Annotated in this window: 45 protein-coding genes, 1 tRNA gene and 1 riboswitch (1 of these 47 cut by a window edge); of the genes, 19 read left to right on the top strand and 27 right to left on the bottom strand. The window is 69.2% G+C overall.

Annotation, left to right across the window (positions count from 1 at the left end; all coding sequences use genetic code 11):
• The 17 genes from VJ693_RS09385 to VJ693_RS09305 all read right to left on the bottom strand — a co-directional run.
• Positions 1 to 310, bottom strand: partial view of a glycoside hydrolase family 3 C-terminal domain-containing protein gene (locus VJ693_RS09385; RefSeq protein WP_324153526.1) — the 5' portion only. 2,306 nt of this gene lie to the left of the window's left edge; the window shows 310 of its 2,616 coding nt (coding positions 1–310); the start codon lies at positions 308 to 310; its stop codon lies beyond the left edge, outside the window.
• Positions 311 to 321: 11 nt separating this feature from the next.
• A complete protein-coding gene (locus tag VJ693_RS09380; protein ID WP_324153524.1) occupies positions 322 to 1,899 on the bottom strand; it encodes a GH39 family glycosyl hydrolase in 1,578 nt (525 codons plus the stop codon).
• Positions 1,900 to 1,975: 76 nt separating this feature from the next.
• Positions 1,976 to 3,505, bottom strand: coding sequence for an alpha-N-arabinofuranosidase (locus VJ693_RS09375; protein ID WP_324153522.1), 1,530 nt, complete (start codon positions 3,503 to 3,505; stop codon positions 1,976 to 1,978).
• Between the two features lie 22 nt (positions 3,506 to 3,527).
• A complete protein-coding gene (locus VJ693_RS09370) occupies positions 3,528 to 4,940 on the bottom strand; it encodes a glycoside hydrolase family 27 protein (RefSeq protein ID WP_324153521.1) in 1,413 nt (470 codons plus the stop codon).
• A gap of 1 nt (position 4,941) precedes the next feature.
• A complete protein-coding gene (locus VJ693_RS09365) occupies positions 4,942 to 7,101 on the bottom strand; it encodes a dockerin (RefSeq protein WP_324153519.1) in 2,160 nt (719 codons plus the stop codon).
• Between the two features lie 273 nt (positions 7,102 to 7,374).
• Positions 7,375 to 9,318 (bottom strand): glycoside hydrolase family 97 protein, encoded by a 1,944-nt coding sequence (locus tag VJ693_RS09360; protein ID WP_324153518.1) that lies wholly within the window; start codon positions 9,316 to 9,318, stop codon positions 7,375 to 7,377.
• A 100-nt stretch (positions 9,319 to 9,418) separates the two neighbouring features.
• Positions 9,419 to 10,672: a glycoside hydrolase family 27 protein gene (locus tag VJ693_RS09355; protein WP_324153516.1), complete on the bottom strand. Its 1,254-nt coding sequence runs from the start codon at positions 10,670 to 10,672 to the stop codon at positions 9,419 to 9,421.
• A gap of 157 nt (positions 10,673 to 10,829) precedes the next feature.
• A complete protein-coding gene (locus VJ693_RS09350) occupies positions 10,830 to 10,958 on the bottom strand; it encodes a hypothetical protein (protein ID WP_324153514.1) in 129 nt (42 codons plus the stop codon).
• An 8-nt stretch (positions 10,959 to 10,966) separates the two neighbouring features.
• On the bottom strand, positions 10,967 to 13,483 hold the full coding sequence (locus tag VJ693_RS09345; RefSeq protein ID WP_324153513.1) for a dockerin: 2,517 nt from the start codon (positions 13,481 to 13,483) through the stop codon (positions 10,967 to 10,969).
• A gap of 237 nt (positions 13,484 to 13,720) precedes the next feature.
• Positions 13,721 to 14,839: a LacI family DNA-binding transcriptional regulator gene (locus tag VJ693_RS09340; protein WP_324153511.1), complete on the bottom strand. Its 1,119-nt coding sequence runs from the start codon at positions 14,837 to 14,839 to the stop codon at positions 13,721 to 13,723.
• 128 nt (positions 14,840 to 14,967) lie between these two features.
• Positions 14,968 to 15,043 (bottom strand) — tRNA-Asn (locus VJ693_RS09335).
• A 37-nt stretch (positions 15,044 to 15,080) separates the two neighbouring features.
• Positions 15,081 to 17,180 (bottom strand): TonB-dependent siderophore receptor, encoded by a 2,100-nt coding sequence (locus VJ693_RS09330; protein ID WP_324153509.1) that lies wholly within the window; start codon positions 17,178 to 17,180, stop codon positions 15,081 to 15,083.
• A gap of 62 nt (positions 17,181 to 17,242) precedes the next feature.
• A riboswitch (TPP riboswitch) is annotated at positions 17,243 to 17,345 on the bottom strand.
• Positions 17,346 to 17,483: 138 nt separating this feature from the next.
• A complete protein-coding gene (gene fdxA, locus VJ693_RS09325) occupies positions 17,484 to 17,807 on the bottom strand; it encodes a ferredoxin FdxA (protein ID WP_324153507.1) in 324 nt (107 codons plus the stop codon).
• A gap of 98 nt (positions 17,808 to 17,905) precedes the next feature.
• Entirely contained in the window at positions 17,906 to 18,679 is a 774-nt protein-coding gene (cobA, locus tag VJ693_RS09320) for a uroporphyrinogen-III C-methyltransferase (protein ID WP_324153506.1), read from the bottom strand.
• A 13-nt stretch (positions 18,680 to 18,692) separates the two neighbouring features.
• On the bottom strand, positions 18,693 to 19,502 hold the full coding sequence (locus tag VJ693_RS09315) for a phosphoadenylyl-sulfate reductase (protein ID WP_324153504.1): 810 nt from the start codon (positions 19,500 to 19,502) through the stop codon (positions 18,693 to 18,695).
• A complete protein-coding gene (locus VJ693_RS09310) occupies positions 19,499 to 19,987 on the bottom strand; it encodes a DUF934 domain-containing protein (protein WP_324153502.1) in 489 nt (162 codons plus the stop codon). The genes VJ693_RS09315 and VJ693_RS09310 overlap by 4 nt, the downstream gene beginning before the upstream one ends.
• Positions 19,988 to 19,998: 11 nt before the next feature.
• A complete protein-coding gene (locus tag VJ693_RS09305; protein ID WP_324153500.1) occupies positions 19,999 to 21,747 on the bottom strand; it encodes a nitrite/sulfite reductase in 1,749 nt (582 codons plus the stop codon).
• Between the two features lie 169 nt (positions 21,748 to 21,916).
• Between VJ693_RS09305 and VJ693_RS09300 the strand changes: the two genes are divergently transcribed.
• Positions 21,917 to 22,798, top strand: coding sequence for a patatin-like phospholipase family protein (locus VJ693_RS09300; protein WP_414652248.1), 882 nt, complete (start codon positions 21,917 to 21,919; stop codon positions 22,796 to 22,798).
• A gap of 336 nt (positions 22,799 to 23,134) precedes the next feature.
• Here the strand turns inward: VJ693_RS09300 and VJ693_RS09295 are convergent, their stop codons facing one another.
• The gene (locus VJ693_RS09295; RefSeq protein WP_324153533.1) at positions 23,135 to 23,689 is read right to left on the bottom strand and encodes a phasin family protein; all 555 of its coding nucleotides are present in this window, start codon (positions 23,687 to 23,689) and stop codon (positions 23,135 to 23,137) included.
• Between the two features lie 200 nt (positions 23,690 to 23,889).
• Here VJ693_RS09295 and VJ693_RS09290 point away from each other — a divergent pair, with 200 nt between their 5' ends.
• From VJ693_RS09290 to VJ693_RS09265, 6 genes are all read left to right on the top strand, one after another.
• The gene (locus tag VJ693_RS09290; protein WP_324153498.1) at positions 23,890 to 24,852 is read left to right on the top strand and encodes a histone deacetylase; all 963 of its coding nucleotides are present in this window, start codon (positions 23,890 to 23,892) and stop codon (positions 24,850 to 24,852) included.
• Complete coding sequence (locus VJ693_RS09285) at positions 24,849 to 25,301, top strand: acyl-CoA thioesterase (protein WP_324153496.1); 453 nt, start codon at positions 24,849 to 24,851, stop codon at positions 25,299 to 25,301. The genes VJ693_RS09290 and VJ693_RS09285 overlap by 4 nt, the downstream gene beginning before the upstream one ends.
• Before the next feature lie 4 nt (positions 25,302 to 25,305).
• The gene (locus tag VJ693_RS09280; RefSeq protein ID WP_324153495.1) at positions 25,306 to 26,028 is read left to right on the top strand and encodes a nitroreductase; all 723 of its coding nucleotides are present in this window, start codon (positions 25,306 to 25,308) and stop codon (positions 26,026 to 26,028) included.
• 62 nt (positions 26,029 to 26,090) lie between these two features.
• Entirely contained in the window at positions 26,091 to 27,098 is a 1,008-nt protein-coding gene (locus VJ693_RS09275; RefSeq protein WP_414652247.1) for a 2-hydroxyacid dehydrogenase, read from the top strand.
• 21 nt (positions 27,099 to 27,119) lie between these two features.
• On the top strand, positions 27,120 to 28,544 hold the full coding sequence (locus tag VJ693_RS09270; RefSeq protein ID WP_324153492.1) for a DNA recombination protein RmuC: 1,425 nt from the start codon (positions 27,120 to 27,122) through the stop codon (positions 28,542 to 28,544).
• Positions 28,541 to 29,740 (top strand): MFS transporter, encoded by a 1,200-nt coding sequence (locus tag VJ693_RS09265; RefSeq protein ID WP_324153491.1) that lies wholly within the window; start codon positions 28,541 to 28,543, stop codon positions 29,738 to 29,740. Before VJ693_RS09270 ends, VJ693_RS09265 begins: the two co-directional genes overlap by 4 nt.
• Here VJ693_RS09265 and VJ693_RS09260 read toward each other — a convergent pair.
• The 5 genes from VJ693_RS09260 to VJ693_RS09240 all read right to left on the bottom strand — a co-directional run bounded on the left by VJ693_RS09260 (position 29,737) and on the right by VJ693_RS09240 (position 36,605).
• Positions 29,737 to 30,372: a glutaredoxin family protein gene (locus VJ693_RS09260; protein WP_324153489.1), complete on the bottom strand. Its 636-nt coding sequence runs from the start codon at positions 30,370 to 30,372 to the stop codon at positions 29,737 to 29,739. The two genes, VJ693_RS09265 and VJ693_RS09260, sit on opposite strands and share 4 nt — an antisense overlap.
• 46 nt (positions 30,373 to 30,418) lie before the next feature.
• Positions 30,419 to 32,446 (bottom strand): M3 family metallopeptidase, encoded by a 2,028-nt coding sequence (locus tag VJ693_RS09255; protein ID WP_324153488.1) that lies wholly within the window; start codon positions 32,444 to 32,446, stop codon positions 30,419 to 30,421.
• Between the two features lie 31 nt (positions 32,447 to 32,477).
• The gene (folD, locus tag VJ693_RS09250; protein ID WP_324153486.1) at positions 32,478 to 33,332 is read right to left on the bottom strand and encodes a bifunctional methylenetetrahydrofolate dehydrogenase/methenyltetrahydrofolate cyclohydrolase FolD; all 855 of its coding nucleotides are present in this window, start codon (positions 33,330 to 33,332) and stop codon (positions 32,478 to 32,480) included.
• A gap of 82 nt (positions 33,333 to 33,414) precedes the next feature.
• On the bottom strand, positions 33,415 to 34,038 hold the full coding sequence (locus tag VJ693_RS09245) for a response regulator transcription factor (protein ID WP_324153484.1): 624 nt from the start codon (positions 34,036 to 34,038) through the stop codon (positions 33,415 to 33,417).
• Positions 34,035 to 36,605 carry a PAS domain S-box protein gene (locus VJ693_RS09240; RefSeq protein WP_324153482.1) on the bottom strand — a complete coding sequence of 857 codons (2,571 nt, stop codon included), beginning with the start codon at positions 36,603 to 36,605 and terminating at the stop codon, positions 34,035 to 34,037. Before VJ693_RS09240 ends, VJ693_RS09245 begins: the two co-directional genes overlap by 4 nt.
• A 206-nt stretch (positions 36,606 to 36,811) precedes the next feature.
• Here VJ693_RS09240 and aceE point away from each other — a divergent pair, with 206 nt between their 5' ends.
• From aceE to lpdA, 3 genes are read left to right on the top strand one after another with little or no spacing between them, the layout of a single operon-like run.
• Complete coding sequence (gene aceE, locus VJ693_RS09235; RefSeq protein WP_324153480.1) at positions 36,812 to 39,517, top strand: pyruvate dehydrogenase (acetyl-transferring), homodimeric type; 2,706 nt, start codon at positions 36,812 to 36,814, stop codon at positions 39,515 to 39,517.
• Positions 39,518 to 39,538: 21 nt separating this feature from the next.
• Positions 39,539 to 41,221, top strand: a complete 1,683-nt coding sequence (aceF, locus tag VJ693_RS09230) for a dihydrolipoyllysine-residue acetyltransferase (RefSeq protein ID WP_324153478.1) — start codon at positions 39,539 to 39,541, stop codon at positions 41,219 to 41,221.
• Positions 41,222 to 41,235: 14 nt separating this feature from the next.
• Positions 41,236 to 43,035, top strand: coding sequence for a dihydrolipoyl dehydrogenase (lpdA, locus tag VJ693_RS09225; protein ID WP_324153477.1), 1,800 nt, complete (start codon positions 41,236 to 41,238; stop codon positions 43,033 to 43,035).
• Between the two features lies 1 nt (position 43,036).
• Here lpdA and VJ693_RS09220 read toward each other — a convergent pair whose 3' ends face one another.
• Complete coding sequence (locus VJ693_RS09220; protein ID WP_324153475.1) at positions 43,037 to 44,263, bottom strand: L,D-transpeptidase; 1,227 nt, start codon at positions 44,261 to 44,263, stop codon at positions 43,037 to 43,039.
• A gap of 39 nt (positions 44,264 to 44,302) precedes the next feature.
• A complete protein-coding gene (locus VJ693_RS09215; RefSeq protein WP_324153473.1) occupies positions 44,303 to 45,421 on the bottom strand; it encodes a tetratricopeptide repeat protein in 1,119 nt (372 codons plus the stop codon).
• A 164-nt stretch (positions 45,422 to 45,585) separates the two neighbouring features.
• Between VJ693_RS09215 and VJ693_RS09210 the strand changes: the two genes are divergently transcribed.
• Both VJ693_RS09210 and VJ693_RS09205 read left to right on the top strand, forming a co-directional pair.
• Positions 45,586 to 46,296, top strand: a complete 711-nt coding sequence (locus tag VJ693_RS09210) for a transglutaminase-like cysteine peptidase (RefSeq protein ID WP_324153472.1) — start codon at positions 45,586 to 45,588, stop codon at positions 46,294 to 46,296.
• A 48-nt stretch (positions 46,297 to 46,344) separates the two neighbouring features.
• Positions 46,345 to 48,249 carry a bifunctional diguanylate cyclase/phosphodiesterase gene (locus VJ693_RS09205; protein ID WP_324153470.1) on the top strand — a complete coding sequence of 635 codons (1,905 nt, stop codon included), beginning with the start codon at positions 46,345 to 46,347 and terminating at the stop codon, positions 48,247 to 48,249.
• Between the two features lie 24 nt (positions 48,250 to 48,273).
• Here VJ693_RS09205 and VJ693_RS09200 read toward each other — a convergent pair whose 3' ends face one another.
• A complete protein-coding gene (locus VJ693_RS09200; protein WP_324153469.1) occupies positions 48,274 to 48,819 on the bottom strand; it encodes an NUDIX hydrolase in 546 nt (181 codons plus the stop codon).
• Between the two features lie 78 nt (positions 48,820 to 48,897).
• Between VJ693_RS09200 and VJ693_RS09195 the strand changes: the two genes are divergently transcribed.
• Genes VJ693_RS09195 through pgeF form a run of 3 tightly spaced genes read left to right on the top strand, consistent with a single transcriptional unit; the run spans position 48,898 to position 51,014 of the window.
• Positions 48,898 to 49,596 (top strand): fumarylacetoacetate hydrolase family protein, encoded by a 699-nt coding sequence (locus VJ693_RS09195; protein ID WP_324153468.1) that lies wholly within the window; start codon positions 48,898 to 48,900, stop codon positions 49,594 to 49,596.
• A 19-nt stretch (positions 49,597 to 49,615) separates the two neighbouring features.
• The gene (gene maiA / locus VJ693_RS09190; protein ID WP_324153531.1) at positions 49,616 to 50,248 is read left to right on the top strand and encodes a maleylacetoacetate isomerase; all 633 of its coding nucleotides are present in this window, start codon (positions 49,616 to 49,618) and stop codon (positions 50,246 to 50,248) included.
• Positions 50,238 to 51,014 carry a peptidoglycan editing factor PgeF gene (gene pgeF, locus VJ693_RS09185; protein WP_324153466.1) on the top strand — a complete coding sequence of 259 codons (777 nt, stop codon included), beginning with the start codon at positions 50,238 to 50,240 and terminating at the stop codon, positions 51,012 to 51,014. Before maiA ends, pgeF begins: the two co-directional genes overlap by 11 nt.
• Here pgeF and VJ693_RS09180 read toward each other — a convergent pair.
• Positions 50,977 to 51,231 (bottom strand): hypothetical protein, encoded by a 255-nt coding sequence (locus VJ693_RS09180; RefSeq protein ID WP_324153464.1) that lies wholly within the window; start codon positions 51,229 to 51,231, stop codon positions 50,977 to 50,979. The two genes, pgeF and VJ693_RS09180, sit on opposite strands and share 38 nt — an antisense overlap.
• Positions 51,232 to 51,400: 169 nt before the next feature.
• On the opposite strand from VJ693_RS09180, the gene phaC reads away from it, so the two are divergent.
• The 4 genes from phaC (at position 51,401) to VJ693_RS09160 (ending at position 57,435) form a co-directional block, all read left to right on the top strand.
• Positions 51,401 to 53,089, top strand: a complete 1,689-nt coding sequence (phaC, locus tag VJ693_RS09175) for a class I poly(R)-hydroxyalkanoic acid synthase (RefSeq protein WP_324153530.1) — start codon at positions 51,401 to 51,403, stop codon at positions 53,087 to 53,089.
• A 28-nt stretch (positions 53,090 to 53,117) separates the two neighbouring features.
• Complete coding sequence (locus tag VJ693_RS09170) at positions 53,118 to 54,296, top strand: acetyl-CoA C-acetyltransferase (protein ID WP_324153462.1); 1,179 nt, start codon at positions 53,118 to 53,120, stop codon at positions 54,294 to 54,296.
• A gap of 141 nt (positions 54,297 to 54,437) precedes the next feature.
• The gene (gene phbB / locus VJ693_RS09165; RefSeq protein WP_324153460.1) at positions 54,438 to 55,175 is read left to right on the top strand and encodes an acetoacetyl-CoA reductase; all 738 of its coding nucleotides are present in this window, start codon (positions 54,438 to 54,440) and stop codon (positions 55,173 to 55,175) included.
• Between the two features lie 103 nt (positions 55,176 to 55,278).
• On the top strand, positions 55,279 to 57,435 hold the full coding sequence (locus tag VJ693_RS09160; RefSeq protein ID WP_324153459.1) for a M3 family metallopeptidase: 2,157 nt from the start codon (positions 55,279 to 55,281) through the stop codon (positions 57,433 to 57,435).
• Positions 57,436 to 57,505 lie beyond the last annotated feature (70 nt).

Below are 57,505 nucleotides of genomic sequence, written 5' to 3'. Positions count from 1 at the left end.
CGATGACATCGCCCACGCGTTGCACGAGCGGCGTGTCCCACGTGGCCGCCAGGCCGACGGCCTGCGGGAACACCGTGGCCACGTCGGCGCGCGCGACGCCATGCAAGCCTTCGCTCCACCAGTTGTACGCCGGGATGCCCAGGCGCGGGATGGCCGGCGAGTCGTGCTGCAACTGGCTGGCCTTCTCGGCCAGCGTCAATTGCGCCACCAGGGCCTGTGCCCGCTGCATCGTGGGGCTCAGGGGAGCGGCCGCCACGCAGGTGGCCACCGACAAGGCCAGGGCGATCGCCCCGGCACGACCGCGGTTCATGGCAAGCCGCATCAGCGTTCCACCGGCTCCAGCGTCAGCAGCGTGATGTCGTTGCTGCGCATCGGCACGGTGAAGTTCAGCAGGCCGTTCTTGCCGACATTGACGGTGCGCTTCACCTCGGGCAGGTCCTGCGTCAGCGACTGCAGGCGGGCGAGCTGCGCGGCGTCGAGCTGCTTGGGCGAACCCATCTCGAGGTAGCCGGTGTGTGCGTCGTTGGCCTTGTAGCCGGTGCGGCGCAGCTCCAGCCGGTAGGCGCCGGGCTTGAGGTTGCGCAGCGACAGCTTGACCGCCGGGGCCGGGCCGTTGGGCACCGGCTTGCCGAAGAAGGTGCCGTTGCTGGCGTTCTTCTGGTCGGGATGCTGCCAGTCCCACGCCAGCACCGCCATCTTGTGCCCGTCCACCGCGGCCAGCACCTTGTCGTCGGCGCTGGGCACCTCGTTGCCGCGCAGCGCGTTGAGGTACTTGTAGGCGAACCAGCTCGGCTTGCGCACGCCTTCGCGCGTCATCAACCCGAAGCCGCCGTGGAAGGGTGCATCGGGCGGGCCCGGCTCCTCGAACAGGTCGCTGTAGGTCCAGTAGCTCATGGCCTGCGCGTAGCCGCGGGTGGCGCGCAGCTTGGTCAGCATCCAGGGCGCGCTGACGTAGCTGTCGTGGACCTTGTCGCGCGGGTTGTAGCTGGTGCTCCACTCGGTGACGTACAGCGGGATGCCGGGGAAGGGCGAGGCCTCGATCTCCTGCCGGTTGCGGCGCACGTCGCCGATGATCGAGTTCGGGTCGGTCGCGAGGATGCGGTCGGACTTGCCGTACTCGTCGAGGAAGCCTTCGGTCACGCCGTAGCTGTGGGTGGTGACGAAGTCGACCGGGACGTCGTTGGCCTTGGCGTAGGCCAGGAACTCCGGCACCCAGGCCGCGCCGGCAGTCGACGGGCCGCCGACCTTCAGCGTGGGGTCGATCTTCTTGACCGTGCGCGCGGTGTTGGCGTAGAGCTCGAAGTAGGCCTTCTGGTCGGCCCGCTCCCAGAAGCCGTCGAGGTTGGGCTCGTTCCAGACCTCGAACGGCCACTGGCGCACTTCCTCGATGCCGTAGCGCTGGATCAGGTGGCGCACGAAGGCGTCGATCAGCTCCATCCACGGGCCGGGCTGCGGGTGGGAGGTGTTGCCCTTCCAGTGGAAGATCGACAGCGGCGAGGTTTTCATCACCTCGGGCGTGAAGCCCAGCTCGATGAAAGGCCTGATGCCGCGCGCCAGCATGGCGTCGTACAGCTTGTCGATGCCGGTCCAGTCGAAGACGAGCTTGTCGCCGTCCTTCTTCACCGTGCCGTAGACGTCATGGAAGATGTCGTGGAAGCGCAGGGACCGGAAGCCCAGTTCGTCGACCGCGGTCTTGAGCTGCGCCAGGTTCTCCGGCCGGCCGGTGGTGCCGGGAAAGTCGGCGCCGACGGCCAGGTCGAAGAAGCGGTCCACCGGTTTGCTCGCCGCAGCGCGGTCGAGCGTCACCTCGCGGGCGGCGGACGGCGCGGCCGAGGCCACGGCACCCAGGCCGAGCGAAAGCAGCGCCGCCGCGAGGGTGCGCAGGGCAGAACGCGGCACAGCATGCGGAGAAGTCGTCATTGAATGCGTTCGAGAGGGAAGTGGGAACGGATGGGGCCGATGGAGCTTGTTCATCTCAGGGCTTGCCCACGCTGACGACGACGATGGACTTCGGCGGCAGCTCCAGCACCAGCCCTTGCGCGCCTGCGCGTGCAGCGTAGGGCGCGGGCACGACGGCCTGCGGCTTGTCGAAGGTGTTGTGCGCGTCGACGGCGGCGGCGGTGAGCACGCGGCCCCGCGCATCGCCCTTCAGGTTGGTCGCCACGCGCGCCGGGCGCTGCGGGTCCAGGTTCACCAGCGCCAGTTGGGTGCTGCCGTCGGCGGCGCGCGCCACGCTGGCCTCCACCGCGGGCAGCTCGATGTCGCCGGTGCGAAAGCGCGGCGCCTCCAGCGTGGCCGCCAGCGGCGTCGCGCCGCGGAACGGCTTGTAGAGGTCGAAGGCGTGGTAGGTGGGCGTGAGCACCATCTTCGCACCGTCGGTCAGCACCATGGCCTGCAGCACGTTGACCATCTGCGCGATGTTGGCCATCTTCACGCGCTCGGTGTGGCGGTGGAAGGCGTTGAACGTCAGCGCCGCGACCATGGCGTCGCGCAGCGAGTTCTGCTGGTACAGCGCGCTCGCGCCCTGGGGCGTGTCGTACCAGGTGCCCCACTCGTCGACGTACAGCCCGATCCGCCTGGCCGGGTCGTGCTTGTCCATGACCTTCGTGATGGCGCTGAGGCGGCTCTCGATGCCCAGCGCCCCGTGCAGCGTCTTCGCCCAGGCCCGGGCGTCGAAGCCGGTGGCATCGCCCTTCTTGGTCCAGTCGCCGGGGATGGTGTAGTAGTGCAGCGTCAACGCGTCCATGTGCTTGGCACTGCGCTGCATCAGCACCTCGACGCGGTGGTCGTCGCCCTCGCCGTCGCCGGAGGCCACGCGCACCGTCTGGCCGCGCAGGAAGGTGGCGTACTGGTTGTGCAGGTCGGCCTGGTGCTCGGGCCTCATGTGGCCGCCGCAGCCGAAGCTCTCGTTGCCGATGCCGAAGTACTTGATCGACCACGGCTTGGCGCGGCCGTTGCGGCGGCGTTCCTCGGCCAGGGTCGATGTGCCGTCGGCCGTCATGTACTCCATCCACTCGGCCATCGCGCGTGGCGGCATCGAGCCCATGTTGCCGGACATGTAGGCCTCGCTGCCCAACTGCTCGACGAGGTCCATGAACTCGTGCGTGCCGACGCGGTTGCTTTCCACGCCGCCCCACCAGCGGTTGACGCGCACCGGGCGCTTGGATGGGTCGCCGATGCCGTCGCGCCAGTCGTAGTCGTCGGCATAACAGCCGCCGGGCCAGCGCATCACCGGGATGCCCACCTGGCGGAGCGCGCCGACGACATCGTTGCGCCAGCCGCGCGTGTTGGGGATGGGCGACTCGGGGCTGACCCACAGGCCGTCGTAGACACCGCGCCCGAGGTGCTCGACGAAGTGGCCGTAGACGGTGGGCTCGATGCGCGGCCCGGCGGGCTGCTGGGTGACGTCGAGGTGGGCCTGCACGGGCTCGGCGGCGCCGGCACCGAAGGGCAGCACGGCGGCCGCGAGGGTGGCGAAGGTGCGCGTCAGGCGCGTGGTCGTCATCGGGTTTCCTTGTCTTTAAGCTTCAAGCGCAGCGCACGAGCCGTGCGCCATGCGGGGGGATGGTGAGCGTGCGGGTGCCGGTGCTCAGATCGGCGCGCGCCCAGCAGTCGCGGCGCGCGTCGGGCAGCCAGGCGGGCAGCGGTGCGCTCCACGGCGCTTCGCCGGTGTTGAGCCATGCCGCCCAGGTGCCCTGCGGGCCGTGGCAGACGAAGCGGTGGCCTTGCGCCGTGCTGTGCCATTCGCGCACGCCGGGCACGCGCAGCAGCGCCAGCACCTCGGGGTTGGTCACCAGGCGCAGCGTCCAGTCGTCGAGCCAGCGCAGGTCGTTGCCCAGGATCAGCGGGCTGCGCGCGCAGGCCCACGCGGTGAGCATCAGCACTTGCTCGTCGCGCGTGAAGCGGGTGTCGCGTTCGCCGCGGGTGGCCACTTCGCCGTCGAAGTTGCGCAGGCCGATCTTGCCCACCGGCAGCATGTCGGCGTCAGGCCAGGCGCCGGGGCGCGCGTGCGGCGCCCACTTCACCAGGTTGACCAGGTTGTCGCGCAGTTGCGGCCAGGTGTCCCAGAAGTCGTTGCACACCCGCCACTGGTTGGCGTGCGCCTGCAGGTGGGCCGCGTGCTCGACCTGCGACGGACCGGGCGACAGGCTCAGCACCATGGGCCGGCCGCAGGCGTCGATGGCGCGCCGGATCAGCTCGACTTCCTTCGCGTGGTAGTGCGGTGCCGCGATGTCGTCCACCTTGACGAAGTCCACGCCCCATTCGGCCAGCTGGGCGAACCAGGCGTGGTACCAGTCGAAGGCACCGGGGTGGTCGGGGTTGACGCCGCACATGTCGGTGTTCCAGGCGCAGGTCGACCCCGGGTTGGCCACTTCATGGCAGCGCCATGGGCTGCCGGCGATGGGCAGCTCCAGCCCCACCGCCTGGCGCGGGATGCCGCGCATGATGTGCACGCCGAAGCGCAGCCCCAGGCCGTGCACTTTGGCGGCCAGCGGCGCAAAGCCGCGGTCGCCGGCGGCGCTGGGGAAGCGGCTGGGCGCCGGCTGCGGGCGGCCATGGCCGTCGAGCACCAGCGGCGCGAAGGGCCGGTACCACGACGACTTGGCGCCCGCCTCGTACCACTGGATGTCGACGGTGGCGATGTCGTAGCCGAAGGGCAGGAAGCGCTCGGCGAGGATGCGCGCGTTGTCCAGGACCTCGGCTTCGGTGACGCTGGCGCCGAAGGCGTCCCAGCTGTTCCAGCCCATGGGTGGCGTCGGTGCCCAGGCGTGGAAGGGCAAGCCGGGCTCGGTGGCGTCCGGGGCTGGGGCGGAGGGGCCGGCGGCGGCGGCCGCCGGACTGCCAGCCACGGCAGCCAGTCCGGCACCCGCCACGGCGCGCACGAAGCTGCGGCGGGCCGGTTCATCAGGCTTCTTGCCGGGAGGGGCCGTCGTGCTCATTTCAGTTGCTGTACAGCAGACCCCGGCCGGTGCCACTGACGTAGATCCGTCCGTAGATGTCCTGATCGGCCGCCATCACGCCGATGCCGCCGAACTGGTGGGCGTCGTCGTTGAAGCGCGACCAGGTGGCGCCACCGTCGTCGGAACGGTAGACGCCCCACACGCCGTTGATCACGCCCACCACGTAGATCGCAGCCGAGTACGCAGCCCCAGGAGCCGCCTTGCCCAGCGCGATCAGGCTGGCGCCCTGCGCACCGTTGGCGGACGCGAAGTCGGGCAGCTTCGTCCAGGTCGCGCCCGAATCGACCGAGTGGTACACGGCGTTGCCGTCCGCCACCCACAGGTCGCCCTCGGCGTTGGGGTTGACCTCGATCGAGGTCACCCACCTGGCGTTGGGCGCCAGGCCCGCCGAAACCGAGCCCGCGCTCAACGTGAACGTATGTCCGCCATCCGTCGAGACGTAGACCTTGCCCGGCGAGTTGCTCCACGATGCGCCGCCCGAGTCGTAGGCATAGACCTTGTTCGGGTTCTGGCGGTCCGCGGCCAGGCGATAGCCACGGCCCCAGCCCTGCGCGACGACCGGCAGCGCCGGCAGGTTGGTCAGCACCCAGCTCGCGCCACTGTTCGTGGTGTAGGACGGTACCGAGTTGGCCGGCGCCCAGACCGCGTTGTTGCGGGACGTGACCACGATGTTCCCTTCGGCGCCCGTGTTCTCCTTGGCGCCGGCGGGGAGGGTGGCGAAGTTCGCCCACGTCTTGCCGCCATCGCCCGACCAGTAGCCGGTGGCGGCTGCGTTCGAGTTGATGACGCCGGCGGCGGCGATGTAGAGCGGATCGGACCACGCCATGTCGGCGGAGTTGCCGTTGCTCCAGCCCAGGCCGGGGCCCAGGGTCGGCGCCTTCGTGAGATCCGTATCGACCCACGTACCGACGTCGCCCGCACTGTTGATGAACTTGTACGGCGCGCCGGCCGGCGGCGTGACGATCGCCAGGGTGGCGGTCTCCTCGATGCCCTCGATGCTGCCCTTCCAGGTCGGCGTGGCCGAGGAGGCGTTCCTGGTCTCGATGATGCCGCCGCCGTGGACGTGCAGGATGTGATCGCGGTCGGATGGATCGATCTCGACATCGTCGACCCAGCCTGAAGCGGTTTCGCCCGGCATCGTCGCCTCGATCTCGCGCCAGGTCTGGCCGGCGTCGTCGGACAGCTGCACGATCTGCTGGCCGCTCCAGTTGCCCCAGGAGTTGGTCACGCCCAGCGCGATGCGGGTGGTCGCCCCGCTGCCGTGGACGGACACGCCGCCGAGGCCGAAGTTCGTCCCCCCGTTCGGGTCGACGCTCTTGAGCAGGGTCCAGTTGTTCCCGTCGAACTTGTACAGGCGGCCAGGACCGCCCGCGCCCGGCCCAGCGTCCTTGGTGAACGCGACATAGATCATGCCGTCCGCGGCGCGCACCATGTGGGGGATGTGGTAACCGGAGACCGGCGTCGAGACCGGGCTCCACGAGGCGCCGCCGTCGCTGGTCTTGTAGAGGTTCGAGGCGAGGCCCGCCGCGTTGACGTAGTCGGGGGCGATGGCGGCATAGACGGTCTGGGTGGCGTTGCCGCTGCCCTTGGTGCCGGTGTCGTAGACGACCACCCCGACGCCCATCCCGCTGCCGCCTGCGGCGCTGACCTGGTCCGCAGTCATCTTGACGGCCGACAGCGAAGTGACCTGGGCCCAGGTGAGGCCCGAGTCGGTGCTCTTCCACAGGCCGGCCTCGCGCGAGCCGTAGAGCATTGTCGAGGGCTTGTTCGGATCGACCACCAGGCGCTCACCGATGGCACGGCCAGTGTTGTTGCCGCCCAGGGAGAACGGCAGGCCGACGTAGGTCCAGTGGTCGCCGCGGTCACTGGAGATGTAGAGGCGGCCGTTGCCTTCGAACGTGTACATGCCGGTGGCCATGTAGACGATCTGGTCGTTGTTCGGATCGACGGCGATGCTTTCGATGCCGTGGTAGCGACCCTCGGTCGCACTGAAACCCAGTCCGTCGGTGATGGGCGTCCAGGACGACGCAGCCGGGTTCCACCGGTAGGCGCCGCCGATGTCGGTACGGGCGTAGAGCAGGTTCTGGGTCGTCGGATGGAAGACGAGGCCGGTGACGTAGCCGCCACCGCCGAATTTCACGCTCTGCCAAGTGGTGGCCGGTGTGCCCCCGCCGCCCCCCGGGGGCGGGGGGGGCGGAGGAGGAGGAGGAGGAGGAGGGGGGGGCGGAGGAGGAGGCGGCGGCGGGTTGCCTCCGGGGGGCGGCGTCGTGCCGCCGCCGCTATCGCCCCCGCCACCGCCGCAAGCCGCCAACACGCCCGAAGCGAGGATCGAAAGGACAAAGGATCGTTTGCTGCAGGTGGTCATGGGAGAGCCTGGTTCGAAGGGGTGATGTGCGTGGCGCGTCGGCGCCGATCAGGGCGCGGACTGGGACAAGGGATCGAGCACCACGGCGGCGCCGCCGGCCGGGGCCTGGCGCAGCGTCAGCACGTCGCCGCGTCGGACGGTGCGCACGCTGCGCTTGAGTTCACGGGCGACCTCGCCGTCTTCCCACACGGTGGCGCGGTAGGCCGGGCCGGCGGGCAGGAAGTCCAGCTTGACGCGTGCGGTGCGCGCCTCGTCGGACGTCATCGCGCCGATGTACCAGTGCTTGCCCGAGCGCCGCGCGAGAACGATGTCGCGCCCCGGCTCGCCGGAGATGAAACGCGTCTCGTCCCAGGCGGTGGGCACGCGCTTGATGAACTCGAAGCCGGGCTCTCCACGGTAGTTGGAGGGGTCGTCGGAGACCATCTGCAGCGGGCTGTCGTAGACGACGTACATCGCCAGCGCCTGGCCTCGCGTGGTCTGCGTCTGCGGCATCACCGCGCGCACCTCGAAGGCCTGCGTCGGGACGTTGCGGAAGCCACCCGGCGTGTAGTCCAGCGGCCCCGCCAGCATGCGCGTGTACGGCAGCATCAGGTTGTGCTGCGGCGTGATGCGCCTGTCCATCTTGTTCCATTCGGCGCCGAGCACGCCTTCCTGGGTGATGTAGTTGGGGTAGGTGCGCTGCAGGCCGGCCGGCACGTAGGCGCCGTGCATGTCCAGCAGCATCTTGCGTTTCGCGGTGCCCTCGGCGACGCGCTGGTAGAAGGCGACCATCTCCTGGTCGTCGCGGTTCATGAAGTCGACCTTGATGCCCTTGATGCCCCAGCGCGCATAGGTGTCGAGCACCTCGTCCAGGCGCGGCGCCAGGTGCTCCCAGTGCACCCACAGCAGCAGGCCCACGCCCTTGTCGGCCGCGTAGCGCACCAGCGCCGGCATGTCGATGCCTTCGGCAGGGCGGGTGATGTCGGTGGTGGGCAGCGGGTCGCAGCAGGGGCCGGCGCCCCAGGACCAGCCGGCGTCGATCAGGTGGTAGGGGAACCCGGACTCGGCGGCGAAGTCGATGAAGCGCTTGTAGGCGGCCAGGTCGGGCTTCACGCCCTCGAGCGGGCCCGACCACCAGTCCCACGAGGCCTTGCCGGGCTTGACCCAGCTGAAGTCACCCAGCTTTTCGGCATCGGGCGGCGGGTTGAGGTTGCCGACCAGGTGCGACTCGATGAGCTCGCCGGCGCGGTCGGCCACCATCACGGCGCGCCAGGCCGTCGTCAGCCCGGCCGAAGACACGTACGCCGGCCCAGGCCGCTTGGGCACACCCGACAGGCGCACGCGCAGGGCGGCACCTTCGCGCGACAGCGAAGCGCCGGTGTAGCCCTGCAGGTGCGCCTGCGTGATGGCGTAGTGGGTGCGGCCCGACGGCGTGGCGCAGACCACCGGCACGTCGTAGGCGATGTCCGTCTTCAGTTGCGAGATCCGCAGGCGCTCGAACGGCCTCTCGTGCGCACCCTCGACCTCCGCGACCAGGCAGGAAGCGTCGCCGGCAGGCACGAAGGCCGTGAGCTCGCCACGCAGCTTCACCGGGCCGGCGTCATCGATCCGGTAGCGGAAGGCGACACCGTCGTCGTAGGCCCGGGCGTCGATGAACAGGCGCCGCCCGCCGCCGGCTTCACGGAAGGCGAGGGTCGCGCCGCGGTAGTGGTCGCGTGCGCTCGAGGCCTTGGTCGCGACGAGCGGGATCGTGCGGTTCACGGTCGCGTCCTCGCGCGATTCGAGCTTGAGCGCGCCGAGCGCAGGCGCGCCGTCCAGATCCAGCCCCAGCGGGGAGGCGGCGATCACGGTCTCGCCGCGCCGCGCGACGCTGAACGTGGCGCCGTCCTCGGCGATGCGCAGGGTGGTGCGGCCGTCGGGAGACGCGATGACCGCGTCTGCAGCGTGCGCCGAGGCGGCCAGCGCGCACAGGGCGCCCGCGGTGAAGACGGTGCGGGGGAACTTGTACTTCATGGTCGGGTGAGTTGGCAGTAGAGGATGTGGCGCTCGCGCGCGATGCGGTGGAGCGCCAGCGCTGCACCGGCCGGCAGCACCTGGCGTCCTTGCATGGGCCTCAGAGCACCGGGATGATTCGGACCATGATCACGCCATGCGAGGCCACGGTGCCGCCGAAGCTGCCCCGCACGCCCTTCGTGACCTTCTTGCTCCACAGGTCCTTCACGTCGGCCTTCAGGCCGGCGGGCAGGTTGAGTTGGTCCCAGCCCACCTTCATCTCGGCCGGCGCCCTGCCGCGGTTGAACAGCACCACCGCGTGCTCGCCGCCCTTGAGCGGACGAGCCCAGACCTCCAGGTCGCCTTCCTTCCAGATGCGGCGCGCCTGCTGGCCCAGCGGGTCCTGGTCCACCGCGATCACGTCGGTGTTGGTCAGGATGCGCTTCGTGTCGGCGCTCATCACCGAGAGGTCGTTGCCCGCGATCAGCGGCGCGGCCAGCATCGCCCACAGCGAGAGATGCGACTCGTACTCGGTGCTCGTCATGCCGCCGTTGCCGACTTCCAGCATGTCGGGGTCGTTCCACGAGTTGGGCGCGGCGTCGCGCCAGCGCTCGGCCTGCATGTCGAGGATGTTCGTCATGCCGTGCGACCAGTCCTTCTTGCCTTCCCAGGCGTCGTAGATGTCGCCGGTGGTGCGCCACAGGTGGCCCACCGCCGGGGCCCAGCGCTCGGGCTGGTTCGTGCCCCACTCGCAGATCGACAGCACGATGTCGCGCCCGGATTCGCGCAGGGCCTTGGCCATGATGGTGTAGGCCGCCTCGGCGTTGCGCGGCCCGGTGTGGCACCAGTCGTACTTGAGGTAGTCGACACCCCACTTCGCGTACTGGCGGGCGTCCTGGAACTCATGGCCGGCGCTGCCCGGCCGGCCGCCGCAGGTGAGGGCGCCCGCGTCGGAGTAGAGGCCGAACTTCAGCCCCTTCGAATGCACGTAGTCCGCCAGCGCCTTGATGCCGCTGGGAAACCGCTCGGGGTCGGCGACGATGTTGCCGTTCTCGTCGCGGCTCTTCTGCCAGCAGTCGTCGATGACGATGTACTGGTAGCCGGCGTCCTTCATGCCCGTGGCCGCCATGGCATCGGCCTGCTTGCGCACCAGCGTCTCGCTGATGTTGCAGGCGAACTTGTTCCATGAGTTCCAGCCCATCGGCGGGGTGGGCGCGAGCAGCGGCTTGGGGGCCTCGAGCTTCAGCGTTTCGTGGGCGCAGGCCGGTGCGGCGAGGCTGCCCAGCAGGACCGTGGCGGCGGCCCACCACGGCGAGAGGCGGGCCGTGATGGCGGGGCTGGCACAGCGGCGACGGTGAGGGACGAATGCAAGCATCAGGCGGGGGGATGGCGGGGGAGGGGCCCGGCGATATATCGCTATAGCGACCGAGGGTGATGATAGTTAGTTTGCCGCATGAACTATTCAAGGCAAACACCTATGCGGTGCGCCGGCAGCGCACCAAAGGGGCCGAGGGCATGTCCTGGTCCCACGGTCAGGGTTTCACCGGCTCCAGCGTCAGCAGCGTCATGTCGTTGCTGCGCATCGGCACGGTGAAGTCCAGCACGCCGTCGCGACCGGGAGTTGAACAGCGGCACGTGCGTACCGCTGTTCCTGTGGGCATGGCGTGCGTCAGTTGCTGTACAACAGCCCCCGGCCAGTGCCGCTGACGTAGATCCGTCCGTAGATGTTCTGGTCGGCCGCCATCACGCCGATGCCGCCGAACTGGTGGGCGTCGTCGTTGTGGCGCGTCCAGGTGGCGCCGCCGTCGTCGGAGCGGTACACGCCCCACACGCCGTTGACCACGCCCACCACGTACACCGCGGCCCAGTACGTGGCGCCGGGCTTCGGCTTGCCAAGCGCGACGACGCTGGCACCCTGCACGTCGGGCCACGAGTTGCTGCCCCAGATCGACGCGAAGTTGCCGAGCTTGGACCAGCTCGCCCCCGAGTCCACCGAGTGGTACACGGCGTTGCCGTCGGCCAGCCACAGGTCACCCTCGACGTTGGGGTTGACCGCCAGCGAGGTGACCCACCAGCTGTTGGGGCTGAGCCCGGCCGCCACGGAGCCCTGGCTCAGCGTGAAAGTGTGTCCGCCATCGTTCGAGATGTAGACCTTGCCCGCCGAAGCCCACCATGCGCCGCCCGAATCGTAGGCATAGACCTTGTTCGGATTCTTGCGATCGGCCACCAGGCGGTAGCCGCGATTCCAGCCGACGCCGGGCAGCGCCGGCAGATTGGTCGCGACCCAGCTCGCACCGTTGTCCGTGGTGTACGACGGCACCGAGTTGGCCGGCGCCCAGACCGCCCTGTTGCGCGCGGTGACGACGATGCTGCCTTCGCTGCTCGTGTTGGTGGCCGCACCGGCGGGAAGCGTCGCGAACGTCGCCCAGGTGTTGCCGCCGTCGCCCGACCAGTAGCCGGTGCCGGCCCCGCTGGAGTTGACGACGCCCGCGCCGGCGATGTAGAGCGGATCGGACCACGCCATGTCGGCGGAGATGCCGTTGCTCCAGCCCAGGCCGGGATTCAGGGTGGGCGTCTTCGTGAGGTCGGTGTGGATCCAGGTGCCGACGTCGCCCGAGCTGTTCACCAGGGCGTACGGCGCACCGGCCGGCGGCGTGACGATGGCCTGGGCTGCGGTCTCCTCGATGCCGTTGATGGTGCCGCTCCAGCTGGGCGTGGCCGAGGAGGCGTTCTTCGTCTCGATGACGCCCCCGCCATGCACGTGCAGGATGTGGTCGCGGTTGGACGGATCGATCTCGACGTCGTCGACCCAGCCCGAGGCGGTTTCGCCCGGCATCGTCGCTTCGATTTCGCGCCAGGTCAGGCCGGCGTTGTCGGACAGCTGGACGATCTGCTGGCCGCTCCAGTTGCCCCACGAGTTCGTCACGCCCAGCGCGACGCGGGTGGTCGCGCCGCTGCCTTGGACCGAGACGCCGCCGAGGCCGAAATTCGTCCCTCCGGACGGGTCTTCGCTCTTGAGCAAGGTCCAGGTGCTGCCGTCGAACTTGTACAGGCGGCCGGGGCCGCCGGCGCCCGGCCCTGCGTCCTTGGTGAACACGACGTAGAACATGCCGTCGGCGGCGCGCACCATGTGCGGAATGTGGTAGCCCGACACGGGGGTCGAGACAGCGGTCCACGATGCGCCGCCGTTGGTCGACTTGTACAGGTTCGCGCTCAGGCCCGCCACGCTGGCGTAGTCGGGGGCGATGGCCGTGTAGATGGTCTGCGTGGCCGAGCCGCTGCCCTTGCTGCTCGTGTCGTACACGACCAGTTCGACGCCCATGGCGGCCCCGCCCGCGGCATTGATCTGGTCTTGGGTCATCTTGACCGTCGACAGCGAAGTGACCTGTGCCCAGGTGCGGCCCGAGTCCGTGCTCTTCCACAGGCCGGCTGTGCGCGAGCCGTAGAACAGCGTCGACGGCTTGTTGGGGTCGACCATCAGGCGTTCGCCGATCGCGCGGCCGCCGTTGTTGCCGCCCGTCGAGAACGGCAAGTTGACGTAGGTCCAGGTGTCGCCGCGGTTGTTGGAGATGTACAGGCGGGCGTCAGCCTTGTCCGAGTTGTACATGCCCGCTGCCATGTAGACGAGTTGGTCGTTGTTCGGGTCGACGGCGATGCTCTCGATGCCGTGGTAGGAGCTCTCGCTCCCGCCGAACCCCAGGCCGTCGGTGATCGGCACCCACGACGAGGCGGTCGGGTTCCAGCGATAGGCGCCACCGATGTCGGTGCGCGCGTAGAGCAGGTTCGCGGACGTCGGATGGAAGATCAGGCCGGTGACGTAGCCGCCGCCGCCGAACTTCACGCTGGCCCAGGTGCCCACCTTGATCGTGAACGCCTGCTGGCTCTTGGCGCCGCAACTGTTGGTGTAGGTGGCCGTGGCCGTGCAGGCCGCGGCGGGCTGGATGGTCTGCTCGCGCGAAGCGCCGGCGGTGCCACAGCCGCTCCAGCTCCACGTGCCGCCGCGTGTCGGCTGCGGGCCGAGGATGGCCGACTGGCCGGTCTTGAGGGTAGCGGACGCCGTCTGCGTCCACTTGCCGTTGACGTTGATATAGGGCGTGATGGCCGTCGGCGTACACGTCTGGGCGAGGACGGGCAGGCCTGCGCCGGCTCCCAGGGCGACCACCAAGGTTCCCAACTGCAGTCTCATGGTTCTACCTTTCAAACGAAGGGCTCGGCCGGTTGTCTCCTCCGGACACGAGCGTTGTGGAGAAGCTGATGTTCAGTTGCCGGGCAGCACGCCGTGGCCGTGCCGCAGGTCCGCCGGATATAGCGCTAAATCAATGAGGCGGAATAATAGTTCGACTGTCGAATAAATTGGTCAAGGAAAACACCTATTCGTGGGTCGACCGCGACGACCGGCGCCCGACCCCGGGGCCGCACGAAGTCAGGTGATGGTCAGCCGCGTTCGCCGTGGTTCGGCCATCGTCGCGCCGGGGACGATCTCGGTTGGCAAGACGATGTTGAGCGGCCCGAGGTACGGCTCACCCCGGCGGAATGCCTCGATGCGCTGTACCAGCACTTCGGCGGCCCGCCGCCCGATCTCGTGCAGCGGTTGGCGCACCGTCGCCATGTGCATCCAGCGGGCCATCAAGGTATGGTCGTAGCCGACGACCGAGACGTCCTCCGGCACGCGAAGCCCACGCCCGCGCAAGGTCTCGATGCAGCCGAAGGCGATGGCATCGTTGCATCCGAACACCGCCTCGGGCAGCGGCCGGCCACGGTGGCGCAGCAGCCACTCCTGCATCGCTTCGCGGCCGCCCTCGAGGGTGAGCGGCGCGCGAACCACGTGGCCCGGAGCAGGCTTCACGCCGGCTTCAGCGTGAGCCCGCAGGTAGCCTTCGAGGCGCCGGTTCGCCCCCGAAAAGCCGGGCGGTCCTGCCACGTGCAGGATGCGGCGATGCCCCATCGCGAGCAGCTGGCGCACCATCTCGTAGGCGCCGGCCTCGTCGTCCGATTCGACGTTCACAGCTCCGCTCACCGAACGGTCCGCTTGCACTGACACCAGCGGCATGTGCTGCGGCAACCACGCCGAGCCGTCATCCTGCAGACGCGGGCCGAGCAAGATCAGGCCGTCGACGCGGCCGTCGCAAAAGGCCGGGATGCGGGCCGGCGCCTCGTCCCAGTCGTTCAGCGTGAAGACGGCCGTCGTCTGGCCGGCGGCAGTGGCGCCCTGAATGACGCCACTGAACACTTCAAGGAAGTACAGGTTCGGCTCTTCGCCCAGGAAGTTGGCGACGAAGCCAATCGCATTCGTGCGCTGGTTCGCGAGCGCGCGCGCAGTGGCGTTGGGCCGGTAACCTAGCCGCTGCACCGCGGCCAGCACGCGCTCGCGCGTCTCGGCCGACACGCGCGCCGAGCCTCGACGACCACCGTTGAGCGCGGACGAGGCCGCCATTTCCGATACGCCTGCCGCGTGCGCGACGTCGAGAAGCGTCGGCGCGTCGCTGCGGCGACGGATCTTCGTGGGTGTCGTGGCAGGTGGTTTCGGCTTCGAAGTCGACACGGGTGTTCAGCGTAGGCGGAACGCCTCGGGCGGCGCGACGCGTCCACTACTTCCTCTCGCAGGCGATCCACCGCTACCGCGAGCGCCAAAGACAAAGGGGTTACGTTCGCACGTAACCCCTCGAATTTTGGCTCCCCGACCTGGGCTCGAACCAGGGACCTACGGATTAACAGTCCGGCGCTCTACCAACTGAGCTATCGGGGAAGTGAAGCCTCAGATTATAGACAGAATTTTGGACGCTCTACAAGCCCACCTGCAAAGAGGCGCGGAAGGTGCGCGGCTCCAGCGGGTAGAGGTAGACGTGCTCGAACTGGTAGGGGCTCTCGCGCCAGGCGCGGCGGTCGAACAGGTTGTCGACCCCGAGGCGTGCCAGCCACTCGTGACCATAGGCGCGCGTGGCGTAGCGCGCCGCCAGCCCCACCGTGGTCCAGCCGGGGACGCGCGCTGTGTCGTCGGGCAACACGAAGCGCGGTCCCTCGTAGCTCAGGCTGGCCTGCGTGGTCAGGCCCGGCACCGTGGCCACCTGCCAGCTCGCCAGCAGGCGGGCGCTGCGCTCGGCGACGTTGACCGGAGTCAGGCCGTTGCTGGCCGGATCGGTCGCACCTTCGCGGCGGGCTCGCAGCCACATCGCACTGCCTTGCAGGCCGAAGGCGCCCCAGCGGGCATCGGCGCTGGCCTCGATGCCGCGATGATGAGCGTCGCCGTCGATGCGCAGGGTGCAGCTTCCGTCGCTTCCATCGCACGCGCCGGTACTCGCGCTCGTCGGGCGACGAATGTCGAAGGCGGTGAGGTTGATGCCCCAGTCCCTGTCGTTGAACTTGAGGCCCAGTTCGGCCTGCTTGCTGCGCAGCGCCGGCAGGACCGTGCCCGCGTTCGTGTACATCGGCAGGCTGGGCACCACCTCGCTTTCGATGCCTTCGCCCCAGCTGCCATACACCATCCAGGCGTCGTTCACCTGATGGCTCAGGGCCAGCCATGGCGTGGTGAACGACTGGTCGTAGCCGCGTTCGAGTTGCGTGTGTCGCATGCCCAGCCACAGGCCGGTGTCGGTGCTGAGCTCGACGTGGTCGCGCAGGTGAAGCTCCGTGCTGCGCTCGTGGCGGCCGTCGGTGGTGTAGGTCGGCGTCGGAGCCGGGCTGACCTGAGCGCTGCCGTCGATCAGGCCGGTGCCGGCCCAGTTGTAGGCCTGGGTGTTGCCGTGCAGGCGGAAGTCGTTCAAGGTCAGGCCGGTCGACAGCTCGTGCAGCATGCCGGCCCAGCGCGCGCGACCCTCCAGCCTCAGCGCGCCGGCGAAGGTGTCGCGGCGTTCGCCTTCGCTGCGGTAGTCGTAGAGGTCGAAGCTGCCGTCGCTGCAGTAGCGGTCGTAGTTGCCTTCGGCGCTGCAGCCGAAGGGGAAGGCGATGCGGTCGTCGGTGCGCAACTGCTGGCTCATCGCATGAGCCACGACTTGCCAGTCGTCGCCCAGGCTTTCGGTCCAGCGCACGCTCGCGGTGGTGCCGTCGAAGACCACGGGCAGCGACCATGCCTGGTTGTTGAGGTTGGTGCGCGGGTCGATCTCGCGCGCGGAAGGTACGCGGTCGCCGAGCATGCTGAAGCCCGGCATGCTGGGCTGCGACTGGTGGCTGAGCTCGATCTCGGCGTCGATCCGGCGGCCCGGGATGGGGCGCGCGCTGCCGGCCAGTGCAAGCATCTGGCGGTCGCCCTTCGAGTGGCGAATCACCGGGTCGAGTGATTCGACGGCGGCATTCAGGCGCACACCGAGCGCATCGCCGTCACCGAGGCGCCGCTCGAGGTCGGCCGCCGCCTTCCAGTTGCCGCGCTCGGACCAGCCGAGCAACACAGTCGACTGGTCGACTCCGCGCGGTCGCTTGACGACCAGGTTGGCCAAGCCGCCCGGGGCGCTGGTGCCGGCCTGCGCGCCACTGGTGCCCTTGAGCACCTCGATGCGCTCCTTGTTCTCGAGCGCGATCGCGGTCTCGGCGCTGATCGGCAGGCCGTCGCGCTGGACGTTGTGGTTGATGTCGAGCGGGAAGCCGCGGATGGTCAGCGTGCTCCAGTAGCCGGGTGCGTTGTATGCGTCGGCGATGCTGGCATCGAGGTGGGTGACGTCGGCGATCGAGCGGGCGCCGGCGTCAGCCAATGTCGATGCACTCAGCGTCACGGCCTGGAAGGGCGACCTGGAAAGCGGGAAGTCGCCGAAGCCGGCCACGCTGGCCGGCGCCGGCTCGAGCCGCCCGGTGATCGTGACCTGCTCGGCCGCCTGCACGGCACAGGCGGCCTGCAGCGCCGCCAACGCGAGCGCATGAAGGGGAAAACGGGTGTGGTGGGTCAGCGATGCCATCTTGGACTACGAAGTCGATGGCAGGTCGGCAAGTCGTGCTGGGCTGGGCATGCGAGCGCATGCTGCCGTCGGATCTGCTTCCCTGCGCGAGGATTACCTCAATCAGGTTCAAAGGGACTGTCTCAGTCAGGCCGGCGTACCGGCCCGACACCCCTAGCGAAGGTGCTGCCGCGCGGTGGCGCTGCAGCGGGCGGAATTATCCGCCACGAACGGCGGATGGAACGAGATGCGGGCAAAGAAAGACCCGCCGCGGTGCCGCCGGGGCGGGTCGGTCGCGATGACGGATCGCGGTGGTCGGCGCGGTCAGCGAATCAACTGATCCAGCTTGTCCTTGCGGTCTTTCCACTCGTCGGCATCGGGCAGCGCCGGCTTGCGCTTGGTGATGCTCGGCCAGCCCTTGGCGAGCTCGGCGTTGAGCGCGATGTACTTCTGCTGGTCGGCCGGCACGTCTTCCTCGGGCAGGATCGCGTTGACCGGGCACTCGGGGATGCACACCGCGCAGTCGATGCACTCGTCGGGGTCGATGGCCAGGAAGTTCGGGCCTTCGCGGAAGCAGTCGACAGGGCAGACGTCGACGCAGTCGGTGTACTTGCAGCGGATGCAGGCTTCAGTGACGACGTGGGTCATGGGACTCGGGCGGTGGAGTTGGAATGAAGGGGCGGGCGCTTCGTTGCGAAGGCGCGGGCTGCGGGCGCATCGGTACGCCGGCAGCAAAGCATGTGATTTTAGGGCCTGGGAACGGTACTGGCTTGATGACCCTCAAGCAGGTGGGCATCGGTGTCGGGCAGTGCACCTTCGGCGGCCACCGGGCCTGCGCCGACGCCAACCGTGACGACGGCGGGCCGGCCGGCGTGCATCACACACGCAGTGGCCAGGGTGCCGACATCGTGCTCGCTGACCAGCTGGTCGGGCCAGCCTGCGCGCGAGACCACGCAGACGGGCGTCTCGGCTGGCCAGCCGGCGTCGAGCAGGCAGCGCGACAAGGTGGGAAGCTGCTGGCCGGCCATGTAGAAGACCTCGGTGTCGGCACGACGGCCGGCGTGCAGCTCGCGCTTCTGTGTCATCGCGGTGGTGAGCGACACGCTGCGCCCGTTGCCGCGCCGGGTGAGCGGCCGGCCGGACGCTGCGGCTGCTGCCAGCGCGGAGGTGACGCCGGGGATGACCTCCCAGCCGATGCCGGCCTCGGCCAGCGCGAGCATCTCTTCTTCGAGACGGCCGAAGACGCTAGGGTCACCACCCTTGAGCCGGGCGACGATCGCACCACCCTGTGCGTGCTCGACCAGCAGGGCGTTGATGCGGTCCTGCGAGGTCGAGGCGGAAAAGCCCCGCTTGCCGACATCGACCCACTCGGCGGCCGGCGCGTACTCGCGCAGCGCCGGGTCGGTCAAGGCGTCGAACAGCACGACGGTCGCGCGGCCGAGCGCACGCGCGCCACGCAAGGTGATCAGGTCGGCTGCGCCGGGTCCGGCTCCGATGAAGATGACGTGGCCGGCGCTCAATGGGCCTCTTTCTTCAGGCGGCGACCGCCTCGTCCTGCGTGCCGCGCGGGCTCGGCTGGGCGACGTGCAGGCCGCATTCCTTGGCCTTCTCGTCTTCCCACCACCAGCGGCCGGCGCGGAATTCCTCACCCACCGCAATCGCGCGGGTGCAGGGAGCGCAGCCGATGCTGGGCATGAACTGGTCGTGCAGCGCGTTGTAGGGCACGTCGTGGGTGGCGATGTAGTGCCAGATGTCGTTCCAGGTCCAATCGGCCAGCGGGTTGAACTTGACCCGGCCATTCGCTTCGACCTCGCGCAGCGGCACGCTGCCGCGGTTGGCCGATTGCTCGCGGCGCAGGCCGGTGACCCAGGCCGCGCGGCCCTCCAGCATACGCCCGAGCGGCTCGAGCTTGCGGATCTGGCAGCAGCCCTTGCGCAATTCGATGCTCTCGTACATCGCCTCCTCGCCGTGGCGGCGCACGAAATGCACCACGGCTTCTTCGCGCGGGCTGTAGACCTCGACCTTCAGCCCGTAACGCTGCTCGATCGCCGGGATCAGCGCCAGGGTCTCGGCGTGCAGCTTGCCGGTCTGCAGCGTGCCGACGGCGATCGGCAGGCCGAGCCGGGCGATCAGGTCGGTCAGCACCATGTCCTCGGCGCCGAGGCTCGTGGCCTGCACGATCGAGCCCGGGTGATCGAGCGCCGCCTGGCGCAGTTGGGCGATCGTCGCCTCGACACGCTCCTCGAAGCCCTCGGTGTAGCGGGCATAGAGCGAAATCGCGCTGGACGCGGCGGCCGGCGCCGTGCTGGGCAGCGGCAGCAGGGATGAAACGGCGGCAGTCATGCGGGAACCCTCGAAAACAGCGGACGTGTCCGGACGACGTCGCCCTGGTAATGCTCGGTGACGTGGGTCAGTGCGCGGCGGGCGCTGGCTTCGCTCTGGCCATCGCGCAGCTGCACGGCATCGAAGCCGGTGCGTGCCAGCAGCGGCAGCATGTCGACAACGACGTCGCCAGTGGCGCGCACCTCGCCGGCGTAGCGCAGGCGCGCGCGCAGCACATGGGCCTGGCTGTAGGCACGGCCGTCGACCCACTTCGGGAAGTGCAGCGCGACGAGCGCGAAGCGCGACAACTCGCCGGCCAGCTCTTCGACGTCGGCCGTGTTGGGCAGCGTGATGCCCACCGGCAGCTCGGCCGGCCAGGTCTCGCGCACGGCTTGCCACTGCTCCAGTGTCAACAGGCTGTGCGCGGCCACCGGCGGGATCGGCAGCGGGCCGAACTCACCGACCGGTGCGCGCCACGGGTCTTGGGCGGGCTGGACAAACTTCATGTTGGCTCGGCTCACAGGGCCTCCGCAGGTTCAGCCACGGGCGCCGCCTTGGCGGCCGCGGTTGCCGGGGCGGCGGTGTCACGCCGCACCGCATCGGCCGCGGTACGGAAGGGCGCCACGCCGAGGCGGCGCGCGGTGTCGATGAAACGCTCGCCGACGGCACGCTGGCGCAGGTAGGTGTCGATCAGCGCCTCGACGACGTCGGGCACCTCGTCGGCCGAGAACGACGGGCCGATGACCTTGCCGGGCACCGACGCGCCGCTCAGCGTGGTGCCGTCGGAGCCGGCCACCGAGACCTGGTACCACTCGCTGCCGTCCTTGTCGACGCCGAGGATGCCGATGTGGCCGGTATGGTGGTGGCCGCAGGAGTTCATGCAGCCGCTGATGTGCAGGTCGATGTCGCCGATGTCGTACAGCGCGTCGAGGTCGTCGAAGCGCTCGGTGATGCTGGCCGCGACCGGGATCGAGCGGGCATTGGCCAGCGCGCAGAAATCGCCGCCGGGGCAGGCGATCAGGTCGGTCAGCAGGCCGATGTTGGGCGTGGCGAAGCCGGCGTCCTTGGCGGCGTGCCAGACCGAGAACAGGTCGGCCTCGCGCACCCAGGGCAGCATCAGGTTTTGCTCGTGCGACACGCGCAGCTCGCCGAGCGAGTAGCGGTCGGCGATGGTCGCGGCGGCTTCCATCTGGCTGGCCGTCACGTCGCCCGGAGCCTGGCCGGGGCGCTTGAGCGACAGCGTCACGGCGCGGTAGCCCGGCACGCGGTGGCCACGCACGTTGCGCTCGAGCCAGCGCACGAAGGCCGCTGGCGCCGGGCCGGTGCGGTTCGGGTCGAAGCCGGTGGTGGCCGGGCGCACGCCGGCGGGCGTTTCGAAGTGGCGCGACACCCGCTCCAGCTCGGAGACCGGGATGATGTGCTCGCGGCCGTCCACGTCATGCTCGAGGATCTTCGCGAACTCGGTGTTGACAGCGTCGATGAATTTCTGGCCCTCGGCCTTGACGAGGATCTTGATGCGCGCCTTGTAGAGGTTGTCGCGCCGGCCGAAGCGGTTGTAGACCCGCACGATCGCCTCGAGGTAGACGAGGATCTGCTGCCAGCGCACGAACTCGTTGACCACCGTGCCGATGACCGGCGTGCGGCCCATGCCGCCACCGACCAGCACCTTGAAGCCGACCTCGCCGGCCTCGTTCTTCAGCAGTTGCAGGCCGACGTCATGCCAGGCGATGGCCGCGCGGTCTTCCAGGCTGCCGCTGACGGCGATCTTGAACTTGCGCGGCAGGAAGGCGAATTCGGGGTGCAGGGTGCTCCACTGGCGCAGGATCTCGCAGTAGGGGCGCGGGTCGACGATCTCGTCGGGCGCGATGCCCGCGTACACGTCGCTCGTGATGTTGCGGATGCAGTTGCCCGAGGTCTGGATGCCGTGCATGTCGACCTCGGCCAGCAGGTCCATCGCGTCGGCGGACTTGGGCAGCGGGATCCAGTTGTACTGCAGGTTCTGGCGTGTCGTGAAATGGCCGAAACCGCGATCGAGTTCACGCGCGATGCGCGCGGCCTGACGCAGCTGGCGCGACGACAATTCGCCGTAAGGGATGGCCACCCGGAGCATCGGCGCGTGACGCTGGATGTACCAGCCGTTCTGCAGGCGCAGCGGGCGGAAATCGTCGTCGGCGAGCTCGCCGGCCAGGTTGCGCTCAAGTTGGTCGCGGAACTGCGCGGCCCGTTGATGCACGAACTGGCGGTCGAAAGAGGTGTATTGGTACATGGATGAAGCGCAGGCAGCGCCACCCCAAAAGTGGCTTCGAGGCGACTCTACGGATTCGTTATATTCTTGAAAAGAACACAAAATTCACTTGAATATTCCAACTGAATATAAGACGAGCGAGGCTTCGTCCGAATCGAGCCGGCGCTTGTGTCTGAAGCTGTTCTCCGCCATGGCCCTCGGCGCGTCACTGGCGGCCTGCCAGAGCGTCGCACCCCCGCCGCCCAGGGTGGTCGAGCCACCCATCACGCCCCCTTCGCCGCCCCCCGCGCTGCCGAGGCCACCGCGCATCGGGCTGGCGCTGGGTGGCGGCGCGGCGCGCGGCTTCGCCCACATCGGCGTGATCCAGGTGCTGGAGGAGCAGGGCATCCGGCCCGACCTGGTGGTCGGGACCTCGGCCGGCAGCCTGGTGGCGGCGTTGTACGCCTCCGGCAAGAGCGGCGTGGAGATGGGCTCGCTGGCGCAGACGATGGATGAATCGGGCCTGACCGACTGGTCTTTCCCCAGCCGCGGGCTGATCCGCGGCGAGGCGCTGGCGCGCTATGTGCGCGCGCAGACCGGTGGATTGACGATCGAGCAGATGAAGCTGCCGCTGGGCATCGTCGCGACCGACCTGGCCGATGGCCAACCGATCCTGTTCCAGCGCGGTGACGCGGGCGTGGCGGTGCGCGCCTCCAGCGCGGTGCCGGCGGTGTTCCAGCCGGTGAAGATCGGTGCGCGGGAATATGTCGACGGGGGCCTGGTCTCCCCGGTGCCGGTGCGCTTTGCCCGGCAAATGGGGGCCGAGCTGGTGATCGCGGTGGACATATCGTCGCCGCCGGATGGCAATGGAACGGGGGACGCGCTGCACATGCTGCTGCAGACCTTCGCGATCATGGGCCGCAGCATCAACCGGCTGGAACTGAAAGACGCCGACGTCGTGATGCGCCCGGTGCTGGCGGGCGTGTCGAGCGCCGATTTCACCGCGCGGGTGAAGGCCATCCAGGCCGGCCGCGAGGCCGCACTGGCCACGCTGCCACAGTTGCGCCAGCGCGTGACGGTGCTGACCCGCTGATGCCCTGAAAGAAAAGAACCCGGCCATCCGCGAGGACGGGCCGGGCTTGAAGGTACCTGGAAAGCCAGTCTTTCAAGAGGTACCGAGGAGACAACCTTCCATGAAGGCCACGCAACTCAGGAACGCGTGGCCTCTTTAGAGACAACCGGTACGCGACGGAAGTTCCGTCGGCGTGGACAGCCGCCGCGTGCGTCCTCGGCACGGCTCTGTCGTCAGGGGGCGGCGCTCCGCAGGAGCCGCCGCCTACAAGTGGCGTGCGCGGATCCGGCCTTGCCGGTCCGCTGCGCGGGCCCCCTCCGGGGGGCAGCCCCCGGTAGGGGGCGTGGGGGCAAAGGTTCAGGCGGCGCGGCGAGCAGCCTTGGGGGCCGCCTGGCTCGCCTTGACGGCGGTGCTGGTCACGGCCTGAAAGTTCGCTTCGGCGACTTCAGCAGCCTGCTTGGCAGCCTTGTGGGCGCTTTCGTAGGCGTTGTTGGCGGCCGAGATGGCCGACTTCACCAGCGCGACGGCGCTTTCGGTGCCGGCCGGGGCGTTCTTGACGGCGCTGTCGACGCTGGCCATGAACTGCTTCTGGGCATCGGCCAGTTGCACTTCAGCGACCTTGGTCACTTCGGCATTGGTCGAGGCGGCGATGTCGTACAGGTGGCGGCTGTAGGCGGCGGCCTTCTCGGCTGCCGGCTGCAGCAGACCCGCTTGCAGCGACAGCAGTTCTTGCGCGTCCTTGACCGACAGCGTGGCCTTGGCGGTTTCGGCGACTTCGCCGAGCGAAGCCTTGGCGACTTGGAGGTTCAGTTCGACGAGCTTTTCGACGCCTTCGAAAGCCTTGTTGGTCAGGTCGAACAGGGTTTCGACGTTGGCCTTCTGGGCGGCGATCAGTTGTTCAGCGGTCAGCATATGCATCTCCTGGGGAGTCAAAGACAGGGGGCGGGGACACTGCAGCCCTTCCACAACTTATGGTGCGCTGCAACATGGCTCGAAGTATAGGGTTCTTACCGAGGTTTGCAAGCGGTATTTGTTGCAGTGCAGCAATCTAGGCCGAAGCGCCTAGAAGGGCCTGGAGACGGCTCGCTGTGGCACATTGGCCGGGCTCGACCATGCGCGCCTACACCTCGGACCATTTCGTGCTGCCGTTGCCCGACGGCCACCGCTTTCCGATGCCGAAGTACCGGCTGCTGCGCGAGCGGGTGGCGGCCGAGTTGCCCGACATCCGGCTGGAGGAGGCACCCGCGGCGACCGACGGCGAGCTCGCGCTGGCGCATGAGCCGGTCTACGTGAGCGCGGTGGCCGAAGGGCTGCTGAGCCCGGCGGCGCAGCGCGAGATCGGGTTTCCCTGGACACCGCGCATGGCCGAGCGGGCGCGTCGCTCGGTGGGCGCGACGATCGCTGCTGCCCGCACGGCACTGGCCGAGGGCGTATCGGCCAACCTGGCCGGCGGCACCCACCACGCGAGCGCCGACAAAGGCTCGGGCTACTGCGTCTTCAACGATGTGGCGGTGGCCGCCCGCCTGATGCAGGCCGAGTGGCACCGTTCGCACCGGGCCTTGCTGCGCGTGCTGGTGGTCGACCTCGACGTGCACCAGGGCAACGGCACCGCCGCCATCTTTGCCGACGACCCGACCGTGTTCACCTTCTCGATGCACGGCGAGCGCAACTTCCCGTTCCGCAAGGCCGCGAGCGACCTCGACGTGGAACTGCCTGACGGCTGCGGCGACGGCGACTACCTGGCTGCGCTCGACAACGCGCTGGCGGAGGTCTGGCGCCGGCACGGTGGTCTGCTGCCGGGCCTGGTCTTCTATCTCGCCGGCGCCGACCCGCACGAGAACGACCGCCTCGGCCGCCTGAAGCTCAGCGCCTCGGGCCTGGCCGAGCGCGATCGCCGGGTGCTGGCTGCGTTGCGCGAACGCGGGCTGCCGGTTGCGCTGTCGATGGCCGGCGGTTATGGGCGCGACATCCAGGAGACGGTGGCCATCCAGGCCCGCACCTTGTCGCTGGCTGCCGAAAGCTGGCAGGCGTGGCAGCGGCACCAGCCCGCAGCGATGGAACAATCGCCGGTATGAGCCCAGCCCCCGGCGCTTCGCGCCCGCAACCCGCACCACGCAGCGCCTACCGCGTGTTCCGCTCGATCGGCACGCGCTGGATGGACAACGACGTCTACGGCCACGTCAACAACGTCGTCTACTACAGCTTCTTCGACACGGCCGTCAACGGCCACCTGATCGACGCCGGCGCGCTGCAGATCGAAACCAGCCCGGTGATCGGCCTGGTCATCGAGACGCAGTGCAACTACTTTTCGTCGCTGACCTACCCGCAGGCGGTCGACGCCGGACTGCGCGTGGCCCACGTCGGCCGATCGAGCGTGCGCTACGAGGTCGGCTTGTTCGCGGCCGGGGAGCCGCTGTGCGCGGCCGCCGGTCATTTCGTCCATGTCTACGTCGATCGCGCCACGCGCCGGCCCGCGGCCCTGCCGGCCGCATTGCTGGCGGCGCTCGAACCGCTGCGAGGCTGAAGCCATGTCGCCCACACTGCCGCCAATACCGCCAATCACGCCCGAATCGATCGCCGCGGTCGATGCCGCGATCACGAGCCGCCGCTCGATTCGCGCCTTCCTGCCCACCCCGGTGCCGCGCGAGCAGATCGAGCAGATCCTCGCGGTGGCGGCGCGCGCGCCCTCCGGCACGAACGTCCAGCCCTGGCGGGTGCATGTGCTGACGGGCGAGGCGCGTGCACGCCTGTCGGGGCGCATCCGCGCCGCCTACGACGACCCCGAGGAGCGTGCCCAGCATAGCGAGGAGTACGCCTACTACCCGACGGAATGGCGTTCGCCCTACATCGATCGGCGGCGCAAGGTCGGCTGGGATCTGTACGGCCTGCTCGGCATCGGCAAGGCCGACAAGCAGCGCATGCACGCGCAGCATGGCCGCAATTACGAGTTCTTCGACGCGCCCGTCGGCCTGATCTTCACGATCGACCGCATCATGCGGCAGGGAAGTTGGCTCGACTACGGCATGTTCCTGCAGAACGTGATGGTCGCCGCCCGGGCCCGAGGGCTGGACACTTGCCCGCAGGCGGCCTTCACGCAGTTCCATCGCGTGATCGCCGCCGAGCTCGGCCTGCTGCCCGACGAGATGGTGGTCTGTGGCATGGCGCTGGGCCACGCCGATCCGGATGCGGCAGAGAACCAGTTGGTCACCGAGCGCGCGCCGGTGGCCGCGTTCGCCCGCTTCCACGGCTGAACGGGGCGGCGGCGACGCAGGTGGCGCGCCGTCCACGCAGTCGGCGTCTTGATGAGAGGAGCATGGCAGACATGGCAGCAGATGAACGACTTCGCGTCCTGGTGGCGCGCCGGCTGTTTCCTGAGGTGGTGGAGCGCCTGGGCGCGCACTTCGATGTCGACTACCGCGAGTCCGACGAGCCCGCAGAGCCGGACGTGCTGGCAGCGCGCCTGCAGGGATGTGCCGGCGCGCTGATCGCCGGTACCGAGCGCATCGACGCGGCACTGCTCGATGCCTGCCCGGGCCTGCGGGCCGTGTGCAGCATGGCAGTCGGTTTCAACAACATCGACGTGCCGGCCTGCACCGCGCACGGCGTGCTGGCCACGAACGCGCCGGGCGTGCTGACCGAGACCACCGCCGACTTCGGCTTTGCGCTGATGATGGCCACCGCGCGCCGCATCGCCGAGGGCGAACACTGGTTGCGCGCGGGCAAGTGGACGCACTGGACGGTCGACCTCTTCGCCGGCAGCGATGTGCATGGCGCGACGCTCGGCATCCTCGGCATGGGCCGCATCGGACAGGCCATTGCCCGCCGCGGCGCGCTGGGTTTCGGCATGAAGGTGGCCTACCACAACCGCAGCCGGCTGCCCGCCGCCGACGAGGCGGCCGTCGGTGCGCGCTACCTCGGCCTGACCGATCTGCTGCGCGAGGCCGACCACCTGATCATCGTCGTGCCCTACACGCCCGAGACGCACCACCTGGTCGGTGCGGCCGAACTGGCGCTGATGAAGCCGACGGCCACGCTGACCAACATCGCCCGCGGCGGTGTGGTCGACGACGCGGCGCTGGCCGAGGCGCTGCGCGAGCGGCGCGTCGCCGCCGCCGGGCTGGACGTGTTCGAGGGCGAGCCCAGCGTCCACCCGGCCCTGCTGCAGGTGCCGAACGTCGTGTTGACGCCGCACATCGCCAGCGCCAGCCTGCCCACGCGGCGCGCGATGGCCAACCTGGCCGCCACCAACCTGATCGCCGCCTTGACGGGCGGCACGCCGCCGACGCCGTTGAACCCCCAGGCCGCAGCATCTCGCCGCTGAGGGCGCTGCCACAATGCGTCGATGACGCTTGCTGACTGGCTGACGATCGCGCTGCTCGCGCTGAATTTCGCTCTCGTGTTGTGGCTGGCCTTGCGCCGGCCCGCCTCGAATGGCCTGGGCCCCAGGCTCGAAGAACTCGTGCAGCAGCAGCGCCAGGAGAGCGAACGGCTTGAGCGCGGGCTGCGCAGCGAGGTGCAGGCCAGTGCAAGCGCGACCCGCGCTGAATTGAGCCAGGGCCTGTCGCTGTTCCAGCAGGCGCTGCTGGCGCAATCGGGCGACGTGGCCCGCACCCAGAACGAGCAGATCGACAGCTTCCGTGTCCAGCTCGGCGCGATGCAGCAGCAACTCGCGCAGGCGCATCTGCAAGGGCGCGAGGCGCAGGACCTGGCGCTCAAGCGTTTCGCCGACAGCCAGAGCGAGCAGCTCAAGGCCTTGTCGGATGCCAACGAGCGCCGGCTGGCCGAGGTGCGGCAGACGGTGGAGAACAAGCTGTCGACGCTGCAGGAGGGCAATGAGAAGAAGCTCGAGCAGATGCGCGCCACCGTCGACGAGAAGTTGCACGCGACGCTGGAGCAGCGCCTGGGCGAGAGCTTCAAGCAGGTGGCCGAGCGGCTTGAGCTGGTGCACCGGGGGTTGGGCGACATGCAGGCCTTGGCGCGCGACGTCGGCTCGCTCAACCGCGTGCTGACCAACGTGAAGACGCGCGGCGTGTTCGGCGAGGTGCAGCTGGCCGGCCTGCTGGAACAGGTGTTCACGCCTGAGCAGTACGGCGCCAACGTCGAGACCGTGCCGGGCAGCGGGGCACGGGTCGAGTTCGCGATCCGCCTGCCGGGCCGGCGCGACGACGGCGCGCCGCTGTGGCTGCCGATCGACGCAAAGTTTCCGCGCGAGGACTACGAGCGCTTGCTGACCGCGCAGGATCAGGCCGACCCGGTGGCTGCCGAGGCTGCCGCGAAGGCGATCGAGTCGCGTCTGCGGCAGGAGGCCAGGACGATCCGCGAGAAATACATCGCGGCCCCGCACACGACCGACTTCGGCATCCTTTTCGTGCCCACCGAGGGCCTGTATGCCGAGGCGCTGCGCCGACCCGGGCTGGTCGAGAGCCTGCAGCGGGAGCACCGCATCACGCTGGCCGGCCCGACCACGCTGCTGGCCACGCTGAGCAGCCTGCAGATGGGCTTTCGCACGCTGGCGCTCGAGAAGCGCAGTGCCGAGGTGTGGGAGGTGCTCGGGGCCGTCAAGGGCGAGTTCCAGAAGTTCGGCGACGTGCTCGCGAGGACCAAGAAGAAGATCGAGGAGGCCGGCAACCAGATCGAGCTGGCCGAAACCCGCACCCGCCAGATGGCGCGCAAGCTCAAGGGCGTGGAGGCGCTGCCCGAAGGGCCGGCCCAGGCCCTGCTCGGCACCACGGTGGAGGACGACGCCGGAGTCGAGGGCGACGCGTGAGCGTTGCCGAGCAGCCGCCGCCTCGGTCCCAATTGCGCGCCGCGTTGCCGGCGGTGATCGGCGCGCTGGTCTGCGTGCACGCCAGCATGGCGGCCACGCGCGTCACCGCGAGCCTGCTGGTGCTGCACCGCGGTTATCCCGAGTGGATCGTCGGCGTGCTGCTGTCGCTGTTCGCCGTTGCGCCGATCGGGCTGTCGCTGTGGGCCGGTCGGCTGGCCGACCGGCACGGCTTGCGCCGGCCCCTCGGGGTGGGCGTGGCGATGGGAGCAGCCGGTGCGGCGGTCGCCGTGCTGAGCCAGCATCCGGTGGCGTTGGCCGTCGCGTCGCTGGCGACCGGCGGCGCGGTGGCGGTCGCCGCGGTCGGCATCCAGCGCGAGGCCGGGCTGATGGCGCGCGAGCCGAGTGACCTGAAGCGGGTCTTCAGCTGGATCGCGCTCGGCCCCGCGCTGTCGAACGCATTGGCGCCGGTGGTCGTCGGCCTGCTGATCGATCACGTGGGGTTTCGCTCGGGCTTCGTCTTTGCGGCGCTGCTGCCGCTCGTGGCCTGGTGGCTCGGCCGGCGCGTGCCGCGCGCGGCGCCGCCGGCGCATTCCCTGGAACAGGACAGCCAGGGTCGGCCGCGCGGTGCCTTCTCGGCCTTCGGCCTGCTGCGCGCGGCGCCGCTGCGCCGATTGCTGCTGGTGAACCTGGCGCTGTCGTCGTGCTGGGACGCGCACAGCTTCGTGGTGCCGGTGCTGGGCCATGCGCGGAGCTTGAGCGCTTCGAGCATCGGACTGATCCTCGGCGCGTTCGCGGTCGCCGCGACCCTGGTGCGCCTGGCCATCTCGCGCTGGGCCGAGCACCTGGACGAGAAACGCGCGCTGCGCCGGGCGATGGCGCTGGCGACGGCCGTTTGCGCGACCTACTACTGGCTGCCCGGCGCGGCCGGCATGATGCTCGGCTCGGCCCTGCTCGGGCTGGCGCTCGGGTCGGTGCAGCCGATGGTTCTGTCGATGCTGCACCAAGTGACGCCGGACGACCGCCACGGCCAGGCGCTGGGCCTGCGCATGCTGGTCACCAACTCGGCCACCATCGTGATGCCGGTCGCCTTCGGCGCGCTCGCGGCGGCCACGCTGCCGGCAGCTCCGCTATGGCTGATGGCGGGGCTGGTGCTGTTGGCGCAGGTGCCGGCCCGCCGGATCGCGCGGCCAGCCTAGAAGCGGATGTTCGGGCCGCTGGCCGGTCGGGCAGGTGCTGCGGGGGCCGGGGCGGCGGCCGGCGCCGCATCGGTGCCTGCGGCTGGGGCCGGCTCGGCGACCGCGGTCATTGGCGTCGGCGCCGGTGCGCGGTAGCTGGAGGGCAGCTTGGATTCGCGCGGGTAGCCGGCGGCATCGAGGTAGCCGTGCCACTCGCCTGGCGTCAGGCCCTTGAGCTGCTGCTGGCCGATGGTCAGCACCGGCAGGTTCGTGGTGCCGGCGAGCTGCTGCAAGGCGGCCTGGTCGGCGCTCGTGGCGGCCAGCGTCGTCTCGGCGAACGGGATGCCGCGCTGCTGCAGAAGGCGGCGGCCGGCGTCGCAAGGGCGGCAGTCGCGGGTCGAGTACAGCGTGACCGGGTACTTGGTGGCGGCCTGCTGCAGCTCGGCGGGCAAGCCGCTCAGGTTCGGTGCCCCGCCGCCCGAGCCCACGGCGACCGGCGTGACCTTGGCCTTGCCGTCGGGTGGCGGGGTGTCGGTGTAGGTGACCTTGCCATCCGGGCCGATCACCTTGTAGACCGCATGGGCGGGCAGGGCGGCCAGGGTGAGCGCAAGTCCGCTGGCAAGCAGCGCGGTGAGGCGGGTGGTTCGCGTCATGGCAGTCGGGGCGGCGAGGTGCATGGGTGGAATCTAGCCGAAGTCGTCAGGCGGCAATGCCTTGATGGCGCAGCAGCGCGTCGATTGTCGGCTCCCGGCCGCGGAAGGCCTTGAAGCTGTCGAGCGCGGGGCGGCTGCCGCCGACCTCGAGAATCTCGCTGCGGTAGCGCCGGCCGGTGGCCGGGCTCAGCACGCCTTCTTCCTCGAAGGCGCTGAAGGCATCGGCCGAGAGCACCTCGGCCCACTTGTAGCTGTAGTAGCCGGCCGAATAGCCGCCGGCGAAGATGTGGGAGAAGGTGTGGGCGTTGCGGGCGAAAGGCGGCGGCGTGACCACTGCGACCTCTTGCCGCACCTCGGCGGCAATCGACTGCACGCGCTGCGGCGCATCGGCCTCGGTGTGCAGGCGCATGTCGAACAGGCCGAACTCGACCTGGCGCAGCGTCTGCAGCCCGCTCTGGAAATTCTTCGCGGCGAGCATCTTGTCGAACAGCACGCGCGGCATCGGCTCGCCGGTGTCGACGTGGGCGGTGAGGTGCTTGAGCACATCCCACTCCCAGCAGAAGTTCTCCATGAACTGGCTGGGCAGTTCGACCGCGTCCCACTCGACGCCGGCAATGCCGGAGACGCCGAGGTCGTCGACCTGGGTCAGCAGGTGGTGCAGGCCGTGGCCGAATTCGTGGAAGAGGGTGATGACGTCGTCGTGCGTCAGCAGCGCCGGCTTGTCACCGACGGGTGCCGCGAAGTTGCACACGAGGTGGGCGATCGGGGTTTGCAGGCTGCTGTCGTCGGGCCGGCGCCAGCGCTCGCGCGCGTCGTCCATCCACGCCCCCGGGCGCTTGCCGGGGCGCGCGTGCGGATCGAGGAAGAACTCGCCGACCAGGTTCGCGCCGCGCTCGATGCGAAAGAAGCGCACGGACTCGTTCCACACCCGCGCTTGCCCCGGCCGGATGGCGACCTCGAACAGCGTCTCGACGATCTTGAACAGGCCGTCCAGCACCTTCGGCAGCGGGAAGTAGGCCTTGACCTCCTGATCGCTGAAGGCGTAGCGGGCCTCCTTCAGCTTCTCGCTGGCGTAGGCGATGTCCCACGACTGCAGGTCGGCCAAGCCGAGTTCGCGTGCGGCGAATTCGCGCAGCTCGGCCAGGTCGCGCTCGGCGCTGGCACGCGCACGTTGCGCGAGGTCGCGCAGGAAGGCCATGACCTCCACCGGGGTGCGGGCCATCTTGCTGGCCAGCGAGACCTCGGCGTAGTTGGCGTAGCCGAGCAGTTGCGCCTCCTCCTGCCGCAGGGTCAGCAGCTCGGCCATGACGGCGGAGTTGTCGAGTTCCGCAGGGCCGAGCTCGCTCGCGCGGGTCACGTAGGCCGTGTACAGCTTCTCGCGCAACGGCCGGTGGCGGCCGTACTGCAGCACCGGAAAGTAGCTCGGGAAGTGCAGGGTGATCTTGTGGCCCTCCTGGCCATCCTTCTCGGCCGCGGCGCGCATGCCTTGCACCACGTCGGCCGGCACGCCGGCCAGTTCATCGGCGCTGGCGTAGTGTGCAAAGGCATCGGTCGCGTCGAGCACGTGGTTCGAGTAGGCCTGCGACAGCTCGGCCATGCGGTCCTGGATAGCGGCGAAGCGGGCCTTGGCTTCGCCCTGCAGGTCGGCGCCACCGAGCTTGAAATCGCGCAGCCAGTGGGCCAGGGCTTGCCGGCGCGGTGCGCTCAGGCTCGCCGCGGCGGGGCTCGAGGCAACGGCGCGGTATTTCGCGTACAGCCGCTCGTCACTGCCCTGGCGGGTATAGAACTCGGTCACGCGGGCCAGGTTCTCGGCATGGGCGGCACGCAGCTCGGGCGTGTCGGCCACGTGGTTCAAGTGGTTGACGGCGCCCCAGGCCCGGGCCAGCTTCTCGGTGGCGACGGCGAGCACGGTAGACATCGCATCGAACTCGGCCGGCACTTCGGGACCGACCACGCGCTCGAGTGCGGTGTTGGCGCCGGCCAGCAGCGTGTCGACCGCGGGGGTGACATGCTCTGGCCGGATCGTGTCGTAGGCCATCGGGCCGTCGAACTGCAGGAGCGGGTTGGATTTCATCGTGTCTCCCAGGGCTGGTCTGTCGACAGACTCAAACAGCGGCGCGGCGTTCCGCCGCCTCGATCGTGTTGACCAGCAGCATCGTGATCGTCATTGGCCCGACCCCGCCCGGCACCGGGGTGATCCAGCCGGCCACCTGGCTGACGCCGGCGAAATCGACGTCGCCGCAGAGCTTGCCTTCGTCGTTGCGGTTCATGCCGACGTCGATGATCACGGCGCCGGGCTTGACCATGTCGGCGGTCAGCACATTGCGCTTGCCGACGGCCGCCACGACGATGTCGGCCTGGCGGGTGTGGAATGCAAGATCGGGTGTCGCGCTGTGACAGATCGTCACGGTCGCGTTGGCGCCCAGCAGCAGCATCGCCATCGGCTTGCCGACGATGTTCGAGCGGCCGATCACCACCGCGTGCTTGCCGCGCGGGTCGACGCCGATCGACTCGAGCATCTTCATGCAGCCGTAGGGCGTGCAGGGCTTGAAGCCGGGCTGGCCGACCATCAGCGCACCGGCCGAGGCGACGTGGAAACCGTCGACATCCTTTTCGGGCGAGATCGTTTCGATCACCTTGTGCGCGTCGATGTGCGCGGGCAGCGGCAACTGCACCAGGATGCCGTGGATGGCCGGATCTTCATTCAGGGCCTCGATCCTGGCGAGCAACTCGGCTTCGGGCATCGAGGCCTCGTACTTCTCGAGCACCGAATGAAAGCCGGCATCGGCGCAGGCCTTGACCTTGTTGCGCACGTAGACGGCACTGGCCGGGTTCTCGCCGACCAGGATCACCGCCAGGCCGGGCTGGTGGCCGCGGGCGGCGAGGGCGGCAGCGCGCTCGGCCACTTCGGCACGCAGTTGGCGGGACAGGGCGTTGCCATCGATCAGTTGGGCGGTCATGGTCGTTGAATCCTCGGGCAAGAAGCGCGAACGGGGCCTGAAAGGCCCCGTCGCAATGAAGGTGGTGTCGGCGTGAAGAAGTTCAGGCCTTGTGGGTGGCGCCCAGCGCGATCTTCAGCAGGTCGGCCACGGTGTTGGCGTTGAGCTTTTCCATGATGTTGGCGCGGTGCGCCTCCACCGTCTTGATGCTGATGCCCAGGTCGTCGGCGATCTGCTTGTTCAGCCGGCCGGCGACGATGCGCTCGAGCACCTGGGCCTCGCGGGTGGTCAGGCGCGACAGCAGCGCGTCGCGGCTGGCCTGCTCCTGGTACTGCGAGAAGGCGACGCGGGCCTGATCGAGCATGCGCTCGACGAGCGCCACCAGTTCGTCTTCCTTGAAGGGTTTCTCGATGAAGTCCATCGCGCCCTTCTTCATCGTCGTGACCGCCATTGGTACGTCGCCGTGGCCGGTGATGAAGACGACGGGCAGCGGGCTCTTGCGCTCGAGCAGCCGATCCTGCAGTTCCAACCCGCTCATGCCGTCCATGCGGATGTCGGCGATCAGGCAGGCGACCTCGCGCGGGTCGAAGCGGGAAAGAAAGGATTCCGCCGAGTCGAAGCACTTGACCCGGTAGTCCTTGCCCTCGAGCAGCCATTGCAGTGAATCTCGGACCGCCTCGTCGTCATCGACCACGTAGACAGTACCCTTTTTCGGAATCAGGCTCATGAGGCAGAGGCGTTCGGGTTCGACGCTGCGGCCACGTCCGGCACGTCAGGCACGGGCGCAGCTTCGGCGCGTTGGGACAGGTCGACCGGCAGGGTGAACGCGAAGCGGCACCCGGAAATCGACCCACCATTGTAGAGGTTCTGCGCCCGGATCCGGCCGCGGTGAGACTCGATGATCGAGCGGCACAGCGACAGGCCGATGCCCATGCCCTCGGCCTTGGTCGAGAAGAAGGCTTCGTACAGGCGCGCCAGCACCTCTTCTTTCATGCCCGGGCCCATGTCGGTGACGCTGAACTCGATCACGCCGCCTTCTTCCGGCGTATGGCGCGGCACGACGCGCAGCTCGATGTGGCGGCGCGAGTTGGGCAGCCTGGCGCTGTCGATCGCTTCGGCAGCGTTCTTCAGAAGGTTCAGCAGCACCTGCTCGATCAGGATGGGGTCGACGCTCAGCATCGGCAGGCGCTGCGCGACGTAGGTGTGGATCGCCACCTTTCGCCGGCGCAGCTCGATGCCGGCGAGCTCGACCGCGTCCTCGACGATGTCGCGTGCATGCGCCGGCTGGCGCTGCGGCTCGCTGCGTTTCACGAACGAGCGGATGCGGTGGATGATCTGTCCGGCCCGCTCGGCCTGGCGGCCGGTCTTCTGCAGCGCGGCGATCAGGTCGTCGGTGCCGATCGACTGGTTGCGCACCCGGCTGATCATGCCGTTGCAGTAGTTGTTGATCGCGGTCAGCGGCTGGTTCAGCTCGTGGGCGACCGAGGAGGCCATCTCGCCCATCGTGATCAGCCGGCTCGTGACCTGGGCCTTCTCGGCCTGTTGCTGGGCCTGTTCCTCGACCCGGCGGCGGGCGGTGATGTCGGTGGCGATCAGCATCTGTGCCAGGCGGCCGTCGGTCCATTGCAGGTAGCGGGCGCGCACGTCGAACCACATCTGCAGCGACTCGACGTAGACCTCGCGCGGCTGCGAGCCGCTCTCTGTCAGCGGCTGGGTCGGCAGGCCGGACAGGCCGTCGACCTCCTCGTCGGGTTCGGGCAGGAAGGGCACGCCGTGCGAGCTGTTGGCGAGCAGCGCATGGCCGCGCGCATCGGCGCCGAACCACAGGCGGTACGAACGGTTGGCGAACAGCAGTTCACTGTGCTGCACCGACAGCACCGACACGGCCGCATCCAGCCCCTCGAGCACGGTGGTGAAGCGCTCGTGCGAGGCGGAAAGCTGGTCACGGATGCGCTTGGCTTCGGTGATGTTGGTCACCGAGGTCATCCAGCCCGCCTGCTGGCCCTTGGGGTCGATCAGCGGCGAGACGTACATGCGCGCATCGAAGATCGAGCCGTCCTTGCGCATCACCTTGACCTCGATGCCACCGACCGGGCTGCGGCCCTGCAACTCCTGCTGCAGCAGCCGGGTGTTCTCTTCGATGCGATCCGGTGGCCAGTAGGGGAAGGGCGGGTAGCGGCCGATCAGGTCGGCTTCGGCAAAGCCGGTCATGGCGCAGAAGGCCGGGTTCACGTAGGTGACGCGGCCGTCTTTGTCCATCGCGCGCATGCCGGTCAGCATGGAGTTCTCCATCGCCCGGCGGAAGTTCGTTTCCTGCACCAGCGCGTGCTGGATCTGCGAGCGGCGGCGCATGTGGCGCCAGGTGCCCAGCAGCATCCAGACGGTGAGCACCGACAGCGCGACGACCATCCAGAACAGCGTGTTGCCGATCAGGCCGATCGAGGTGCGATAGCCCTGGCCGCGCAGCGTCAGCCCGTTGGACATCGGCGCCAGCGGCAGGTCGTATTGCAGCGAGGGCGCCGCGGCCGGCTGGCCGGGCATGGAGCTTACGGTGCTGACCAGTACCCGCTGGTCGGGCCCGAGCACGCTGACCAGGTGCCGGCGCGTGACCTCCGTCGGGACGAAGAAGCGCACCAGCGCTTCGACCGAGTACTCGACGATCAGCGTGCCGGCGAAATTGCTGCGGTCGATCAGCGGCACCTGGATCTGGAACACGGCCAGGCCGCTGGCATCGGTGAACGGGCGCGAATAGACCGGCTGGCGCGTGTCGCGTGCGGCGATGAAGGCGTACTCGGCCTCACTGCGCCGGCCCTCGGCCGGCAGCGAGGGGTCGGCGGTGGGGCTGCCGCCGCCGTCATCGCTGCGAAAACTCAGCACCGCCTGGCTTGCGCGGACCTTGCGCTGGGCATTGATCCAGGTGAAGTGGCGCACCTCGGGCCGCTCGCGCTGGAAGGCACCCGCCTGCCCGAGGAACTCGGCGGCGTCGATGTCGCGCGTGACCAGCTCGCGCGCGATGCGAACGAGCTGCTCCTGGTTCTCGATCAGGTGCAGGCGAATCTGCTGCTGGGCGACCTCGGTGTCGCGCCGCAGCGCGTCGGTGGCGCGGTCGATCTCCTCGTTGCGCAGGTACCAGAACGCGGCCGTGATCGCGGCCAGGAACAGCAGCACCGACACCAGCGGCCCGATGGTCGCGAAACGATCCTGCCGCGCCGGCGATTGCTGCCGCCACCAGCGGCCGACAAGACGCTGAAGGCGCGAGGGAGAGGGTTTGAGCGGTTCGCGAGCCAAGACCATTGGCGCGATTATCGCGGCGGGGCCGCCGGTCGGCCGGCGTGTGGCCGGGCGCCGCCGTGCGATACGCCCGGGATGGTCTACGTACACACCACAATATGAAATCGACAGCCACCATTTGAAAATCGAAACTGGCTGTGCGAAACTTCCCGCCGACCGATCACCCGTCAGACAACGGCCCGCTCGTGGCCTTTCCCGAGGAGACAACCATGTCCGCCCTGCCTGAATCGTTCCTGGGCGCCGCCGCGAATGACGCGGACGCGCAGGAGACCCGAGAGTGGCTCGATGCCCTGTCGGCCGTGCTCGAAACCGAAGGGCGCGAACGCGGCCACTTCCTGCTCGAGCAGCTGCTCGAGCATGCGCGACAGCACGGCGTGGACATGCCGTTCTCGGCCACCACCGCCTACGTCAACACCATCGAGCCCGAGGACGAGCCTCACTACATTGGCAACATCGAGATCGAGGAACGGCTGCGCGCTTACATGCGCTGGAACGCGATGGCGATGGTCGTCAAGGCCAACCGCCTGCACCCGGAAGACGGGGGCGACCTCGGCGGCCACATCTCGTCGTTCGCCTCGGTCGCCACGATGTTCGGCGCCGGCTTCAATCACTTCTGGCACGCCGACACGCCGGACCACGGCGGTGACCTGCTCTACATCCAGGGCCACTCGGCCCCCGGCATCTACGCCCGCGCCTTCATGGAAGGCCGCATCAGCGAAGAGCAGCTGCTCAGCTTCCGGCAGGAGGTCGACGGCAAGGGCCTGTCGAGCTACCCGCACCCGAAGCTGATGCCCGAGTTCTGGCAGTTCCCAACCGTCTCGATGGGCCTGGGCCCCCTGATGGCGATCTACCAGGCGCGGTTCCTGAAGTACCTGCATGCCCGCGGCATCGCCGATACGAGCAAGCGCAAGGTCTGGGTCTTCTGCGGCGACGGCGAGATGGACGAGCCCGAAAGCCTGGGCGCGATCGGCCTGGCCGCGCGTGAGAAGCTCGACAACCTGATCTTCATCGTCAACTGCAACCTGCAGCGCCTGGATGGCCCGGTGCGGGGCAACGGCAAGATCATCCAGGAGCTGGAGGGCGACTTCCGCGGTGCCGGCTGGAACGTCATCAAGCTGATCTGGGGCTCGTACTGGGATCCGCTGCTGGCGCGTGACAAGGAAGGCCTGCTGAAGAAGGTCATGATGGAGACGCTGGACGGCGACTACCAGGCGATGAAGGCCAACGATGGCGCCTTCGTCCGCAAGAACTTCTTCGGCCGCCACCCCAAGCTGCTCGAGATGGTGTCGAAGATGAGCGACGACGACATCTGGCGCCTGCAGCGCGGTGGCCACGACCCGCAGAAGGTCTACGCGGCCTACCACAAGGCGGTCAACACCAAGGGGCAGCCGACGGTGCTGCTGGTCAAGACCATCAAGGGCTTCGGCATGGGCAAGGCGGGCGAGGGCAAGAACATTGCCCACCAGGCCAAGAAGCTGACCGACGAGGACATCAAGGCCTTCCGCGACCGCTTCAACATCCCCATCCCCGACAGCGAGCTGTCGAAGCTGCCGTTCTACAAGCCGGCCGAAGACACGCCGGAGATGCGCTACCTGCACGAGCGGCGCCAGGCGCTGGGCGGCTCGCTGCCCAAGCGCCGCACCAAGGCCGAAGAATCGCTGCCGGTGCCCGATCTGGCGGCCTTCCAGTCGGTGCTGGATCCGACCGCCGAAGGGCGCGAGATCTCGACCACCCAGGCCTATGTGCGCTTCCTGACCTCGCTGCTGCGCGACAAGGCGCTGGCCCCGCGCGTCGTGCCGATCCTCGTCGACGAGGCGCGCACCTTCGGCATGGAGGGCCTGTTCCGCCAGATCGGCATCTACAACCCCGAAGGCCAGAAGTACACCCCGCAGGATCGTGACCAGGTCTCCTACTACAAGGAAGACGTGGCCGGCCAGATCCTGCAGGAGGGCATCAACGAAGCCGGCGGCATGAGCTCGTGGATCGCCGCGGCGACCTCGTACTCGACGAACAACCGGGTGATGATCCCGTTCTACGTCTACTACTCGATGTTCGGCTTCCAGCGCATCGGCGACCTGGCGTGGGCGGCGGGCGACATGCAGGCGCGCGGCTTCCTGCTCGGCGGCACATCGGGCCGGACCACGCTGAACGGCGAAGGCCTGCAGCACGAAGACGGCCACAGCCACATCCTGGCGGGCACGATCCCGAACTGCGTCAGCTACGACCCGACCTTCGCGCACGAGGTGGGCGTGATCATGCACCACGGCCTGAAGCGCATGGTCGAGAAGCAGGAGAACGTCTTCTACTACATCACCCTGCTGAACGAGAACTACCCGATGCCCGGCCTGAAGCCCGGCACCGAGGAACAGATCATCAAGGGCATGTACCTCCTCGAGGAGGGGGCCAAGAAGACGCCGCGCGTGAACCTGCTGGGCTCGGGCACGATCTTGCGCGAGTCGATCGCCGCCAAGAAGCTGCTCGAAGCCGACTGGGGCGTGGCCGCCAACGTGTGGAGCTGCCCGAGTTTCAACGAGCTCGCCCGCGACGGCCAGGACTGCGAACGCTGGAACCTGCTGCACCCGACGGATGCGCCGCGCGTGCCGTTCGTCACCGAGCAGCTCACGCCGCATGCCGGGCCGGTCATCGCGTCGACCGACTACATGAAGAACTACGCCGATCAGATCCGCGCCTTCATTCCCAAGGGCCGGACCTACAAGGTGCTGGGCACCGATGGCTTCGGCCGCAGCGACTTCCGCTACAAGCTGCGCGAGCACTTCGAGGTCAACCGCCACTACATCGTGATCGCGGCGCTGCGTGCCCTGGCCGACGAAGGCAGCGTGCCCGTGGCCAAGGTCGCCGAGGCCATTGCCAAGTACGGCATCAACACCAACAAGATCAACCCGCTGTACGCCTGAGCGCGGCTGGAGACACTCAACATGGCATTGGTCGAAGTGAAGGTCCCCGACATCGGGGACTTCAAGGACGTGGCTGTCATCGAACTGCTGGTCAAGCCCGGCGACACGGTGAAGCCCGAGCAGAGCCTGGTCACGGTGGAGAGTGACAAGGCCTCGATGGAGATCCCGTCGACGCACGGCGGCGTCGTCAAGGAAATGAAGGTGACCCTGGGCGACAAGGTCAACGAAGGCTCGGTGTTGCTGATGCTGGAGGCCGCGGGTGAAGCCGCGGCCGTTGCGGCGCCCGCCCCGGCGCCGGCTGCCGCCGCCGTGCCTTCACCGGCGCCAGCGGCACCCGCCCCGGCGCCCGCCGCTGCACCGGCCGCCGCCGGTGGCCGCATCGAGGTCACGGTGCCCGACATCGGCGACTTCAAGGACGTGGCCGTCATTGAGCTGCTGGTCAAGCCCGGCGACACCGTGAAGGCCGAGCAGTCGCTGATCACCGTCGAGAGCGACAAGGCATCGATGGAGATTCCATCGTCGCACGCTGGTGTGGTGAAGGAGCTGAAGGTCGCGCTGGGTGACAAGGTCAACCAGGGCACGCTGATCGCGGTGCTCGAGGGCGCTGGCGGGGCCGCGGCCCCGGCAAGTGCCGCCGCCGCGGCCCCGGTGCAGACCGTGACCGCCACCGGGCCCGCGCCCGGCACCTTGTCGAGCGCACCGGTCGAACGCACGCCACCGACGGCCGCGCTGCCCGCGCACGAGCCGACGGCGTCGCCCGTCAACCTGCCGCACGCGTCGCCGACGATCCGCCGCCTGGCCCGCGAACTGGGGGTGCCGCTGGGCGAGGTCAAGGGCACGGGCCCAAATGGCCGCATCACGCAGGACGACGTGCAAGGCTTCGTCAAGCAGGTGATGGCTGGCGAACAGCAAACGGCTGCGCAGAAGGCCAAGGCACCCGCGGCCGCGCCGGCCGCTGCGGGTGGCGCCTTCCCGGGCCTGCTGCCCTGGCCGCAGGTCGATTTCGCGAAGTTCGGCCTGATCGAGCGCAAGGAGCTCTCGCGCATCAAGAAGATCAGCGGCGCGAACCTGCACCGCAACTGGGTCGTGATCCCGCACGTCACCAACCACGACGATGCCGACATCACCGAGCTCGAGGCCTTCCGCGTCCAGCTCAACAAGGAGAACGAGAAGTCGGGCGTCAAGGTCACGATGCTGGCCTTCATGATCAAGGCGGCGGTCGCCGCGCTGAAGAAGTTCCCCGAGTTCAACGCCTCGCTCGACGGCGATACCTTGGTGCTGAAGAACTACTTCCACATCGGCTTCGCGGCCGACACGCCCAATGGACTGGTCGTGCCGGTGATCAAGGATGCCGACAAGAAGGGCATCCTTGCGATCAGCCAGGAGATGAGCGAGCTCGCCAAGAAGGCACGCGACGGCAAGCTGGGGCCTGCCGACATGAGCGGCGGCTGCTTCAGCATCAGCTCGCTCGGCGGCATCGGCGGGCGCTACTTCACCCCGATCATCAACGCGCCTGAAGTGGCGATCATGGGCGTGTGCAAGAGCAGCATGGAGCCGCGCTGGGACGGCAAGGCCTTCGTGCCGCGCCTGATCCTGCCGCTGTCTCTGAGCTGGGATCACCGCGTGATCGACGGCGCCGCCGCAGCGCGCTTCAACGTCTATTTTGCGTCCCTGCTGGCGGACTTCCGCCGCATTGCACTCTGATCGGGGGCTGAATCATGGCAACGATCGAAGTGCAAGTGCCGGACATCGGCGATTTCAAAGACGTGGGCGTCATCGAGCTGCTGGTCAAGCCCGGCGACACGGTGGCCGTGGATCAGAGCCTGATCACCGTCGAAAGCGACAAGGCCTCGATGGAAATCCCGTCGACGCATGCCGGCGTGGTGAAGGAACTCAAGATCAAGCTCGGCGACAAGGTCAGCCAGGGCAGCACGATCCTGACGCTTGAAGCGGCGGGTGCGGCGGCGGGTGCGGCGGCCGCCGCGCCCGCGCCGGCTTCAACCCCTGCAGCGGCCGCGCCCGCGCCCACCCCGGCATCGGCTCCCATGACCGCACCGGCCGCAGCCAGCTATGCCGGTGGCGCCGACCTCGAGTGCGACATGCTGGTGCTCGGCGCCGGCCCGGGCGGCTACTCGGCCGCCTTCCGCGCGGCCGACCTCGGCATGAAGGTGGTGCTCGTCGAGCGCTACGCCGCGCTGGGCGGCGTGTGCCTGAACGTCGGCTGCATCCCGTCCAAGGCGCTGCTTCACGTGGCGGCGGTGATGGACGAGGTCAGCCACATGGCCGCCCTGGGCGTCGACTTCGGAGCGCCCAAGGTCGACACCGACAAGCTGCGCGCCCACAAGGCCAAGGTGGTGGGCAAGCTGACCGGCGGCCTGCAGGCCATGGCCAAGATGCGCAAGGTCACGGTGGTGCGCGGCTACGGCAGCTTCATCGACCCGCACCACGTGCAGGTGGAAGAGACCATTGGCGACGGCCAGGCCAAGACCGGCAGCACGAAGACGGTCAAGTTCAAGAACGCGATCATCGCCGCCGGCTCGCAAGCCATGCGCCTGCCGTTCTTCCCGGACGATCCGCGCATCGTCGATTCGACCGGCGCGCTCGAGTTGCGTGGCACGCCGAAGAAGATGCTGATCGTCGGCGGCGGCATCATCGGCCTGGAAATGGGCACGGTGTATTCCACGCTCGGTGCGCGGCTCGACGTGGTGGAGATGCTCGACGGCCTGATGCTGGGCGCCGACCGCGACCTGGTGAAGGTCTGGCAGAAGATGAACGCCGGCCGCTTCGACAACATCATGCTGAAGACCAAGACGGTCGGTGCCGAGGCGACGCCCGAAGGCATCAAGGTCAAGTTCGAGGCGGCCGACGGCAAGACCAGCGAAGCCACCTACGACCTCGTGCTGCAGGCCGTGGGCCGCTCGCCCAACGGCAAGAAGATCGGCGCCGACAAGGCCGGCGTCGCGGTCACCGACCGCGGCTACATCCCGGTGGACGTGCAGATGCGCACCAACGTGCCGCACATCTACGCGATCGGCGACATCGTCGGCCAGCCGATGCTGGCGCACAAGGCGGTGCACGAGGCGCACGTGGCGGCCGAGGTCGCGGCCGGCGACACCAAGGCGCAGTTCGACGCCCGCGTGATCCCGAGCGTGGCCTACACCGACCCCGAGGTCGCCTGGGTCGGCCTGACCGAAGAGCAGGCCAAGGCGCAGGGCGTGAAGGTCAAGAAGGGCCTGTTCCCCTGGACCGCTTCGGGCCGCGCGATCGCCAATGGCCGCGACGAGGGCTTCACCAAGCTGCTGTTCGACGAGGCCACCCACCGCATCGTCGGCGGCGGCATCGTCGGCACCCATGCGGGCGACATGATCGGCGAGATCGCGCTGGCGATCGAAATGGGCGCCGACGCGGTGGACATCGGCAAGACCATCCACCCGCACCCGACGCTGGGCGAATCGATCGGCATGGCGGCGGAGGTGGCGCACGGGTCGTGCACCGACCTGCCACCGCAGAAACGCTAGGTCAGTGCACCTGGCCGGCGGCGACGACGACCCAGTCGTCGCCGTCGCGGCCCCAATACTGGCGCATGACCTGGTCGCGCGGCTGGCCGGGGCCGGCCTGCTCGCGGAAGGTTACGACCATCAGTTCGCGGTCGTCGCGCCAGGCGACGATGCTGGCGTCGGTGATCGCGGCGGGCGCCTGGGGTGAGGCCAGGCGCTGGGCGCTCCAGCGCTCGAAGGCACGCCGGAAGGCGGGCGGGGCCGATGCGTGCGCGGCCTCGGGCGTGCGCCAATCGATGCGCCGCGTGATCAGCACCGGCGTGTCGCGCTGCGGCAGCCGGGCCGCGAGTCCGAGGAGATCGTCGTTGGCCAGCACGACGCAGCCGTCGCTGTCCTGCGGCGGGCGCGAGTAGGTGACCGGCGGTACGCCGTGCAGCAGGATGCCGCGGCCGGTGCGACCGCGCGTGCGGTCGTAGGCGTTGGGGTAGTTCAGCGGCAGCGCACCGGCACCGAAACGCTCCTGCAGCGCGTGGGGGTCGATGCGGTCGGTGATGAAGTACAGGCCCAGCGGCGTCTTCTGGTCGCCCTCGGCCAGTTTGTCGACACCCTGCTTGCCGACCGAGACGTAGAAGTCATCGATCAGCCTCATGCCCTGCGGACCGTTCTCGAACAGGTACAGCCGGCTGCGCGATGCGTCGACGGCGATCGCAAACGGCACGCTCGGCGGCAATTGCACGAATTCGGCCGGCACCGCGCCGGCGGGGGGCCGCTCGCGCAGTGCCGCCAGGCGCTGCCGCACCTCGTCGCGCAGTGCTGCGAGTTCGCTGCCGCCAGCGCTCGCGCCGCCCCAGGCGGCCAGCGGCGCCGCGTGGGCGGCGAGCAGGTCGGCGTGCAGCAATTGCGCCAGGCGGAAGGTGGGGTGCTGTTCGACGAGTGCGGTGCTCGCGGCCAGCGCATCGGCGAGCCGGTGCTGGCCGACGAGCCGGTAGATCGCGATCAGGCGAGCCTCGGGACTGCCCTGCCAGGCCGCGGCCGGCGGCGCGGGCCGGGCCGGCGCGGATTCGTCGGCCAGGCGCATCGCCGGCATCGTGGCGCGCCAGGCTGCGTCACGCGCCTGGCCCGAGGGCGACCACCAGCCCAGCCCGCGTGAATCGGTGGTCGACAACAACCCGGCCGCGAGCAAGCCGACCGTGCCCAGCAGCACGGCACCGCGGCGTTTGCGCGGGGCGTGGCGGGTGTCGAAACTCATGGCCATGGGAATTGGGCGGGTGGCGAGGCAGGGCCGCGCTCAGCCGCCGACCGATTCCTGCTTGATCAGCCAATGACCGTCCGCGCCGCGAACCAGTTGCAGGGTCTTGCGGCTGGTGGTCGAGAGCGCGTCCGACGAATAGGCCTGACGGAATTTCGCCGTGGCCCGATCACCGTGGACGCTGACCTTCAGGTCGGACACCTCGACCTGGATCTGCCTGCGCGCCGCGATGCGGTTGCGCCGGTCCTGCTCCCAGGCCTTGCGCGAGCGCGACTGGCCGCTGAAATCGGGCGTGTAGGCGGCGTAGTAGGCCGTCATGTCGCGCTGGCTCCAGGCCGTGGCCCAGGCGCGCACGGCGGCTTCCACATCGCTGGCACCGGCAGCGGCCGTCGCCGGTGCCGCGGGCGCCGAGGCAGGGGGGCTGCTCGGCTTGGCGGCCGGGGACGGCGTCGACGCCGCGGCCACGGCGGGGGCCGCCATCGGCTTGCTGACCGCGGCCGGGGCAACCACCGCCACGGGCTTGGTGCCGGGCCTGGCCGATGCCGTCGCGGGAGCGGCCGGCACGGGCGGCGGTGCGGTGTTCGCGCCGGCCGTCAATTCACGCAGCAGCGCCAGCTTGGGCTGCACGCTGGCGTCGGCCTTGTCGAGTTGCAGGGCCTTGGTGTAGGCCTGGCTCGCCAGCTGGGCGTAGACGTCACCCAGGTTCTGGTACGCGGTCGCATACGCCGGGTTGGTGCGGATCGCCCGCTCGAGCGCCTGGCGGGCCCTCTCGTAGTCGCCCTGGGCGCCCAGGATGACCGCCATGTTGTTGTAGGGCGCCGGCATGTCCGGGTGGTCGTCGACCAGCTTCTGGAACACGGCCAGCGCCTCGGCCTTGCGGTCGAGCATCGACAGCGCAACGCCGCGCCGGAAGCGCATCTGCGGGTCCGCCGGGTTCTTGGCCAGCGCCTCATCGATGAGCTTCAGGGCCTGCGTGGGCTGCCCGTCCTTGATCAGCCGCTGGATGTCGGCCGACTCGGGCGTGCCGGGGGCGCCGGTCGAGGCAGCCGGTGCCGCCGTTTGCGCTGTCGACGGGCCGGTCGACCCGAGGCCGAGAACGAGGGCGAAGGCGGCAAGGCCGTGTGCGAAATGCGTCGGCGCGGGGTGGGGCAAGGGCATGGGGGGTGGCGTGCGGGCGTTGCGGCGCCCGCCGTCGCGGGCCCCGGCAGTCTATCGAAATTCCACCCGCGGCCCGGGTGATTGCGGCCCGGCAGCGTGATGTGTGCAAGCCGCGCTGGCGATTCGTCGATCAAGTCGGCGCCGCGCCGGCCGACATAGCGGTGATGCCCTGTTCATTCGATGCCATTCGCCCCAGCGCCCGGGCGGTTCGCCGCTGGCTGCTCGGCGCGGCCATCCTGCTGGCCTGGCCCCTCGAGATGAACGCCTGGAGCCCCTCACGCATCGTGCAGGCGGCTGCGCGCCATGGCGCGCAGGCGCTGCGCGAGGCCGAAGCCCTGCGCATGGTGATGGCCGCGGCCCGGACGCAGGGCGAGCGGGGTCGGATCGACGCCATCAACACCTTCTACAACCGGCATTTGCGCTACGGTGACGACATGGATACCTGGGGTGAGGTGGACTACTGGGCCAGCCCGCTCGAGGCCTTGCAGCGCGGGCTGGCCGACTGCGAAGACTATGCGATTGCAAAGTACGTCACGCTGGCGGCGGTGGGCGTGCCGCAGCGCAAGCTGCGCATGGTCTACGTGCGGCTGATCAAGGCCGCGACGCCGGATGTGCCCGGAGGGCTGGTGCAACCACACATGGTCCTGGCCTACTACCCGAGCCCGGATGCCGAGCCGCTGCTGCTCGACAACCTGGTCGACGAGGTCGTTCAGGTCGATGCCCGGCCCGAACTGCAGCCCGTGTTCAGTTTCAATACCGAGGGCCTGTGGGAGGGCGTGGGCCGCGTCGAGATTGCCGGGGCGGGCCCGGTCGAGCGTCTGTCACGCTGGCGCGATGCGCTGTCCAAAGCACGCCTGGATGGCTTTCTCCTTTGATGCATCTGGTAACGGACGAGGTATAAGCATGCCCCAGCAGGAGGGACCATGTCACTGATACGCCAGGTTTGGCTGTTGCTCGCGTTGACGCTGTTGCTCGCGTTCGCCGCGGCATTCGGCATCACGGTCCATTCGGCCCGCCAGGTCCTGGAGACCCAGCTCACGCTGAAGAACAACGACACCGCGCAGTTCCTGGCCATGTCGCTGTCGCAGCAGAAGGGCGACCCGACCGCTCGCGAGCTGGTGGTGGCCGGCCAGTTCGACACCGGCTTCTACGAGCTGATCCGCCTCACCGGCACCGACGGCAAGGTGCTGCTCGAGCGGCGCGCCGATCCCAAGCCGAGCACCGCGCCGGGCTGGTTCGTCACCTGGCTCGGCATCACGCCCGCCACCGGCACGGCCCCGGTGAGCGACGGCTGGAAACCCGTCGGGCGCCTCGAGGTGCGCAGCCATTCGAGCTTTGCCCACGACCAGCTCTGGCATAGCACGCTGTCGACCGCCACCGTGCTGGCCCTGCTGGCGCTGGCGCTGGGCGGGCTCGCGGCCGTCGGCGTGCGGCGCATCCGCCTGCCGCTGGAGGCCACCGTGCAGCAGGCGGCGGCGATCACCGAGCGGCGCTTCGCGACCATCAGCGAGCCGGTGATCCCCGAGCTGCGCGACGTGACGCGGGCGATGAACACGATGGTCGTGCGCCTGAAGGGCATGTTCGACGAGCAGGCGGCGCAGGTCGAGCAGTTGCGCCGGCAGGCCAATTGCGACGCGCTGACCGGCCTGTCCAACCGGGCCCACTTCATGGGCCGGGTCAAGGTGATGCTCAACAGCGAAGACGGCAGCGCCGGCGGCGCGATCGTGCTGGTGCGCCTGGTCGACCTGCAGGGTCTGAACCGCAAGCTCGGCCACACCGCGACCGACCGTCTGCTGCAGGAGTCGGCTGCGGCGATCGTCGAGTCGGCGCGGCGGGCCGGTTCCTTCGAGGTCGGCCGCCTGAACGGCTCCGATTTCGCGATGGTGCTGCCCGACGTCGGCTCGTTGCGCGAGCCGGCGGTGGATGTGGCGGCTCGCCTGCGCAACCTGCTGCGGGCGCACGACGCGGCCGCCAATGCGGTCGTCGGCGCGGTGCGCTGGTGGCACGGCGCGCCGATGTCCTCGCTGCTGGCAGCGGCCGACCAGGCCCTGGCCCGCGCCGAGGCGCGCGGCGCCTATGCGGTCGAACTGGATGACACCGGCGACGGCCTGGTGCTGGGCGAAGACACCTGGCGCGAGCGCCTGCAAGGCGCTGTGAGCGCGCAGCGCGCCAAGCTGGTCGAGTTCCCGCTGGTCGACATGCGCGGCGCCGTGTTGCACCGCGAGTGCCCGTTGCGGCTGCAGCTCGAGGACGGCGGCGAGATGGTGCCTGCGGCGCAATGGCTGCCGATGGCCCGGCGCACGCAACTCACCGCCCGCATCGACCTGCTGGCGGCCAAGCTGGCGCTGGCGGCCATCGCCGCCGACGGCATGGCGCGCGCGGTCAACGTCAGCCCCGGCTCGCTGCAAGACAGCAGTTTCGTGCCGAACCTGCGCGGCCTGTTGTCGGGCTACCCCGGCGAGGCGCCGGGCCTGTGGCTGGAAGTGGCCGAGGAGGGCGCGCTGCGCCACATCGAGCTGGTGCGCGAGTTGGTCAACCAGATGCACACGCTGGGGGCACGGGTCGGCCTGGAGCATGCGGGCGAGCGCCTGACCGAGGCTTCGGGCCTGCTCGAAGTGGGACTGGATTTCGTCAAGCTCGACGCCAGCTTCGTCGAGGGCTTGTCGGCCGACCACGCCCGGCGCGACCACGTGGCCGGTGCGGTGCGCATGCTGCACAGCATCGGCCTGAAGGTGTATGCCGAGGGTGTCACCTCGTCGGACGACGCCACCGCGCTCGACAGCTGTGGCCTGGACGGCATCACCGGCCCGGTCGTTCCCCCGGGCTGAGCAAGCCCGCCGGCATGGCCGGCGCTACGCGATATCGGCGCAGTGCACGCCGAAGTGGCCGGCTTGGCGATCGGCGAAGAAGCGGATCAGCGTCTCGCGCACGGTGCGAAAGGCCAGCTCGTCCCAGGGGATCTCGTCCTCGCGAAACAGGCGCGCCTCCAGCGATTCAGGGCCCGGATCGAGGTGGGTGTCGATCATCCGGGCGCGGTAGAACAGGTGCACCTGGCCGACGCGCACGACGTTCAGCACGGTGAACAGGCCCTCGAGCTCGACATGCGCGCCGGCCTCCTCGTCGGTCTCGCGCAGGGCGCCTTCGGCGGTCGTCTCGCCCAGCTCCATGAAGCCGGCCGGCAGCGTCCATAAGCCGTGGCGCGGCTCGATCGCGCGGCGGCACAGCAGCACCTGGTCCTGCCAGACCGGCACGGTGCCGACGACGTTGAGCGGGTTCTCGTAGTGGATGGTGCCGCAGCGTGGGCAGACGGCGCGCGGCCGGTTGTCGTCTGCGGGAATCACGTAGTCGACCTTGGTGCCACAGGCACGACAGTGAACGATGGTGCGGCCCGTCAGCATGGTGGCGCAGTTTAGGGCCTGCCATGGCATCATCGAACGACCCCGTCCACCCACCCGACCGCCACCCAGAGAGCCCCCATGAGCTTCGTCTTCCAGCCGCCCTCGGCGGCTACCGTGCCCGTGACCGACGGGCGTTCCTTTCCCGTCCACCGCATCTACTGCGTCGGCCGCAACTACGCGGAGCACGCCATCGAGATGGGCCACACCGGCCGCGAGCCGCCGTTCTTCTTCATGAAGCCGGCCGACGCGGTGCTGCCGGTCGCCGAGGGCGATCTCGGCCGCATGGCCTACCCGCCGTTGACGCAGAACCTGCACCACGAGATCGAGCTGGTCGTCGCGCTCGGCTCCGGCGGGCGCGACGTGCCCGCCGAGCGCGCCGCCGAGCTGATCTGGGGCTACGCGATCGGGCTGGACATGACCCGGCGCGACCTTCAGAACGAGATGAAGAAGCAGGGCCGCCCGTGGTGCATCGGCAAGGCCTTCGAGCACAGCGCGCCGATCGGCGCCATCCACCCCAAGGCCACCACCGGCGAACTGACGCGCGGCGCGATCACGCTGGACGTGAACGGCCAGCGCCGCCAGACGGGCGACCTGTCGGACCTGATCTGGAGCGTCAACGAGACGATCGCCGCGCTGAGCCGCGCCTGGACGCTCGCCCCCGGCGACCTGATTTACACCGGCACGCCGGCCGGCGTCGGCGCGGTGATGGCGGGCGACACGCTGGTCGGTGCGATCGAGGGCCTGGGCGAGCTTCGCCTGGCCATCGGCGCCGAGTGAAGATCCAGGAGCGGCCATGATGGAACTCTTCAACTACTTCCGCTCGTCGGCTTCGTACCGCGTGCGCATCGCGCTGGCACTCAAGGGCCTGGCCTACGACTACAAGCCGGTGCACCTGCAGAAGAACGAGCAGTCGAGCGAGTCCTACGCCGCCGTGTCGGCCGCGCGCCTGGTGCCGCTGCTGAAGGACGGTGACCAGTTCGTGCACCAGTCGCTGGCGATCATCGAGTACCTCGACGAGACCTACCCCGAGCCGCCGCTGCTGCCGAAGGATCCGCTCACGCGGGCCCGGGCGCGCGCGCTGGCGCTGGACATCGCCTGCGAGATCCACCCTCTGAACAACCTGCGCGTGCTGCGCTACCTCGTGCACACGCTGGGTGCCGACGAGGAGGCCAAGAACCGCTGGTACCGCCACTGGGTCGAGACCGGGCTCGAGACGGTCGAGCGCCAGCTCGCTGCGGCGCCGAGCACCTACTGCGTCGGCGACCAGCCTGGTCTGGCCGATTGCGTGCTCGTGCCCCAGATCTTCAACGCCCAGCGCTTCGACTGCCGGCTCGACCACGTGCCGAACGTGGTGCGGGTGTTCGAGGCCTGCATGAAGCTCGACGCGTTCGAGGCCACGCGGCCCGAAAAATGCCCCGATGCCGCATGAGCTGAACCGGCCCTTCATCGCGGCCGAGGGTTTGCCGCCCGAGGTCGGTGGGTTGATGTCGACCCGGCGCGGCGGCGTCAGCCGCGCCCCCTTCGACAGCCTGAACCTGCGCCCAGCCAAGCTGGGCGGTGACGCCGTCGACGAGCCGGCCGCGATCCACGAGAACCAGCGGCGTTTTGCCGGCTGGCTCGAAGGTGCGCAGCCGGTCTACCTGGACCAGGTGCACGGCACGGGCGTGGTGCGGCTGACGCGGGCCGACCTCGCGCCCGGGCGACCGTTCCACCGAGCCGACGCGAGCCTCACCACCGAGCGCGGCGTGGCCTGCACCGTGCTGGTGGCCGACTGCCTGCCGGTGCTGCTGGCCGCGCCGGGCGGGCGCGGCGTCGCGGCGGCCCATGCCGGCTGGCGCGGGCTGGCCGGCGGCGTGGCCGAGGCCGCCCTGGCGGCGTTGTGCGAGGCTGCCGAATGCTCGCCGGCCGAGGTCAGCGCCTGGCTGGGAGCCTGCATCGGGCCTGCGGCCTTCGAGGTGGGCGGCGAGGTGCGCGAAGCGTTCGGTGACAGGGCGACGCAGCACTTCCGCCCCGGCGCAGCGCCGGGCAGGTGGTGGGCCGATCTGCCGGGGCTGGCGCGGCAGCGCCTGCAAGAGGCCGGTGTGGCCGCGATCGCGGGCGGCCACTGGTGCACCCACAGCGACCCGGCACGGTTCTTCTCCTTTCGCCGCGACCGCGTCACCGGCCGTCAGGCGGCGGCGGTCTGGATCCGCTGAGCGCGCGCCGCGCCTCGGCGGCTTGCTCCGCCTCCTGCCTGCGGCGCCGCCGGCGGCGCATCGGCGTGGCCATCACGTACAGCACGATCGACACCGGCAGCACGCCGTACAGCACGAAGGTGATCAGCGCGCCCAGCAGCGTGCCATCGGCCGACGTCGCCTCGGTGAGGGTCATCAGCATCACCACGAACATCCAACCGAGGGCAACAATCAGCATTTCAGGCCGTGGTAAGTAATCTCACGTAACGAAAAACAGAGTCATCATGCGGTAAGCTAACGCCGATCAAATGCACTGGCGCCGAGACATTGTTCACGACGCGCGCTACAACAAGGCGCCGGCAGCCGCCCACCAGGAGACACATGCAGTGAAAGGCAAGTCGAACCCCATGATGGAGGCTCTGGGCGCCCACGCCCAGGCCCAGGCCGACGCCTTCGGCCATGCGGTGGGTGACATCTGGCGCTCATTCTCCGGCCTGACGCTGCCCCAGGCGACGGTCAGCGAGTTGCAGGGCGAATACCTGAAGCAGGCCACCGCCTTGTGGAATGGCACGGTCGAGGCGCTCGGCGCCACCGACGGCCAGGCCCACAAGCCGGTCGGTGACCGCCGCTTCGCCGCCAAGGACTGGGGCGCCCACCCCGGCGCGGCGTACACCGCGCAGATGTACCTGCTCAACGCTCGCACGCTGCTGCAGATGGCCGAGAGCCTGCAGGGCGACGAGAAGAGCAAGGCGCGCGTGCGCTTCGCGGTGCAGCAATGGGTCGACGCGATGAGCCCGAGCAACTTCCTCGCGCTGAATCCCGAGGCTCAGCGCAAGGCACTGGAAACGCGCGGCGAGAGCATCGCCCAGGGCATCCAGCACCTCGTGCACGACCTGCAGCAGGGCCATGTCTCGCAGACCGACGAGAGCGTGTTCGAGGTCGGCCGCAACGTGGCCACCACCGAGGGCACGGTGGTCTACGAGAACGAGTACTTCCAGCTCATCGAGTACAAGCCGCTCACCGCGAAAGTGCACCAGCGGCCGATGCTGTTCGTGCCCCCGTGCATCAACAAGTTCTATATCCTCGACCTGCAGCCCGAGAACTCGCTGATCCGCTACACGGTGCAGCAGGGCCACCGCACCTTCGTCGTGAGCTGGCGCAACCCCGACGAGTCGATGGCCGACCGCACCTGGGACGACTACATCGAGCATGCCGCGATCCAGGCGATCCGCGTCGTGCAGGAAATCTCGGGCCAGCCGACGATCGACACGCTGGGTTTCTGCGTCGGCGGCACGATCCTGTCGACCGCGCTGGCGGTGCTGGCCGCGCGCGGTGAGCAGCCTGCCGCGTCGGTGACGCTGCTGACCACCTTCGTCGACTTCTCCGACACCGGCATCCTCGACGTCTTCGTCGACGAGGCCTCGGTGCAGTTGCGCGAGATGACCCTGGGAGAGAAGGCGCCTGGCGGCCCGGCGCTGCTCAAGGGCCAGGAGCTGGCCACGACCTTCAGCTTCCTGCGGCCGAACGACCTGGTGTGGAACTACGTCGTGGGCAACTACCTGAAGGGCGAGACGCCGCCCCCGTTCGACCTGCTGTACTGGAACGGCGATTCGACCAACCTGCCGGGGCCGTTCTACTGCTGGTACCTGCGCCACACCTACCTGCAGGACGAGCTGAAGATCCCCGGCAAGCTCACGGTCTGCGGCGAGAAGATCGACCTCGGCAAGATCGAGGCGCCGGTGTTCCTCTACGCCTCGCGCGAGGACCACATCGTGCCGTGGAAGGGCGCCTATGCCTCGACCCGCGTCTTCAAGGGCAAGAAGCGATTCGTGCTCGGCGCCTCCGGCCACATTGCCGGCGTGATCAACCCGCCGGCGGCGAACAAGCGCAGCCACTGGGTCAGCGACAAGCTGCCGGCCAGCGCCGACGACTGGTTTGCCGGCGCCAAGGAACAGCCGGGCAGCTGGTGGACCGACTGGTCCCGCTGGCTCGGGCCGCATGCTGGCCCGATGGTTGCTGCACCGAAGACACCGGGCAACCGCAAGCACAAGCCGATCGAGCCGGCCCCCGGCCGCTACGTCAAGGCCAAGGCCTGACCCTTTTTCTGAACAGGAGACCTGCATCATGACCGACATCGTCATCGTCGCCGCCGCCCGCACCGCGGTCGGCAAGTTCGGCGGCTCGCTCGCCAAGACCGCCGCGCCCGAACTGGGCGCCACCGTCATCAAGGCGCTGCTGCAGCGCAGCGGCCTGGCTGCCGAGCAGATCAACGAGGTCATCCTCGGCCAGGTGCTGACCGCCGGCTCGGGCCAGAACCCGGCGCGCCAGTCGGTGATCAAGGCGGGCCTGCCGCAAGCGGTGTCGGCGATGACGATCAACAAGGTCTGCGGCTCCGGCCTGAAGGCGGTGATGCTGGCGGCCCAGGCGATTCGCGACGGCGATTCCGAGATCGTGATCGCCGGCGGCCAGGAGAACATGAGCCTGGCGCCGCACGTGCTGCCGAACTCGCGCGACGGCCAGCGCATGGGCGACTGGAAGCTCGTCGACACCATGATCAACGACGGCCTGTGGGACGTCTACAACCAGTACCACATGGGCATCACGGCCGAGAACGTGGCCAAGAAGTACGGCATCACGCGCGAGATGCAGGATGCGCTGGCACTCGCCTCGCAGCAGAAGGCCGCCGCCGCCCAGGAAGCCGGCAGGTTCAAGAACGAGATCGTCGGCGTGACGATCCCGCAGAAGAAGGGCGACCCGCTCGTCTTCGACGCCGACGAATTCATCAACAAGAAGACCAGCGCCGACGCGCTGGCCGGCCTGCGCCCGGCGTTCGACAAGGCCGGCAGCGTCACGGCCGGCAACGCCTCGGGCATCAACGATGGCGCCGCCGCGGTGATGGTGATGACTGCCGCCAAGGCCGCGGCGCTGGGCCTGACGCCGCTGGCGCGCATCGCCAGCTACGCGAGCGCCGCGCTCGACCCGGCCTACATGGGCATGGGCCCGGTGCCCGCGGCGAAGAAGGCGCTCGAGCGCGCCGGCTGGAAGCCGCAGGACCTGGACCTGCTGGAGATCAACGAAGCCTTCGCCGCACAGGCCTGCGCCGTGCACCAGGAGATGGGCTGGGACACGAGCAAGGTGAACGTGAACGGTGGCGCCATCGCAATCGGGCACCCGATCGGTGCATCGGGTTGCCGCATCCTCGTCACGCTGCTGCACGAAATGGCGCGCCGCGACGCCAAGCGGGGCATTGCCTCGCTGTGCATCGGCGGTGGCATGGGCGTCGCGCTGACGGTCGAGCGCTGATGAGCACCTGCCGGCGCGCGCCGAGGGCGCGGCCGGCAACGGGGTAAACACGGGCTGCCCGCCCTGGGCTCCAGCGCAATAGTGTGCTTGCGGCCCCGGGGGCACCCGGTATCGATGAACGGCATTCAAGGAGAGACAGACATGGCACAGAAAGTGGCATACGTGACCGGTGGCATGGGCGGCATCGGCACGGCGATCTGCCAACGCCTGCACAAGGAAGGCTTCAAGGTCATCGCCGGCTGCGGCCCGAGCCGCGACTACGGCAAGTGGCTCGACGAGCAGAAGGCGCTGGGCTTCACCTTCTACGCCTCGGTCGGCAACGTGGCCGACTGGAATTCGACCGTCGAGGCCTTCTCGAAGGCGGTCGCCGAGCATGGCGCGATCGACGTGCTGGTCAACAACGCCGGCATCACGCGCGACCGCATGTTCCTGAAGATGACGCCGGAAGATTGGCACGCGGTGATCGACACCAACCTGAACTCGATGTTCAACGTGACGAAGCAGGTCGTCCCGGGCATGGTCGAGAAGGGCTGGGGCCGCATCATCCAGATCAGCTCCGTCAATGGCGAGAAGGGCCAGGCCGGCCAGACCAACTACTCCGCCGCGAAGGCCGGCATGCACGGCTTCACGATGGCGCTGGCGCAGGAGGTGGCCAGCAAGGGCGTGACGGTCAACACCGTGAGCCCGGGCTACATCGGCACCGACATGGTCCGTGCAATCAAGCCCGAGGTCCTCGAGAAGATCGTCGCGACGATTCCGGTCAAGCGCCTGGGCACGCCGGAAGAGATCGGTTCGGTCGTCGCCTGGCTGGCCGGCGAGGATTCGGGCTTCACGACCGGCGCCGATTTCTCGTGCAACGGTGGCTTGCACATGGGCTGATGCCCGAGCTGATATGGTTCGCCCCTTCGGGCGGATCGAGATACGAGGCGGCCCATTCGGCCGCCTTGTCGTTTCCGGCCGCCGCCACGAGAGGAACCGGCCCATGTCCTTGCTGCGCGTGATCGTCACCCTCGCCGGCACGCTGGCGCTGATGCCGCCGCCGGCCACCTCGGCCCCGGCGCCACGCACCAATCCATTGCTCGTGGCCTGGAGCGGCCCGTATGGCGGCTTGCCGCCTTTCGACCGGATCCGGGTTGCCGACTTTGCCCCTGCGCTCGAGGCCGGCATGGCGGCGCAGCGGCGCGAGATCGCCGCGATCACCGCCAACCGGGCTCCGCCGACCTTCGACAACACGGTGCTCGCGCTGGAACGCTCCGGCCGGCTGCTGCGCCAGGTGCAGATGGCCTATGGCGTCTGGACCGGCTCGCTCGGTTCGCCGGCCGTGCAGGCGCTGGAACGGCGCATCGAGCCGCGCCTCGCGGCGTTTCGCGACGAACTGGTACAGAACCCGCGCCTGTTCCAACGGGTCGACGCGGTCTACCGGTCGGCCGAGATGCAGCGCCTGAACGCCGAGCAGCAGCGCCTGGTCTGGTCGCACCACACCGAGATGGTCAAGCAGGGCGCGATGCTCGATGCGCCGGCCAAGGCCCGGGTGCGCAGGATCAACCAGCGCCTGGCCACGCTGTACACCGCCTTCAGCCAGAACCTGCTGGCGGACGAAGACAGCCAGGGCCTGGTGATCAAGGAGCCGGCGGACCTGGCCGGCCTGAGCCCGGCCGATGTCGAGGCCGCGGCGCAGGAAGCGCGCCGCCGCGGCCTGGCTGGGCGATGGGTCATCGCGAACACGCGTTCGGCAATGGAGCCGTTCCTGGCCCGTTCGCCCCGGCGCGCCTTGCGCGAGCAGGCCTGGCACCTGTGGACCTACCGCGGCGACAACGGCAACGCGCACGACAACAACCGAATCGTCGGCGAGATCCTCGCGCTGCGGGGCGAGCGCTCGAAGCTGATGGGTTTCGCGAATTTTGCGCAGTGGAACCTGTCGGACACGATGGCCCGGCAGCCGCAGGCCGCGCTGGACCTGATGCTGCAGGTCTGGCGACCTGCCGTGACCCAGGTGCGGTACCAGCTGGCCCGGATGCAGAAGCTCGCCGACGACGAGGCACGCGGGGCCGGCGACGTGGGCTTCACGATCCAGCCCTGGGATTTCCGCTACTACGCCGAGAAGCTGCGCCAGGCGGAGTACGACTTCGACGCCGAAGAGCTGACGCCCTACCTGCAGCTCGACAAGGTGCGCGAGGCGATGTTCTGGGCCGCCGGGCGGCTGTACGGCCTGCGCTTCGAGCCGCTGCGCGGTGTGCCGGTGTTCCACCGCGACGTGACGGTCTACCGCGTTCTCGGGCGCGAAGGCGAACTGGTCGGCCTGTGGTATTTCGACCCCTATGCGCGGGAGGGCAAGAAGTCAGGCGCATGGATGGACAGCTACCGCGCACAGAACCGCCTGTTCGGCGCCGACGTGCGGCCCATCGTCTCGAACAACGCCAACTTCAAGCGCGCGGCGCCGGGCGAGCCGGTGCTGATCACCTGGGACGATGCGGTGACGATGTTCCACGAGTTCGGCCACGCCTTGCACGGCCTGTGCTCGGACGTGCGCTACCCGAGCCTGGCCGGGCCGGCTTCGCTGCTGGATTTCGGCGAGTTCCCCTCGCAGGTCAACGAATACTGGTTGAGCACGCCGCCGGTGCTGGCGATGCTGGTCAACCGGGCCGGCCAGCCGCTGCCGCCGGCGCTGCTGCAGAAGCTGGAGCGCAGCCGCAACTTCGACAAGCCGTTCTGGGAGCTCGAGTTCCTGGCATCCGCGCTGCTCGACATGAAGCTGCACCTGCAGCCGGGCGACGCGCCCATCGACCCGCGCTCCTTCGAAAAGGCCACGCTCGACGAACTCGGCATGCCGCCGGCCGTGGTGGCGCGCCACCGCATCCCGCAGTTCGCCCACGTGTTCGCCAGCGAGGGCTACGCCGCCGGCTACTACGGCTACCTGTGGGCCGAGGTGCTGTCACGCGACGCGTTCGACGCCTTCACCGAGACGGGCGACGCGTTCGACGCGGCCACCGCCGAGCGCTACCGCAAGACGGTGCTGTCGGTCGGCAACTCGGTCGATCCGGCCGAGGCCTTCCGCGATTTCCGCGGGCGGGATCCGCAGGTCGAGGCGCTGCTGCGCGCCAATGGCTTCGCGCCGGACGCGCAGGCTGCGAAGCGATGATGGCCCGCGTCAGAACGCCATGTAGCGCCCCGGCCGGTGGTTGACCGCCAGGGCGAAGTTCATCGCCGCG

The sequence above is a fragment of the Ideonella sp. genome (assembly GCF_035254525.1).
GTDB lineage: Bacteria > Pseudomonadota > Gammaproteobacteria > Burkholderiales > Burkholderiaceae_C > Ideonella.
This window is presented reverse-complemented; position numbering and strand designations above follow the sequence as displayed.

Excerpts from the sequence above, each read along its gene's own strand:
- VJ693_RS09215 (WP_324153473.1), bottom strand. The coding sequence starts at position 45,421 with ATGCCCTTGCCCCACCCCGCGCCGACGCATTTCGCACACGGCCTTGCC.
- VJ693_RS09200 (WP_324153469.1), bottom strand. The coding sequence starts at position 48,819 with ATGCTGACGGGCCGCACCATCGTTCACTGTCGTGCCTGTGGCACCAAG.
- aceE (WP_324153480.1), top strand. The coding sequence starts at position 36,812 with ATGTCCGCCCTGCCTGAATCGTTCCTGGGCGCCGCCGCGAATGACGCG.
- VJ693_RS09350 (WP_324153514.1), bottom strand. The coding sequence starts at position 10,958 with ATGCCCACAGGAACAGCGGTACGCACGTGCCGCTGTTCAACTCCCGGT.
- VJ693_RS09205 (WP_324153470.1), top strand. The coding sequence starts at position 46,345 with ATGTCACTGATACGCCAGGTTTGGCTGTTGCTCGCGTTGACGCTGTTG.
- VJ693_RS09310 (WP_324153502.1), bottom strand. The coding sequence starts at position 19,987 with ATGAAGTTTGTCCAGCCCGCCCAAGACCCGTGGCGCGCACCGGTCGGT.
- lpdA (WP_324153477.1), top strand. The coding sequence starts at position 41,236 with ATGGCAACGATCGAAGTGCAAGTGCCGGACATCGGCGATTTCAAAGAC.
- VJ693_RS09305 (WP_324153500.1), bottom strand. The coding sequence starts at position 21,747 with ATGTACCAATACACCTCTTTCGACCGCCAGTTCGTGCATCAACGGGCC.
- folD (WP_324153486.1), bottom strand. The coding sequence starts at position 33,332 with ATGACCGCCCAACTGATCGATGGCAACGCCCTGTCCCGCCAACTGCGT.
- VJ693_RS09360 (WP_324153518.1), bottom strand. The coding sequence starts at position 9,318 with ATGAAGTACAAGTTCCCCCGCACCGTCTTCACCGCGGGCGCCCTGTGC.
- phbB (WP_324153460.1), top strand. The coding sequence starts at position 54,438 with ATGGCACAGAAAGTGGCATACGTGACCGGTGGCATGGGCGGCATCGGC.
- pgeF (WP_324153466.1), top strand. The coding sequence starts at position 50,238 with ATGCCGCATGAGCTGAACCGGCCCTTCATCGCGGCCGAGGGTTTGCCG.
- VJ693_RS09220 (WP_324153475.1), bottom strand. The coding sequence starts at position 44,263 with ATGAGTTTCGACACCCGCCACGCCCCGCGCAAACGCCGCGGTGCCGTG.
- VJ693_RS09260 (WP_324153489.1), bottom strand. The coding sequence starts at position 30,372 with ATGACGCGAACCACCCGCCTCACCGCGCTGCTTGCCAGCGGACTTGCG.
- VJ693_RS09330 (WP_324153509.1), bottom strand. The coding sequence starts at position 17,180 with ATGGCATCGCTGACCCACCACACCCGTTTTCCCCTTCATGCGCTCGCG.
- VJ693_RS09295 (WP_324153533.1), bottom strand. The coding sequence starts at position 23,689 with ATGCTGACCGCTGAACAACTGATCGCCGCCCAGAAGGCCAACGTCGAA.
- VJ693_RS09245 (WP_324153484.1), bottom strand. The coding sequence starts at position 34,038 with ATGAGCCTGATTCCGAAAAAGGGTACTGTCTACGTGGTCGATGACGAC.
- VJ693_RS09275 (WP_414652247.1), top strand. The coding sequence starts at position 26,091 with ATGGCAGACATGGCAGCAGATGAACGACTTCGCGTCCTGGTGGCGCGC.
- VJ693_RS09375 (WP_324153522.1), bottom strand. The coding sequence starts at position 3,505 with ATGACGACCACGCGCCTGACGCGCACCTTCGCCACCCTCGCGGCCGCC.
- VJ693_RS09255 (WP_324153488.1), bottom strand. The coding sequence starts at position 32,446 with ATGAAATCCAACCCGCTCCTGCAGTTCGACGGCCCGATGGCCTACGAC.
- VJ693_RS09180 (WP_324153464.1), bottom strand. The coding sequence starts at position 51,231 with ATGCTGATTGTTGCCCTCGGTTGGATGTTCGTGGTGATGCTGATGACC.
- VJ693_RS09160 (WP_324153459.1), top strand. The coding sequence starts at position 55,279 with ATGTCCTTGCTGCGCGTGATCGTCACCCTCGCCGGCACGCTGGCGCTG.
- VJ693_RS09195 (WP_324153468.1), top strand. The coding sequence starts at position 48,898 with ATGAGCTTCGTCTTCCAGCCGCCCTCGGCGGCTACCGTGCCCGTGACC.
- VJ693_RS09355 (WP_324153516.1), bottom strand. The coding sequence starts at position 10,672 with ATGCTTGCATTCGTCCCTCACCGTCGCCGCTGTGCCAGCCCCGCCATC.
- VJ693_RS09240 (WP_324153482.1), bottom strand. The coding sequence starts at position 36,605 with ATGGTCTTGGCTCGCGAACCGCTCAAACCCTCTCCCTCGCGCCTTCAG.
- VJ693_RS09285 (WP_324153496.1), top strand. The coding sequence starts at position 24,849 with ATGAGCCCAGCCCCCGGCGCTTCGCGCCCGCAACCCGCACCACGCAGC.
- VJ693_RS09210 (WP_324153472.1), top strand. The coding sequence starts at position 45,586 with ATGCCCTGTTCATTCGATGCCATTCGCCCCAGCGCCCGGGCGGTTCGC.
- phaC (WP_324153530.1), top strand. The coding sequence starts at position 51,401 with ATGATGGAGGCTCTGGGCGCCCACGCCCAGGCCCAGGCCGACGCCTTC.
- VJ693_RS09300 (WP_414652248.1), top strand. The coding sequence starts at position 21,917 with ATGGCCCTCGGCGCGTCACTGGCGGCCTGCCAGAGCGTCGCACCCCCG.
- VJ693_RS09370 (WP_324153521.1), bottom strand. The coding sequence starts at position 4,940 with ATGAGCACGACGGCCCCTCCCGGCAAGAAGCCTGATGAACCGGCCCGC.
- aceF (WP_324153478.1), top strand. The coding sequence starts at position 39,539 with ATGGCATTGGTCGAAGTGAAGGTCCCCGACATCGGGGACTTCAAGGAC.
- VJ693_RS09315 (WP_324153504.1), bottom strand. The coding sequence starts at position 19,502 with ATGACTGCCGCCGTTTCATCCCTGCTGCCGCTGCCCAGCACGGCGCCG.
- VJ693_RS09170 (WP_324153462.1), top strand. The coding sequence starts at position 53,118 with ATGACCGACATCGTCATCGTCGCCGCCGCCCGCACCGCGGTCGGCAAG.
- VJ693_RS09280 (WP_324153495.1), top strand. The coding sequence starts at position 25,306 with ATGTCGCCCACACTGCCGCCAATACCGCCAATCACGCCCGAATCGATC.
- fdxA (WP_324153507.1), bottom strand. The coding sequence starts at position 17,807 with ATGACCCACGTCGTCACTGAAGCCTGCATCCGCTGCAAGTACACCGAC.
- VJ693_RS09270 (WP_324153492.1), top strand. The coding sequence starts at position 27,120 with ATGACGCTTGCTGACTGGCTGACGATCGCGCTGCTCGCGCTGAATTTC.
- VJ693_RS09345 (WP_324153513.1), bottom strand. The coding sequence starts at position 13,483 with ATGAGACTGCAGTTGGGAACCTTGGTGGTCGCCCTGGGAGCCGGCGCA.
- maiA (WP_324153531.1), top strand. The coding sequence starts at position 49,616 with ATGGAACTCTTCAACTACTTCCGCTCGTCGGCTTCGTACCGCGTGCGC.
- VJ693_RS09290 (WP_324153498.1), top strand. The coding sequence starts at position 23,890 with ATGCGCGCCTACACCTCGGACCATTTCGTGCTGCCGTTGCCCGACGGC.